Origin of the sequence: Pseudomonas sp. BF-RE-22 (genome assembly GCF_019956155.1) — a bacterium.
Lineage (GTDB): Bacteria > Pseudomonadota > Gammaproteobacteria > Pseudomonadales > Pseudomonadaceae > Aquipseudomonas > Aquipseudomonas migulae.
On the sequence record NZ_JAHBDD010000020.1, the window covers coordinates 1 to 57,671 of the forward strand.

Annotated in this window: 37 protein-coding genes and 2 riboswitches (1 of these 39 running past the window's edge); of the genes, 15 read left to right on the forward strand and 22 right to left on the reverse strand. The window is 61.1% G+C overall.

The window, feature by feature from the left end; genetic code table 11:
- Positions 1-745 precede the first annotated feature (745 nt).
- The 3 genes from KGA82_RS12065 to KGA82_RS12075 form a co-directional block, all read right to left on the reverse strand.
- Positions 746-2,593, reverse strand: a complete 1,848-nt coding sequence (locus KGA82_RS12065) for an amidohydrolase (RefSeq protein WP_032832524.1) — start codon at positions 2,591-2,593, stop codon at positions 746-748.
- Between the two features lie 307 nt (positions 2,594-2,900).
- Positions 2,901-3,215, reverse strand: coding sequence for an SCP2 sterol-binding domain-containing protein (locus KGA82_RS12070; protein ID WP_007976511.1), 315 nt, complete (start codon positions 3,213-3,215; stop codon positions 2,901-2,903).
- A gap of 64 nt (positions 3,216-3,279) precedes the next feature.
- The gene (locus tag KGA82_RS12075; RefSeq protein WP_223450455.1) at positions 3,280-3,990 is read right to left on the reverse strand and encodes a histidine phosphatase family protein; all 711 of its coding nucleotides are present in this window, start codon (positions 3,988-3,990) and stop codon (positions 3,280-3,282) included.
- Positions 3,991-4,193: 203 nt separating this feature from the next.
- On the opposite strand from KGA82_RS12075, the gene sohB reads away from it, so the two are divergent.
- Positions 4,194-5,216 carry a protease SohB gene (gene sohB, locus KGA82_RS12080; protein ID WP_008035703.1) on the forward strand — a complete coding sequence of 341 codons (1,023 nt, stop codon included), beginning with the start codon at positions 4,194-4,196 and terminating at the stop codon, positions 5,214-5,216.
- Between the two features lie 192 nt (positions 5,217-5,408).
- Positions 5,409-9,254, forward strand: coding sequence for a dermonecrotic toxin domain-containing protein (locus KGA82_RS12085; protein WP_223450460.1), 3,846 nt, complete (start codon positions 5,409-5,411; stop codon positions 9,252-9,254).
- 54 nt (positions 9,255-9,308) lie between these two features.
- On the opposite strand, the gene KGA82_RS12090 is transcribed toward KGA82_RS12085, so the two are convergent.
- Together KGA82_RS12090 and KGA82_RS12095 are read right to left on the reverse strand one after the other, a co-directional pair.
- Positions 9,309-9,803 carry a DUF934 domain-containing protein gene (locus tag KGA82_RS12090; protein ID WP_008040083.1) on the reverse strand — a complete coding sequence of 165 codons (495 nt, stop codon included), beginning with the start codon at positions 9,801-9,803 and terminating at the stop codon, positions 9,309-9,311.
- On the reverse strand, positions 9,787-11,445 hold the full coding sequence (locus KGA82_RS12095; RefSeq protein ID WP_008035698.1) for a nitrite/sulfite reductase: 1,659 nt from the start codon (positions 11,443-11,445) through the stop codon (positions 9,787-9,789). Before KGA82_RS12095 ends, KGA82_RS12090 begins: the two co-directional genes overlap by 17 nt.
- A 523-nt stretch (positions 11,446-11,968) precedes the next feature.
- On the opposite strand from KGA82_RS12095, the gene KGA82_RS12100 reads away from it, so the two are divergent.
- Positions 11,969-13,042 carry an ABC transporter substrate-binding protein gene (locus KGA82_RS12100; RefSeq protein WP_223450462.1) on the forward strand — a complete coding sequence of 358 codons (1,074 nt, stop codon included), beginning with the start codon at positions 11,969-11,971 and terminating at the stop codon, positions 13,040-13,042.
- Here the strand turns inward: KGA82_RS12100 and KGA82_RS12105 are convergent.
- The gene (locus KGA82_RS12105; protein WP_008035799.1) at positions 13,039-13,257 is read right to left on the reverse strand and encodes a DUF2970 domain-containing protein; all 219 of its coding nucleotides are present in this window, start codon (positions 13,255-13,257) and stop codon (positions 13,039-13,041) included. The genes KGA82_RS12100 and KGA82_RS12105 overlap by 4 nt on opposite strands.
- Positions 13,258-13,450: 193 nt before the next feature.
- Here KGA82_RS12105 and KGA82_RS12110 point away from each other — a divergent pair, with 193 nt between their 5' ends.
- Entirely contained in the window at positions 13,451-20,413 is a 6,963-nt protein-coding gene (locus KGA82_RS12110) for an NEL-type E3 ubiquitin ligase domain-containing protein (protein WP_223450464.1), read from the forward strand.
- A 54-nt stretch (positions 20,414-20,467) separates the two neighbouring features.
- Here KGA82_RS12110 and metH read toward each other — a convergent pair whose 3' ends face one another.
- Positions 20,468-24,178 carry a methionine synthase gene (metH, locus tag KGA82_RS12115; protein WP_008035800.1) on the reverse strand — a complete coding sequence of 1,237 codons (3,711 nt, stop codon included), beginning with the start codon at positions 24,176-24,178 and terminating at the stop codon, positions 20,468-20,470.
- A gap of 156 nt (positions 24,179-24,334) precedes the next feature.
- On the opposite strand from metH, the gene KGA82_RS12120 reads away from it, so the two are divergent.
- Positions 24,335-26,632, forward strand: coding sequence for a fatty acid cis/trans isomerase (locus KGA82_RS12120; protein ID WP_223450468.1), 2,298 nt, complete (start codon positions 24,335-24,337; stop codon positions 26,630-26,632).
- A 201-nt stretch (positions 26,633-26,833) separates the two neighbouring features.
- A complete protein-coding gene (gene nfuA, locus KGA82_RS12125; protein ID WP_008035804.1) occupies positions 26,834-27,418 on the forward strand; it encodes a Fe-S biogenesis protein NfuA in 585 nt (194 codons plus the stop codon).
- 180 nt (positions 27,419-27,598) lie between these two features.
- On the opposite strand, the gene cobM is transcribed toward nfuA, so the two are convergent.
- The 4 genes from cobM to KGA82_RS12145 form a co-directional block, all read right to left on the reverse strand.
- A complete protein-coding gene (gene cobM / locus KGA82_RS12130; protein WP_223450470.1) occupies positions 27,599-28,345 on the reverse strand; it encodes a precorrin-4 C(11)-methyltransferase in 747 nt (248 codons plus the stop codon).
- Positions 28,346-28,427: 82 nt separating this feature from the next.
- Positions 28,428-28,841 (reverse strand): cobalamin biosynthesis protein, encoded by a 414-nt coding sequence (locus KGA82_RS12135; protein ID WP_223450472.1) that lies wholly within the window; start codon positions 28,839-28,841, stop codon positions 28,428-28,430.
- Positions 28,838-29,542: a CbtA family protein gene (locus KGA82_RS12140; RefSeq protein WP_223450474.1), complete on the reverse strand. Its 705-nt coding sequence runs from the start codon at positions 29,540-29,542 to the stop codon at positions 28,838-28,840. Before KGA82_RS12140 ends, KGA82_RS12135 begins: the two co-directional genes overlap by 4 nt.
- An 11-nt stretch (positions 29,543-29,553) precedes the next feature.
- Positions 29,554-29,748, reverse strand: coding sequence for a CbtB domain-containing protein (locus KGA82_RS12145; RefSeq protein WP_008040066.1), 195 nt, complete (start codon positions 29,746-29,748; stop codon positions 29,554-29,556).
- Between the two features lie 119 nt (positions 29,749-29,867).
- A riboswitch (cobalamin riboswitch) is annotated at positions 29,868-30,096 on the reverse strand.
- Between the two features lie 193 nt (positions 30,097-30,289).
- A riboswitch (cobalamin riboswitch) is annotated at positions 30,290-30,502 on the forward strand.
- 95 nt (positions 30,503-30,597) lie between these two features.
- Between KGA82_RS12145 and cobW the strand changes: the two genes are divergently transcribed.
- The 5 genes from cobW (at position 30,598) to KGA82_RS12170 (ending at position 39,140) form a co-directional block, all read left to right on the forward strand.
- Positions 30,598-31,665 carry a cobalamin biosynthesis protein CobW gene (gene cobW, locus KGA82_RS12150; protein WP_008035722.1) on the forward strand — a complete coding sequence of 356 codons (1,068 nt, stop codon included), beginning with the start codon at positions 30,598-30,600 and terminating at the stop codon, positions 31,663-31,665.
- 3 nt (positions 31,666-31,668) lie between these two features.
- On the forward strand, positions 31,669-35,508 hold the full coding sequence (gene cobN, locus KGA82_RS12155) for a cobaltochelatase subunit CobN (RefSeq protein WP_223450476.1): 3,840 nt from the start codon (positions 31,669-31,671) through the stop codon (positions 35,506-35,508).
- A gap of 148 nt (positions 35,509-35,656) precedes the next feature.
- Positions 35,657-36,655 (forward strand): ATP-binding protein, encoded by a 999-nt coding sequence (locus tag KGA82_RS12160; RefSeq protein WP_223450484.1) that lies wholly within the window; start codon positions 35,657-35,659, stop codon positions 36,653-36,655.
- Positions 36,656-36,708: 53 nt separating this feature from the next.
- Complete coding sequence (locus tag KGA82_RS12165; protein ID WP_081501807.1) at positions 36,709-37,320, forward strand: vWA domain-containing protein; 612 nt, start codon at positions 36,709-36,711, stop codon at positions 37,318-37,320.
- A 173-nt stretch (positions 37,321-37,493) separates the two neighbouring features.
- The gene (locus KGA82_RS12170; RefSeq protein ID WP_223450486.1) at positions 37,494-39,140 is read left to right on the forward strand and encodes a phospholipase D-like domain-containing protein; all 1,647 of its coding nucleotides are present in this window, start codon (positions 37,494-37,496) and stop codon (positions 39,138-39,140) included.
- Positions 39,141-39,291: 151 nt separating this feature from the next.
- Here KGA82_RS12170 and KGA82_RS12175 read toward each other — a convergent pair whose 3' ends face one another.
- Together KGA82_RS12175 and KGA82_RS12180 are read right to left on the reverse strand one after the other, a co-directional pair.
- Complete coding sequence (locus KGA82_RS12175) at positions 39,292-40,515, reverse strand: NADH:flavin oxidoreductase/NADH oxidase family protein (RefSeq protein WP_223450488.1); 1,224 nt, start codon at positions 40,513-40,515, stop codon at positions 39,292-39,294.
- Positions 40,516-40,623: 108 nt separating this feature from the next.
- Positions 40,624-42,165, reverse strand: coding sequence for an MFS transporter (locus tag KGA82_RS12180; RefSeq protein WP_223450490.1), 1,542 nt, complete (start codon positions 42,163-42,165; stop codon positions 40,624-40,626).
- 165 nt (positions 42,166-42,330) lie between these two features.
- On the opposite strand from KGA82_RS12180, the gene KGA82_RS12185 reads away from it, so the two are divergent.
- The gene (locus KGA82_RS12185) at positions 42,331-43,197 is read left to right on the forward strand and encodes a LysR family transcriptional regulator (RefSeq protein ID WP_008040050.1); all 867 of its coding nucleotides are present in this window, start codon (positions 42,331-42,333) and stop codon (positions 43,195-43,197) included.
- A 348-nt stretch (positions 43,198-43,545) separates the two neighbouring features.
- Positions 43,546-45,105, forward strand: a complete 1,560-nt coding sequence (locus tag KGA82_RS12190; protein WP_223415963.1) for a TerC family protein — start codon at positions 43,546-43,548, stop codon at positions 45,103-45,105.
- 50 nt (positions 45,106-45,155) lie between these two features.
- On the opposite strand, the gene KGA82_RS12195 is transcribed toward KGA82_RS12190, so the two are convergent.
- Entirely contained in the window at positions 45,156-46,964 is a 1,809-nt protein-coding gene (locus tag KGA82_RS12195) for a monovalent cation:proton antiporter-2 (CPA2) family protein (RefSeq protein WP_223450492.1), read from the reverse strand.
- A 137-nt stretch (positions 46,965-47,101) separates the two neighbouring features.
- A complete protein-coding gene (locus tag KGA82_RS12200; protein ID WP_223450494.1) occupies positions 47,102-48,181 on the reverse strand; it encodes a sensor domain-containing diguanylate cyclase in 1,080 nt (359 codons plus the stop codon).
- A 163-nt stretch (positions 48,182-48,344) separates the two neighbouring features.
- Here KGA82_RS12200 and KGA82_RS12205 point away from each other — a divergent pair, with 163 nt between their 5' ends.
- On the forward strand, positions 48,345-48,683 hold the full coding sequence (locus KGA82_RS12205) for an FKBP-type peptidyl-prolyl cis-trans isomerase (protein WP_032832522.1): 339 nt from the start codon (positions 48,345-48,347) through the stop codon (positions 48,681-48,683).
- Between the two features lie 115 nt (positions 48,684-48,798).
- Here the strand turns inward: KGA82_RS12205 and KGA82_RS12210 are convergent, their stop codons facing one another.
- Both KGA82_RS12210 and KGA82_RS12215 read right to left on the reverse strand, forming a co-directional pair.
- Positions 48,799-49,830 carry a D-cysteine desulfhydrase family protein gene (locus KGA82_RS12210; protein ID WP_223450497.1) on the reverse strand — a complete coding sequence of 344 codons (1,032 nt, stop codon included), beginning with the start codon at positions 49,828-49,830 and terminating at the stop codon, positions 48,799-48,801.
- A gap of 116 nt (positions 49,831-49,946) precedes the next feature.
- Complete coding sequence (locus KGA82_RS12215) at positions 49,947-51,059, reverse strand: cytochrome P450 (protein ID WP_223450499.1); 1,113 nt, start codon at positions 51,057-51,059, stop codon at positions 49,947-49,949.
- A gap of 82 nt (positions 51,060-51,141) precedes the next feature.
- Here KGA82_RS12215 and KGA82_RS12220 point away from each other — a divergent pair, with 82 nt between their 5' ends.
- Positions 51,142-51,972 (forward strand): ArsR/SmtB family transcription factor, encoded by an 831-nt coding sequence (locus tag KGA82_RS12220; protein WP_223450501.1) that lies wholly within the window; start codon positions 51,142-51,144, stop codon positions 51,970-51,972.
- Between the two features lie 180 nt (positions 51,973-52,152).
- Here the strand turns inward: KGA82_RS12220 and KGA82_RS12225 are convergent, their stop codons facing one another.
- From KGA82_RS12225 to KGA82_RS12245, 5 genes are all read right to left on the reverse strand, one after another.
- Positions 52,153-53,172, reverse strand: a complete 1,020-nt coding sequence (locus KGA82_RS12225; protein WP_008034076.1) for a branched-chain amino acid aminotransferase — start codon at positions 53,170-53,172, stop codon at positions 52,153-52,155.
- A gap of 213 nt (positions 53,173-53,385) precedes the next feature.
- The gene (lpdA, locus tag KGA82_RS12230; RefSeq protein ID WP_223450504.1) at positions 53,386-54,768 is read right to left on the reverse strand and encodes a dihydrolipoyl dehydrogenase; all 1,383 of its coding nucleotides are present in this window, start codon (positions 54,766-54,768) and stop codon (positions 53,386-53,388) included.
- Positions 54,769-54,771: 3 nt separating this feature from the next.
- Positions 54,772-56,043 (reverse strand): dihydrolipoamide acetyltransferase family protein, encoded by a 1,272-nt coding sequence (locus KGA82_RS12235; RefSeq protein WP_223450507.1) that lies wholly within the window; start codon positions 56,041-56,043, stop codon positions 54,772-54,774.
- Entirely contained in the window at positions 56,044-57,102 is a 1,059-nt protein-coding gene (locus tag KGA82_RS12240; RefSeq protein WP_008040031.1) for an alpha-ketoacid dehydrogenase subunit beta, read from the reverse strand.
- A gap of 1 nt (position 57,103) precedes the next feature.
- On the reverse strand, positions 57,104-57,671 hold the end of the coding sequence (locus tag KGA82_RS12245) for a 3-methyl-2-oxobutanoate dehydrogenase (2-methylpropanoyl-transferring) subunit alpha (RefSeq protein ID WP_008034068.1). 668 nt of this gene lie beyond the right edge of the window; the window shows 568 of its 1,236 coding nt (coding positions 669-1,236); its start codon lies off the right edge, out of view — the gene reads right to left on this strand; its stop codon occupies positions 57,104-57,106.

Genomic DNA, 57,671 nt, shown 5'->3' on the forward strand with positions numbered 1-57,671 from the left:
CCCTCGTTCCGGTCCTGCTCCGTGGGCCCGCCGCCATCGGCCATCCATGGCCGGGGGCGGCTAACCCGGCATCCATGCCGGGTTGCCCACTACGCAGAACCTCCACTCGGCCTCTCGAGGGGGCGCTCAGATCAAAAGCTGAAGGCGAGCTAACGCTCGGCCTGATGAGTGGTGAAAGTCAAAAGCACACACGATTCCCTGTAGGAGCGAGGCTTGCCCGCGAAAAACGACCGGACGACGCGTTCATTCAGACAGCCCGCGTTATCGTTGACGTCCATCGCCAGCAAGCCGGCTCCTACAGGGGGATGCGTACGAGCAAAGAACCAGGTCGGCTGGCAGGCCGCCTCGCTTTTGCTTTGGTTTTTGATCTTGATCTGCCCCGTCGGAAGGCCGAGCGCAGGTTCTGCGCAGTGGGCAACCCGGCATGGATGCCGGGTTAGCCGCCCCCGGCCATGGATGGCCGATGGCGGCGGGCCCACGGAGCAGGACCGGAGCGAGGGCATGGCGAGCCTTAGCGAGCCACCGTACGTCAGGGGCGCGGGCGCTTGGTTACTTGGCGCTCTTCCAAGTGACCCGCCGTAAGGGCGGAACCAATAGCAGCAGCAACCGCAGAAACGGATATGTACACCATCAATAAACTCGTCGCCTGACATGCAGCCATCGCTGGCAAGCCAGCTCTTACAGGGTCCAAGGTGACCCCCGTGGGAGCAACGTCAATCTCAGGCCAGGCTCTCCACCGTTCAATTCAAAACGCAAAACACGAACAACCAAACGCCCCCCAAAATCCCTGAAAATCACTCACCGGCGCCGAAGACAAACGCGCCCGCTCATGGCTATGGGCATGCACGGCGCAAGCCCCGACACACTGATGAACCTGCGCCGTCATCGGCGCCAACGGTTTCCAATGGCCCGGCACGTTCACCACCGGTGACCATTCCGGCACCACCGGTACAGGCGGCGGCCCGAGTTTCTCGAACTCGGCGGTGCCATAGACAATCTTGCCGTCGACAATCGTCAGCACCGACTCGATCCATTTGACCGCTTCATCCTCGATGTGGAAATAGTCCGCCGACAGCGCAATCAGGTCCGCCAGTTGCCCGACCTTGATCTGGCCTTTCTTGCCCTGCTCGGAAGAGAACCAGGCGCTGCCGTGGGTGAACAACTCCAGCGCCGTGTCGCGGCTCAAGCCTTGCGGGTACAGCGCCAGACCACCGACAGTGCGGCCGCTGACCAGCCAATACATCGAAGTCCAGGGGTTGTAGCTCGACACCCGCGTGGCGTCGGTGCCGGCACCGACCGGTACACCTTCGGCGAGCATGCGCGCGATGGGTGGTGTGTGTTCGGCAGCCTTGGCGCCGTAGCGGTCGACGAAGTACTCGCCTTGAAAGGCCATGCGGTCCTGAATCGCAATGCCGCCGCCCAAGGCTTTGACGCGCTCGATGTTCTGCGGGGTGATGGTTTCGGCGTGGTCGAAAAACCATGGCAAACCGTCGAACGGGATGTCGCGATTGACCTTCTCGAACACGTCGAGCATGCGGCTGATGGATTCGTTGTACGTGGCGTGCAGGCGGAACGGCCAACGCTGTTCCACCAGATGCCGGACCACTGGCTCCAGCTCCTGCTCCATGGTTTGCGGCAGGTCCGGGCGTGGTTCCAGGAAGTCTTCGAAATCCGCCGCCGAAAACACCAGCATTTCCCCGGCACCGTTGTGCCGCAGGAAATCGTCGCCCTGGCCGTAATGCGACGTGCCGGTCCAGTTTTTGAAGTCGGTCAGCTCTTCCTTGGGTTTCTGCGTAAACAGGTTATAGGCGATCCGGACCGTCAGCTGTTGGTCTTTGGCCAGTTGCTGGATCACCTGATAGTCGTCCGGGTAATTCTGGTAACCACCGCCGGCGTCGATGGCGCTGGTGACGCCGAGGCGATTGAGTTCGCGCATGAACTGCCGGGTCGAGTTGACCTGGTACTCCAGCGGCAGTTTCGGGCCCTTGGCCAGGGTCGAATACAGAATCATCGCGTTAGGGCGCGCGATCAGCATGCCGGTCGGGTCGCCGTTGGCATCTCGCTGGATTTCACCGCCCGGCGGGTTCGGCGTGTCGCGGGTGTAGCCGACCACTTTCAACGCGGCGCGGTTGAGCAGGGCGCGGTCGTAGAGGTGCAGCACGAACACCGGCGTATCCGGCGCGGCTTTGTTCAGTTCATCAATCGTTGGCAGGCGCTTTTCGGCGAACTGGAATTCGTTCCAGCCGCCGACCACCCGTACCCATTGCGGCGTGGGTGTGCGGTCGGCCTGATCCTTGAGCATCCGCAAGGCATCGACCAAGGACGGTACGCCTTCCCAGCGCAACTCAAGGTTGTAATTCAAGCCGCCACGGATCAAGTGCAGGTGCGAGTCATTGAGGCCGGGAATCACCGTGCGACCGTGCAGATCAATAATTTGCGTGCCGGGACCTTGCAGGGCCATGGCCTGAGCGTCGCTGCCGACCACCACGAAGCGTCCGTCCTTGATCGCGACGGCACTGGCCTGGGGTTTCTTGCGATCGACGGTGTGCAGGCGTCCGTTGTACAGAATGAGGTCGGCCGGGGCATCTGGCATGGTTTTACTCCCTGCGATTAGCGGGCTGATCCAGGCGCCGACGGCACCTGCCGTAAGGCCTTGCAGTACACGTCGACGGTTGAAACCGTCGTGCTCGTCAGGTGGGCTCATGCAGTGTTCTCCGCTCGGTTCTTTCATAGAAGAAAAAGGGGACAGAACAGCCGATGTCTGACGCATGCGGCCAGAAGGAATATAGACCGCAAATTCACCGACAGCCGTTTTCCAAAGGTGAAAAACGACGAATCCCGCCACAAGGGGCGGGATTCGTATGCTGCCAGAGAGGCTCCCGAGCGCGGGAGCCGCCGTCTTAGCTTGGGAACAGCTCGGACAGTTTCATCGCCAGCATCATGTCGCCTTCAGCGCGCAGTTTGCCGCCCATGAACGCCTGCATGCCGTCGGTCGAACCGTCAACGATGCCTTCCAGGGTTTCGCCGTCCATCACCAGAGTGACCTGGGCGTCCGGGTTTTCGCCTTCTTGCAGTTCGCAGGTGCTGTTCTTGACGATCAGCGAGAAGTTCTTGGTGTCGTCGATGCGGAAACCGAAAACCAGGTCCAGGCCGGCAGCAGCGGCTGGGTTGAACTTGGCTTTCATTGCTTGTACGGCATCAGCTACGGAGGTCATGGTTCGATCCTTTCTTGGGTAATTAGAGCTGGGTGATTACAGCCAGGGTCACAATAGTCCGGACTCAGCGAAACGTGATGAGTTCCGGTGCTTTCAACAGTTGCAGGTGCGCATGACTGTTGAAAGAAGCCAGTGCCACCTCGCGACCACGGAATTTCAGCTGGTTGAGCGAGGTGTTGACGATTTGCCAGTTCAGTTCAAAGGCCTGCCTGGCGGGCATTTGCGTAATGAGGTGGAGCAGGGCAGTGATGGTACCGCCGGAGGTGAACACGGCGATTTTCTGGGTGTTGTCGGCGCTTTCGAGGATGCGATGCAGGCCGGCCTGCACCCGCTCGACAAAGCCCAGCCAGCTTTCCAGGCCCGGCGTGTCATACGTACCAGCCAGCCAGCGCTCGATGATCAGGGCGAAAATACGCTGGAACTCGGCGCGGTTTTGCGCGGCGTTGCGCAGGATGTCCAGCGCTTCGGGCTCATCGTCGAGCATGGCCGGCAACAGCGCGCGAATGACCGCGTCGGCGTCGAATTCGTTGAACGCGGAATCGATTTCCACGGTCGGCACCGGCAGGCCCACGGCCGTGAACTGTTCCAGCGCGCTGTTGGCCGTATGCTGCTGACGGCGCAGGTCGCCCGAGAGGCAGCGGTCGAAGCTGATACCCAGTTCGGCGAGGTGCCGGCCGAGGACTTCTGCCTGGCGAATACCGGTCGGCGACAGTACGTCATAGTCGTCTGCACCAAAGGAGGCCTGGCCATGTCGAATCAAATAGATAGTGCCCACGTCCGCGTCTTCCCGGTACGTTGAAGGTTCGGCGAGGTTATGAGGATGGCGGTGAGCTGTCAATGAAAAAACATACGCTTGTTTGAAATGCCCGTTACAGGCCTGTTGCCAGAGGTTTCACGGCTGGCCGCCGAGCCGGCGCATGGGTATGCTGATGGTATCCCGCGCGCGTTTATGCAGCGCATTGTATTGAAGGAGTGACTGTGGATTTTCTGTCCGAGTACGCCAGTTTCCTGGCTAAAACCGTGACACTGGTGATCGCCATTCTGGTGGTCCTGGCCAGTTTCGCGGCATTGCGCAGCAAAGGTCGACGCAAGTCGGCCGGCCAGTTGCAAGTCAGCAAACTCAATGATTTCTACAAAGGGCTGCGCGAACGCCTGGAGCAGACCTTGCTCGACAAGGACCAGCTCAAGGCCTTGCGCAAGGTCGAGGCTAAATCCGAGAAAAAGCAAAAGAAGAAACCCGAAGCAAAACCGCGGGTGTTCGTGCTGGATTTCGACGGTGACATCAAGGCATCGGCCACTGAAAGCCTGCGTCACGAGATCACCGCGCTGCTGACCCTGGCTACGCCCAAGGATGAAGTGGTGCTGCGTCTGGAAAGCGGCGGCGGCATGGTTCACAGCTACGGCCTGGCATCCTCGCAACTGGCGCGCATCCGCGATGCGGGCGTGCCTTTGACCGTGTGTATCGACAAGGTCGCGGCCAGTGGCGGTTACATGATGGCGTGCATCGGCGAGAAGATCATCAGCGCGCCGTTCGCGATTCTCGGCTCGATCGGCGTAGTGGCGCAGTTGCCCAACGTCAATCGCCTGCTGAAAAAGCACGACATCGACTTCGAAGTCCTGACCGCCGGCGAGTACAAACGCACCCTCACCGTGTTTGGCGAAAATACCGAGAAGGGCCGTGAGAAGTTCCAGGAAGACCTGGACATCACTCACCAGCTGTTCAAGAACTTCGTTTCCCGCTATCGCCCGCAACTGGCCATCGACGAAGTGGCGACTGGCGAAATCTGGCTCGGCATCGCGGCGCTGGACAAGCAACTGGTGGACGAGCTCAAGACCAGCGATGAATACCTCGCCGAGCGCGCGAAGAAATCGGAGCTTTATCACCTGCACTACGCCGAACGCAAAAGCCTGCAAGAGCGCATCGGCATGGCGGCCAGCGGTTCGGTCGACCGCGTATTGCTGAGCTGGTGGAGTCGGTTGACCCAGCAACGCTTCTGGTGATTTTTCAAAACACCGTCGCCTGAAAAATGAAACCGTGGATAGCCTCCACGGTTTTTTTTTGCCTCTCGCAAGGCCGCGCTTTCCGTGCGCATGCAGCGAAATTTCCTATCGTCACTGTCAATCGGTCCGGCTTTTTCGGCAGCCCGGGTTCGGTAGGGTGGTGTTCCTGAAATGATTGCAATGGAATGCACCATGAAAGAGCTCCCTCATAACAACGCTGCCGGCCCGCATCCTGCGCCCTCTGCACGAATGCGAGACGAACTGAAAGCCGCGCTGGATATCGCGCTGCCCCAGACCCCCGGCCAGTTTGGCGAACACCTGATCAAGGAGAAATGGGGGCAGGGGATTGAGCCGCAGACAGCCTTGCTGGTTACGCTTGATTACAACTACAAGGGCCATCCTGCCATTGATGGTATTGAGCAAGGGCACGTGGCGAGTTCCCGCTCGCTGCTGCAAACGTTGTTATCCAACTATCAGTCCGTGGGTGACGGGCGTTTCGCTGAAACCGCGTTCGGCCTGTACACGCCGCCGGATATCGGGCCTGCCGTACGCATTGTGAAAAACGTCGATGAGTTCGCCGATCACGGCAGCGGCAATCACCAGACGTATGAAGGCATCTATCGCCAAACCACACCGCAAGTTTACGGGCCTTCAACGCAGATCAACCTGAGACCTGCCGATTACAAGAAATGGGTCTGGGAACTGGAACTGAAGGACTTGTACGAAGCGTATCTCGGTCAAGCCTGGCCAGCCGATGATGTGCTTGTTGCAGCCGAACCTTACGCGCTGAGGACGTCGGTCAAAGCGGCGTTCGTCATGGCCGCCTGGTTGCAGTTTCACGAACAACGCCTGTCGCCAAAAGGCCTGGAACTGGCGATGCGAGCGGCGGGTTTACCGCCCGATCAGCCATGGGAAACACTGACCATCGGGCAACTGCAAGCACCGACTCACGCGCCTTCCTCGGTCAGGATCGGCCGGCTAAAGCTCTACCGTTATACCGCAACCGATATCTGGGCCTTTCGTGACACAGCAAGCGCCAGAGTGCTGTTGTACATTCCCGGCAACTCTTCTCCGCTGCACGAATTCGCCGATGCCGTTCAACTGCACCAATGGATTGCCACTCAAGGCCGGGTGAGTGAGACCAGGCAGGCATTGGCCGCCCACTTTGTTGAAGATGACCGCGAAGACGGTACGTTTCATGCCGGTGTTCTGACGGCGCTGGATGGCATGGCGTTGTATCCGGCAAAACACTGGCTGACGAACAATGCCGGTTTTTTCAACAACGACGGCTACTGGGACCCGGACGAGTACATTGGCTACGACGATCCGGCATCTGACACCGACCCGTTTTCCCAGTGCGTGCTGACGATGAAGCAGGCCGCCCGGGCCAGCATCAAAAGCATCCGTGACGATGCCCAGGTCAATCGTGACAATCTAAGCGCGGTCGTTGAGCCGCTTGTGCAGTGGGTGAACCGGTTCGGGCCCTTGGCGTTGTTCGTTCCGGGAGGCGAGGGAATACTGGCGCTGGCCGGTCTTATCGATGCGGGCTACGGCATTGATCAGGTGGTCAACGCTAAGACATCCAGCGAACGGTCAGAGGGCGTGACGCGCACCGTTTTTGGCTTGCTCAATGCCTTGCCGATCGTCGCGGAGGTGGCGCAAAAAGGTGACGCAGTCATCGTCGATTCAGCAGAGGAAGGCGCAAGGCCCGTGCCGGAAGTGGCCGTTGCTCCAGCGCCAGGCCCTTCGAACGTGGTGCCGGCGACCCGCGTCGAACTCATTCGCGCAATTGGCCCCTCTGTGGCGTCGTTCAGCGATGAAGTGCTGGCGCAAATCGGCAAGGTCAGCGCGATTGACGACGACATGCTGCGGTTGATCCAGACTGGCCGCTCGCCGACGCCCTTGTTGGCTGACACCATCAATCGCTTCAGGATCGATCAGGAGCTCGGGCCGGCCGGGGACCCAGTGCTATTCGGCCAACGTTACGCTGAACTGCAACGTTCAGAGCTTGAATGGGTCCGGTTGTTCCAGGAGCAGTACCCGGACCTGCCAACCAGCGCAATCGAACAAATGCTCGACCGCTATGGCGTGGATATCCAAAGAGCGCCCGAGATGGCCGAGGCCAGGCAGGTTTTCGCACGTCTGGACAGCAAGGCACGGCAATACCAACAGCATGTGCGGCTCAATCGTGCCTATGAAGGCTTTTATCTGCGCTCGGTGGTGAACGCCGAGACGGACAGGCTGGCATTGCACTCCCTGAAAAACCTGCCCGGTTGGCCCCAGGACCTACGGATCGAGGTTCTCGACGGTTCGTCCACTGGCCGGGTTCTTGATCGTTGCGGGCCACTTGATACCCCGAACTCCCGATACGTCATCAAGGTGGGAAACCGTTACCTGCGGCAAGGCCGGCAAACGGATTTCTACGACGCGATCCTCGGCGTGCTGTCGGAGGAAGAGCGCTCAGTGTTGCAACTCACGTCGCTGGAACCAGCCAGCGAGTTGCGGCTCAGCCTCAGCGATCATGCATTGTCCCGAACCGAAACCCTGCTTGGCTTGCAAAGGCTCGACTCAGGGCTGACCTTCGAGCGGCAGGGGCTGCGCGGTGGGGGGTACCCGACGACGCCTCAGGGTGACGCCATGAAACTGCAGGCCACCCGGTTACAGATCAGGGACATTTACCCGAACTTCACCGACGCTGACGCGGATCAGGTCATACAGCGAGCGGGTGTATCCGTGCAGGCGCACATCGACGGGCTGAATCTGCAGTTGCACCAACTCAACACTGAGTTGATTGACTGGGTCGATCAAGCCGCGCAAGACATTGAACACATCGAAATCCCCTTGCTGGTCATGGGCGACGAAGCCGCTGCGGGTATGAGCCATGCGCAAATCGCCGTGCACAATGCGCATGTCCTGCAAACGGCCCTGCTTGAGGAGCGAGCGATCAGGACTGAGCTTGCCGTAGAGCTTGTCGCTATCTGGCAAAAACGCGGGCCACCGCTAAATCGCCTGTACTCAGGCGAGCAACTGCGCGGCGTCAGGCTCGAACTTGCCTTCGAGAACTATCACCGATTGCCCACCCTGAGTGTCCGGTTGGACGATGTGCTCGAATTGTCGATGCAGGGCTTTCATCTGACCGAGGAGGGCAGTTTGAACGGCTTTCTCGAGAGCTTCCCGAATCTTGAGACGTTGAATCTGGAAAACGTCGACTTGCGTCATTTCTCCGAGGACGGCCACGAGGGGTGTGCCTTGCCGCCTTCCCTCTGCGGGTTGAGACACCTGTCCTCACTCAATCTGCGTGCCACCCAACTGGTATTCAGTGAGCGCGCCGCTTCACAACTGACCGATCTGACCAGTCTGCAAAGCCTCGACCTGAGTGACAACCCGTTGGGCGTACCGCCGATGGTGCTCGGCTTGAATAACCTGCGACAGCTAAACCTGAGGAATACCGGAATAAGTCGATGCCCGGTCGGGATCATGCATGAGCCGTACCTGACCTCCCTTGATTTGCGCGATAACCAGATCACGCGGGTCCCCCAGGCGGTGCTGAACCAGGCCATCGCAAGGGATCGAGTGCTGCTGTGGAACAACCCGTTGACCGACGAAGACACGTTGCGGCGTCTGATTACGCATCGAGAACAAACGGGGATCAACTTGTGGTTGAGTGCGGCGGGGCCTGACTATGGGAATCCGGCGGCCTGGTTGAACGGGACTGAAGAAGGGCTGCGCGATGCCAGGCTGCAAATCTGGCAGCGACTGGCGCTCAAGCCAGGTGGTGGGCGGTTTTTAGGGACCATGAATACATTGACGCTCACCCCGGATTTCCAGGTCAACTATCCAGACCTTCAGGCACGAGTATGGCGACTGTTGACGGAAGCAGACGCTTCGGACCAGTTGTGGGGGCGATTGAGCAGGAATACACCTATGCCGGAGGGCGCTTTCGACAACCCTCTTGCGGTTTTCGCGGTGCTGGAAAACCGTGCGCAGCTATACCGGGACTGGGTGGCCTTGGGGCAACCGATTCCGATCGAGCGATAGCAGATTGGTGGAGCTGATAAAGCCCTGATCCCATGGGGTCAGGGCTTTATGTGGTCAGCGGCGACGGAACAGCGGCAGCGGTTCGTCGGTGGCGGCCTGATAGGTCACCGAGAAGTCCTTGAGACCTTCCAGGGCTTCGTACGGGTCTTTATCGGCGCGCACTGCAAAGGCGTCGAAACCGCAGCGATGCATGTAGAACAACTGGTCGCGCAGTACATCGCCGATCGCCCGCAGTTCGCCTTTGAAACCGTAACGGTCACGCAGGAGGCGGGCGTTGGAGTAGTTGCGGCCATCGGTGAAGGCCGGGAAGTTCAAGGCGATGACCTGGAAACTCGCCACGTCCTCACCAATTTCTTCGGCTTCTTCATCGGCATCCAGCCACACGCCCAGGCCGCCATCGCGGGCCTTGAGCATACGGCTGTGCTCGCGCCACAGCTGCAAAGGGACGATGTAATCGTCGCAGTTGGTGATCTCGTCGATACTGAAATCCTTAGGCAGCAAGTGCCAGGTTTCGTCGACGACTTCGTTGTTCTTAATTATTCGCTGCATAGACGCGTTCCTTGAAGAGGTCGATGCCAATACGTTGATAGGTGTCGATGAAACGCTCGTCTTCGGTACGTTGTTCGATGTACACGTCGATCAGCTTCTCGATCACGTCTGGCATGGCGTCCTGGGCAAAGGACGGGCCGAGGATCTTGCCCAGGCTCGCATCACGGCTGGCGCTGCCGCCGAGGGATACCTGGTAGAACTCTTCGCCTTTCTTGTCCACCCCGAGAATGCCGATGTGGCCGACGTGGTGGTGACCACAGGCGTTCATGCAACCGGAGATGTTCAGGTCCAGTTCACCGATGTCGAACAGGTAATCCAGGTCGTCGAAACGGCGCTGGATCGATTCGGCGATCGGGATCGACTTGGCGTTGGCCAACGAGCAGAAATCGCCGCCAGGGCAGCAGATGATGTCGGTCAGCAAACCGATGTTCGGCGTGGCGAAACCTTGCTCGCGCAATTCGCCCCACATGGCGAACAGTTGGGACTGTTCGACGTCGGCCAGAATGATGTTCTGCTCGTGGGACGTACGCAGTTGACCGAAGCTGTAGCGATCGGCCAGGTCGGCCACGGCGTCGAGCTGCTTGTCGGTGATGTCGCCCGGCGCAACGCCGGTCGGCTTCAGGGACAGGGTCACGGCAACATAGCCCGGCTTTTTGTGCGCCAGGGTGTTGCGGGTACGCCAGCGGGCGAAGCCCGGGTGTTGCTTGTCGAGCTCGGCCAGCTCGGCGGTCTGGTTGTCCAGCGCCTTGTAGTCCGGGTCGACGAAGTGTTTGGCGACGCGATGCACTTCGGCTTCGGTCAGCGTGGTCTGGCCACCGCGGAGGTGTTCCATTTCCGCGTCGACTTTCTGCGCGAAGACTTCAGGCGTCAGGGCCTTGACCAGAATCTTGATCCGCGCCTTGTACTTGTTGTCACGACGGCCATAGCGGTTGTACACGCGCAGGATGGCGTCGAGGTAGCTCAACAGGTCTTGCCACGGCAGGAATTCATTGATGAACGCCCCGACCACCGGAGTACGACCGAGGCCGCCACCGACCAGCACACGGAAACCCAGTTCGCCAGCGGCGTTGTGCACCGGCTCAAGGCCGATGTCGTGGACTTCGATGGCCGCACGGTCGGAAGTCGAACCGTTGATGGCGATCTTGAACTTGCGCGGCAGGTAAGCGAATTCCGGGTGGAACGTGGTCCACTGGCGGACGATCTCGCACCATGGGCGCGGATCGATCAGCTCGTCGGCAGCGACACCGGCGAACTGGTCGGTGGTGACGTTGCGCAGGCAGTTGCCGCTGGTCTGGATCGCGTGCATCTGCACGGTCGCCAGTTCGGCAAGGATGTCCGGGATGTCTTCCAGCGCCGGCCAGTTGAACTGCACGTTCTGGCGGGTGCTGATGTGGGCGTAGCCCTTGTCATAGTCGCGGGCAATCTTCGCCATCATTCGCGTCTGGCGCGAAGTCAGCTGGCCGTAAGGCACCGCCACTCGCAACATCGGCGCGAAGCGTTGGATGTAAAGCCCGTTTTGCAGACGCAGAGGGCGGAATTCTTCTTCGCTCAGCTCGCCTGCCAGATAGCGTCGGGTCTGATCACGGAACTGCTTGACGCGGTCCTCGATGATCCGCTGATCGTACTCGTCGTATACGTACATATAAGTCCTGTTCTCAGGCTTGGGCCGGTCGGATCCAGTTGCGTTTTTCGCCTGGAAAGTCTCCGATACTGCCTCGGCAATTCTGCGCGCACGGCCGCGCACTCCCAACGGAGCCGGGGCAAGATACCAGTTTGGAGTTATGCGCAAAAGTGATGTTTGAGTATATGTAAAGAACCAAATCGACTAACGAGAATCGTTATTACTAAACCCGTATTTGTGGTGTGGGCAATCATCGTCTTAACTGTGGTCGAGTCTTTATGCAATCACCGATAAAACCGACAAGAGGCGATGCAATGAGCAACCCTACCAAAGCTTCAAAGCCTGACAGTACGGTCGATGCCTGGGCCATTCTGTTTCTGATCATTCTGGTCGTGGGGACAGCGGTATTCTGGGTCAGCCATCAATAACCGACCCCGTCCGGGCCCGGTCCCGACAATTGTCGGACAAAAACTGCAATAAACGCCGTTTTACGGGTGTTCGCTGGCTATAATGCGCGGCGAATTTCCGGGGGCTCGGACGATCAATGTTGAAGTTTTTCTACACCTTCCTGTTGCTGCTCGGCACGGTTTACGGCCCTGCTGCGCGAGCGGAATCGGTGTTGTTCCTGAATCCCGGGGAAACTGACGAAGCCTTCTGGGTCAGCTATTCGCAATTCATGCAAGCGGCCGCCACGGACCTGGGTATCGACCTGCGGATTCTCTATTCCCGGCGCATGCCGGAACTCACGCTGGCGCAAGCGCGCCGTGCGCTGCAAGGTCCCGATCGTCCGGACTATCTGATTTTCGCCAACGAACAGTACATTGCCCCGCAAGTGTTGCGCCTGGCGCAAGGCAGCGGCGTGAAACTGTTTATGGTCAACGCGTCGCTGACGGCCAATCAAATGAGCCTGCTGGGTGAACGCCCTGATCGACTGGGCAGCCTGGTGCCCAACGACGAGGAGGGCGGTTACCTGATGGCCAAGGAGCTGATTCGCCAGCACCCGCCCGTGGCGCCTGGTCAGGTGATCGAGTTGCTGGCGTTCTCCGGCCTGAAGATCACGCCGTCGGCGCAACTGCGTGAGCAAGGCATGATGCGAGCGCTGGCCGAGCACCCGCAAGTGCGTTTGCGGCAACTGGTTTACAGCGGTTGGACCCGCGAACGAGCGTATGAACAGGCAAAGTTGCTGTTTCGGCGCTACCCGAAAGTCTCGCTGGTGTGGTCAGCCAATGACGAAATGGCGTTTGGCGCCATGCAGGCCTATTCGGAGACGGGCGGTGTGCCCGGAAAGGACGCATTGTTCAGCGCGGTCAATACCTCGACGGCCGCGTTGCAGGCAAAGGTCGACGGAAAGTTGAGCGTATTGTTGGGCGGACATTTCACTTTGGGCGGTTGGGCGCTTGTGCAGGTGCATGACCTTGATCGGGGCGTGGACATCAGCCAGTACGGCGGCCGTGACCGCCAGATCCCGCTGCTGCAACTGGTCGACAGGGCAACCGCCAGGCGAATGCTGGCCATGGGTGAATCGCCGGACTACGGCGTGAACTTCCGCCGAATGTCGGCCAAGGGCCGGCCTGTGTCCTATCGCTATCCGTTCAGCCTGCAAACCCTGATGCGCTAAACCCCGGCCAGCATGATCACCAGTTGCACGATGCCGTAGAGCGTCAACGCAAACACCGCCGTGAACAGAATCCCCAGAATCACGAAATGACTCGGCTTGCCGTGGGTGAAATCCCGCGCGCGGTTCTTCCCGCTTTGCACGCCAAAGGCCGCGGCCATCACGCTGTGCAGCATTTGCCAGAAGGTTGGCGGTTTGTTGTCGACTGGATCGTCCATAAACCCCTCGTCATGCTGATATGAACTGTAAGCATAGTCAAACAACCGTGAGGCTGAATGAGGCGGGCTGCTGCGAAGCCTGCCTCTGACTGCAGTACCAACATCCCGACTGTCTTCTATAAATATGTACCGCCATGGCGCTGGATGGCCGTGATTTCCTGATGCTTCAACCACAGTGATCAGGATGCACGTCATGCCCGAGCTTTCCCCACCCATGGACCATGGGTTTCATGTTCCGTTTATCAAGAAACGCCTGCCCGACTGGACTCGACACCTCGCACCCTCACATATCGACAACCTCACCCGGGCCAGGGATCCGGCCGAGGAATTTGCCAGGAACTATCCACGACTGTATGCCGAGGCGTCGCCCGCGCTGCGCCTGGCGCTGTACGACAGTCAGGTGCGCAGCAACAACTCTACCCAGGCACTGGCCAAGACCCTCAAAGACTTCAAGGGCATCACTGAATTTGCCAAGCCGTTGCTGGCAGAGGCGATGAACAAGACCTTTGGCCAGTCTCCCGATGTGACCAAAACCATTCTGTATCACCTGCGAGCGCCCAACCGGGCCGAAGAGCAGACACTGCTGCAGGCCGCGTTGCGCAATTTCGAGGACGATGAGCCCTTTGATGAAGTCGCCCTGCAGGAGACCAGTGCGCTGGCCCCCGCCGGGGCAATGCAGAATGAGCTTTACGATCCGCGAGAGCGTTACCCTTTCTGGAGTACGCGCTACAAGATCCGCGACAAGCTGTCGATCAAGCCTGCGGAGTTCGCCAGACTGTGTCGGCAACTGGACCTGGGCCAACAGTACCAGGCTCACCTGAGCACCGTGTTCGATGCGCCGGGCACCAGCGCTACCGTGCGCGAGCAGACGATCACGGCCAACAAAGACCTGATGCGCCTGCAAGTACACATCGCGCGAATGAAGTCGCACGTCAGCGAGTCGGCGTATGCGACCTTGCTGGCGGTACTCGACGGTAGCCCGCAACCCAAAATCGATGGCCAGGCGGTGGCGTTCAGCCAATTGACGGCACTGGGCTCGCAGTTGAACGATGTGTTGATTATCGGCCCGGTGTCCCGAAAGCCCACCTCGACCCTGGAGGATATCGCCGAGGCAATACTGCCGGTACCCGTCTGGAGTATGGCAATCGACACCCATGCGCGAATCATCGTCTACATCCCGGGTGACAAGAGGCAGCCGATCAAGGAATTCACGTCGCTGGCCGCATTTGCCAAAGACTTTGCCGTCCGACTGCGTTCGCGAAGCTTTCAGCGCTTTATCGCCGGATTGCTGCCCCAGGACGAGTCGCCGAGGTTTTTCCGCAGGCTCAACGCCCAGCTTAAAACCCACCGATGGAATCCGAATCCGGTCTGGCCGGGCCCGCCTTATAATCCGGAGGCCTACCGCAATGGCATGTATGAGGAGGTCTGGAACGATGACGTCAATGTGGCCCTGAGTGAAACCTTCATCGACGCCGAAGTATTCGGTGCGCGCTACGAGGCCCACCTGGCCAGGATTAAATCCAACGCCAGACTCTTGGCTATTCCTACTGCCGCCGTTGATCACCAGGCCTGGATCGAGCGCCTCGAACACCTGGCTGGATGGGGCTTGAACATACTCAACGTTGGCGCGTTCTTCGTTCCAGGGCTCGGCGAAGTGATGCTGCTGGTGACCGCGGTGCAACTGGGCCGTGAGGTGTATCAGGGCGTGGAAGCCTGGAAGGAGGGCGATGCCGAAGAGGCCTGGGGGCATCTCACGTCGGTCATGCAGAACGTGGCCTTCATGGCAGTGCTGGGCGCAGTGGCCAGCAAGGCGCCACCGATAACGGCTTCGCGCTTCATCGATGGCATGCGCAAAGTCACCACGCCGTTCGGCGAGCCGCGCCTGTGGAACCCGGACCTGGTGGCGTACAAAAGCAGCGTTGCGCTCGAAGGCGTGACGCCAAACGCACTGGGGCAATATGAGGTGGGGGGCAAGACCTGCATCAAGCTTGAGGGCAATGCCTACGAGCAGACCTACGACCCGTCACTCAAACAATGGCGTATCAAGCACCCCACGGACCCTGAAGCCTTTGAGCCGATCTTGCAGCACAACCAGCTCGGCGCCTGGCGCCACCTCGATGAGCGGCCGCTGGAGTGGGACCGCCTGACGCTGTTGCGGCGCATCGGCTCGCAGATGGACGCCTTCTCCGATGCGCAGTTGCAGCAGATCGCCGAGGTTAGCGGGGTCAGTGACGATGCCTTGCGCCAGATGCACATCGATCATCAGGCTCCGCCGCCGCGCCTGGCGGAGACCATCGCGGCGTTCAGTGCTGATCGGCAGGTGGATGAGTTCATCCTGGGCCTGCGTCGCGGCACCCGCCTGAATGACGCAGCCGAGTTTGCCCCGTCGTTGGCCCTGGAATTGCCTGACTGGCCCGTTGATGAAGTTCTGGAAGTTTTCGAGGGCGCTGAGCACTGGGGCGCTTCCCGGCGCTACGCTACGGTGTCGGGGCAGCACAGCGCCAGGCCGACAATCAAGATCACCCGAGCCGAAGTCCGCGCCGGCAAGCTGCCGGATATTGTCCTGGCGGCGCTCGACGAACAGCAAAAAATTCAGTTGTTGGGCGCGCACAGCACCGGCCCCGGCGCGGATCCGCTACAGATGTTCCGGGATCGTCTTGCCGATCTGGTACTGACGCGTAGACAGTCATTGTTCGAACGTCTGCACACCGCGCGAGCGACGACGGATCCCGACATCCAGCGCCTGCAGCGCAGCTTCCCGACGCTGTCGGCCGAGGCCGCCCAGGACGTGCTCAATGGCTCTCGTGCCAGCGATTTGTCCCGGTTGCGCAGCAGCGGGAAAATGTCCCTGCGCCAGGCCAGGGCGATACGCCTGCATCTTCAGCAAGCCGCCCTTAACCGCGCGCTGTGCGGGTTGCGCCTGGACAGCATGGCCTCGGTGGCCAGTGACCGTTTGGCCCTGCACAGCCTGCAACACTTGCCCGGCTGGACTGCGCAGATGCGCGTGGAAGTGCGCGCCGGGTCCATTCTGGGTCCGCTGCTGGACAGCGTCGGCAACGCAACCGCGAGGCCCGGCTACTATCTGGTGAAAAGCCTGGATACCTACCGGGCGTTCGATGCACAGGGCGTGGCGCTCAACAGCATCCCCGCCCACGGGCGCAATCTGTACGAGTCGTTGCTGGAAATATCGCCGCAAGCAGCCCGGGATGGCCTGCAAGGTCATCATGCCCAGGCGCTGCGCCAGAAACTGGCGACCTATGCCAGCGCCCACCGTGAGGAAATGGCGCGCGTACTCAATCAACATCCCGTCGATGGCCCGGGACCCTCCCTGCGCCTGCCTTCTGGCCAACTCGGCTATCTGGCCAGCGGGCGCGGGGCCGGTTTCCCTGACGCGCCTGATGCCGGATTGATTACCCGGGTACGCGTGCTTTACCCGAACATTTCCGATGAGCAAGCCACTCGGTTCATCCGCAGCCGACTGAGCGCCGGGGATAGCCATCAGCAGGTGTTCAACCTGCTGAACAATCGTCAGCGGGAATTCGAAGGGTTATCCAGTCAGTTGAACAGCTGGATCGGCACCGGTGCCGGGCAAGCCGCGCGCAGGTTGCAAGCGGAAAAAGTGATGCGGTGCTGGCGCAACGGCCTCTATCGAGGTCAGGAGCCTGCCTTTGAACTGGACTTGCGCGGGGCGGATGCATTACCCGAGTGGGATGCCGACTTCAGCCATGTGAAAACCTTGCGACTCAACAGCGGCCAGCTCACCGACGACGCCAGCCCGGCGTTGCTGGCCAGGTTTTCGCAGCTCAAGAAACTCGACATTCTCGTGCATGGGCAGGATACGGCCGCCCTGGCCGGGACAGTGCCGCAGTGGTCGATGGTTACCGAGCTTAACCTTGCAGGCCTGGGACAGACGTATGCGCCCCAATTCCTGCGAGCACTCGAGGGCATGACACAGCTGGAGACTCTCTCAGTGTGGGGGGATGCGGATTCGGTGGACTTCAGCAAGCTGACGAGACTGCGATCCCTGCACTTGTTCGGCCAACCCGACCGTTGGCCGACTGGGGTACTGGATCTGCCGGGGCTCCAGGTCCTGGACTTGCAGACCGTGGCGATCCCGGACCTGCCCGCCGAACTTTATACCGGTCATGAAGCGCTCTGGCGTGGCTTGAAGTTGAACTGGGGAGCCCTGGAACCGCAGGCGTTGCGCAAGGCTTACAACTACGTGCACGACAACCCGGTGCATCTGGCGGATGAAGCGCAGATGGTCGCGCACTATTGTCGTGGGCGACTTGCCTCTCTGATGCCCGAGGATTATTCCTTCGCTTCCAACGCGTTGGCGCGATTCAATGCCGACGGGATAACGGGCACGGCATTACTTGACCGGGTCGATGCCCTGCACCAACAACGCAATGCATTGAATCTGGCGCTCGATACCTGGCAGAACACCCCGGTCAGGGTCGAAGGGGAACAACTTCAGGTTCATCATCGCGAGGTGATTGCCGGCAGGGTTCGTGAATGTGCGCGTAACAGCTTGCGCGCCCAATACGCGCCAGACGAACCCGTGGCGGGACCGTCGTGGGCAACTGCCCGGTCGGGCAGCGACGTGCTCGACATGGCAGGGCTGGGCGCCATCGGTGATCTTCCTGCACTGGGCGATACGGTGTTTACCCATATCCACCGTCTGAACCTGGCGGGTAGCAGGCTGACGGCTGCCCAGGTGAACGATTTCCTGCGCGCGTTTCCGCAACTGCGTACCCTTGAGCTCAGCGCCAACCGATTGACCGAATTGCCCCAGGCCTTCGACGCGCTGACCGAACTGACCGCGCTCGACCTCTCGTTCAACGAGTTGACCATCACGGCAACGGCGCAGGCCCGGATCAATCGCCTGAGCGCTTTGCAGACGCTGAACCTGGCGTACAACCGGGTAGGCACACTGGACGTCAGTTCGCTGGCGAACCTGGAGGGCCTGTACCTGGGGCATACACGCGTAAATCGCTGGCCCACGGGTGCGCTTTCGTTACCCCGGCTGCGCCGTCTGGCCCTCAATCACAGCGCCATCACCGACATCCCGGCAGAGGCGTTGAGCGGTCATGATCGACTGCTGGGTGCGACCCTGCTGCAAGGTTGCCGGCTGAGCCCGCAAGGCCTGGCGGCAGTGCGTGCCTACGCTGAACGCACGCCGTCCCTGACGCCGATGGGCATCACCCGGGCGCATCTGGCGGCAGGTCGAACAGGTGGGGATCCCGAGTTTTTCCCGCTCGAGGTGTCGGAGGATCCGAATCTTTTGTTGCCGCAGAACCTCGCGCCAGTCGACAGTCAATTGCCCCAGACTTCCGCCGCCCGGCTGCAGCGTCTTGATCCGCAACTGGGCGTCGCCGAAGCCGTCGAACGCATCAATGCATGGCTGGCCGGCGGCCTGGGTGCGACAGAGTTTGAAGCGCGACTGGTGCAGTGGGAACAGCAACATACCCAGCTGATCAGTCGTTTGAATGAATGGATCGATGCCCCGGCTTCACGCCTGCGTCGCGCCTGGGTGAACGCGGTGGACCGTCGACGGGCCGCTGATCAAATACTGGAAAGCTGGCGGCTCACGCTGGGGGAAACTCCAGGGGTAGAGGGTACTCTCGACTTTACCGGGCTGATCATCGGCGATCTGCCGGCAATGCCGTTCATCTTCAATCATGTGGTGGAGCTGGACCTCACTGGTGTCGGACTGTCGGCAAATTCTGAAGGATTCCTGCGTTCTTTTCCGCGCTTGCGCAGCCTGACATTCAATCAGAACGGGCTGGGCAGCTTGCCCGAGGCGGTGACCCAGTGTCAGGAACTGACCCGTCTGAACGCCAGCTACACCGATATTCGCGCCAGTGAGCCCTTACAGCGCCAGTTGCGTTCCTTGCCGCGCTTACAATGGCTCGACCTGGGCGAAAACCACCTGGGTGAATTTGACCTCACCGGTCTCGATCAACTGCAACGCCTGGATTTGCGTGGCAATAGCCTGCGCGATTGGCCCGAGGGGGTATTGCAGGCGCCCGCACTGACTGCCCTGGACCTGGCGAACAACCAGATATCGACCATTCCCCGAGAGGCATTCCAGCCGGAGCACGCGAATCTGATGGCCGGCACCAACCTGCTCGATAACATGCTGGAGCCTGATGAGTTCATCCGCTTGCAGGAGTATTTGCGGGAAACCGGGCGAGGGTTAGGTTTCACAATCATGGATATCGATCATCTGATGGCGGGATTTGGCGACGGGGAATCGTCGGAGTCTGGTGAGGGCGATGTGCATCCTGATCGAGAGTCTGACGCCGCGCAGAAAGAGCGGTGGTTCAGCGGCATTGCGGCGGATTCGGAAAAACACGCCATGTGGAGCGCCATGATGGAGCAGGACACCACCCACGACTTCGCCTACATTCTGTCGCAGCTGCGTCATACCCAGGATTTTCGCGTGGACCGGCTCGGCCTGACGCAGCGGGTCTGGCGCGTCATCGAGTCGGCCTATGCTGACGAGCCGCTGAGCGGGCGCCTGATGGGCCTGGCCAAAGCGCTGAGGCATCAGGCGACCTGTGGCGATGGTCGGATCCTGTTGTTCAACGAACTGGAGGTCGAGGTATTCGAGTACGACGCCCTGAAGTCCATTGCACCCGAACATAAAGGTCGCGAGTTGCTCAAACTGTCCAGACGTCTGTTTCGCCTGTCGCAGGTGGAAGAGGTCGCCAGCGGTAGAATCGCGACTCATCCGACTATCGATCCGGCGGAAATTCGCCTGGCCTATCGCATCGGCCTGGCCCGTCGCCTGGATTTGCCCGATCAACCCAAAGGCATGCTCTACGCCAACCTGGCACAGGTGGCGGCGGCGGATCTTGATCAAGCCTACGCCCGGATCATTGCCCAAGAGCAGACTACGGTGTTCAACGACCAACTGGTTGCGCGCAAATACTGGAGGGACTATCTGGAAGAAAAGTACCCGGCTGAATTTACGCGGATTCAACAGGACTTTGCGGATAAGTACGCGGCACTGGAGGATAAATATGAGTCAATCAATGAAGCGTACGGTCAGGAGCTGAAAGAACTGGAGTCGGACAACCTTGTCGACCGCAAGAACCTGTTGAGCGAACTCACATCCCGTGAGCTGGCCGAGCAGGCCGCGATGACCTGATCCTCGATCGGCAACACTCTGGAGTCGACAGGGTCGACTCCAGAGCTTACTGGATCAGTTGTCGTAACCCAGGTTCGGCGCCAGCCAGCGTTCGGTTACGCTCAATTCCTGACCTTTACGCGAGGTGTAGCTCTGCACCTGATCCTTGTCGATCTTGCCCACTGCGAAGTACTGCGCCTGCGGGTGAGCGAAGTACCAGCCGCTGACCGCCGCCGCCGGGAACATCGCGTAGTGTTCGGTGAGGAACACGCCGCTGCGGCCGGCACGCATTTCGGCGGCCTCGGGGTCGAGCAGGGCAAACAGCGCGGCCTTCTCGGTGTGATCGGGGCACGCCGGGTAGCCCGGAGCAGGGCGGATGCCGGTGTATTGCTCTTTGATCAGCGCCTCGTTGTCCAGCGTCTCGTCCTTGGCATAACCCCAGTAATCCTTGCGAACCTGCTGGTGCAGCCATTCGGCACAGGCCTCGGCCAGACGGTCGGCCAGGGCCTTGACCATGATCGAGTTGTAATCGTCGCCGGCGTCCTGATACGCCTTGGCCACTTCTTCGGCACCGATGCCGGCGGTGGTGATGAAACCTCCCACGTAGTCGGTGATTTCGCTGTCCTTCGGTGCAACGAAGTCGGCCAGGGAGAAGTTCGGCTTGCCGTCGGTCTTGATGATCTGCTGACGCAGGTGATGCAGCTTGGCCAATGGCTTGCCGTCATCGCCGTAGACTTCGATGTCGTCGTCACGCACCTGGTTGGCTGGCCAGAAGCCGAACACTGCGCGGGCGCTGATCAGTTTCTCGTCGATCAGCTTGGCGAGCATTTCCTGGGCATCGGCGTACAGCGCGGTGGCGGCTTCACCGACCACTTCATCCGTGAGGATGCGCGGGAACTTGCCGGCCAGGTCCCAGGAGATGAAGAACGGCGTCCAGTCGATGTATTCGGCCAGGACTTTCAGGTCGATGTTGTCCAGCACTTTGGAGCCGGTGAACGTCGGTTTGACCGGCGCGTAGGTGCTCCAGTCGAACTGCGGCTTCTTGGCGATGGCCGCCGGATAGCTCAGGCGTTCGGTGCGGGCGCTGCGGTTGGCAGTACGTTCGCGAACGTCGATGTATTCCAGACGGGTCTTCTCGACGAAACCGGCTTTCAATTCCTTGGACAGCAACTGCGTCGCCACGCCCACGGCGCGGGAGGCGTCGGTCACGTAGATCACCGCGTCGTTGCTGTACTTGGGCTCGATCTTCACCGCCGTGTGTGCCTTGGAGGTGGTCGCGCCGCCGATCATCAACGGCAGGTGGAAGTCCTGGCGCTGCATTTCGCGGGCGACGTGGACCATTTCATCCAGCGACGGCGTGATCAGGCCGGACAGACCGATGATGTCGCACTTCTGCTCCTTGGCCACTTGCAGGATCTTCTCGGCCGGCACCATCACGCCGAGGTCGACGATGTCGTAGCCGTTGCAGCCGAGCACCACGCCGACGATGTTCTTGCCGATGTCATGCACGTCGCCTTTCACCGTTGCCATCAGGATCTTGCCCTTGGCTTCCGGCTTGTCACCTTTTTCCAGTTCGATGAACGGGATCAAGTGGGCTACGGCCTGCTTCATTACGCGAGCGGATTTCACCACCTGCGGCAGGAACATTTTGCCGGCGCCGAACAGGTCGCCGACGATGTTCATGCCGGACATCAGCGGGCCTTCGATCACTTCGATCGGGCGGGCGAACGATTGGCGCGATTCTTCGGTGTCTTCGACGATGTGCGTGGTGATGCCCTTGACCAGTGCGTGCTCAAGACGTTTGTTGACCTCCCAGCCGCGCCATTCTTCGGTCTCGGCTTCCTTGACGCTGCCGTCGCCCTTGTACTTGTCGGCGATGGCGAGGAGGGCGTCGGTGCCTTCCGGGGTGCGGTTGAGGATCACGTCTTCGACGGCGTCGCGCAATTCCACCGGGATCTGGTCATAGATCTCCAGTTGGCCGGCGTTGACGATACCCATGGTCAGGCCGTTGCGGATCGCGTACAGCAGGAACACCGAGTGAATCGCCTCACGCACCGGGTTATTGCCGCGGAACGAGAACGACACGTTCGACACGCCGCCCGAAGTCAGGGCGTACGGCAGTTCGTCGCGGATGTAGGCACAGGCGTTGATGAAGTCCACAGCGTAGTTGTTGTGTTCTTCAATACCGGTGGCCACGGCAAAGATGTTCGGGTCGAAGATGATGTCTTCCGGCGGGAAGCCGACTTCGTTGACCAGAATGTCGTAGGAGCGTTTGCAGATTTCTTTCTTGCGCGCTTCGGTGTCGGCCTGGCCGGCTTCGTCGAAGGCCATCACGACGACTGCAGCGCCGTAGCGTTTGCACAGCTTGGCGTGATGGATGAACTGCTCGACGCCTTCTTTCATGCTGATCGAGTTGACGATGCCCTTGCCCTGGATGCATTTCAGGCCGGCTTCGATCACTTCCCATTTCGAGGAGTCGATCATGATCGGTACGCGGGAGATGTCCGGTTCGCCGGCAATCAGATTGAGGAAGGTCACCATGGCCTTCTTCGAATCGAGCATCCCTTCGTCCATGTTGATATCGATCACCTGGGCGCCGGCTTCGACCTGCTGCAGGGCGACTTCCAGGGCTTCGGTGTAGTTGTCTTCACGGATCAGCCGGGCGAATTTGGCCGAGCCGGTGATGTTGGTGCGCTCGCCGACGTTGACGAACAACGAGCTGCGATCGATGGTGAACGGCTCCAGGCCGGAGAGGCGGCAGGCCTTCGCAATGTCCGGGATTTCACGCGGTGCATAACCGGCCACGGCTTTGGCGATGGCTTCGATATGGCCCGGCGTGGTGCCGCAGCAACCGCCGACGATGTTGAGGAAGCCGCTTTGGGCGAATTCTTCGATGACCTTGGCGGTTTGCGACGGCAGTTCGTCGTACTCGCCGAATTCGTTCGGCAGGCCGGCGTTCGGGTGCGCCGAAACGTGGGTGCCGGCCTTGTTCGACAGCTCTTCCAGGTACGGGCGCAGTTCGCTGGCGCCGAGGGCACAGTTCAGGCCGACCGAAATCGGTTTGGCGTGGGCCACGGAGTTCCAGAACGCTTCGGTGGTCTGGCCGGAAAGGGTACGGCCGGAGGCGTCGGTGATGGTGCCGGAAATCATGATCGGCAGCTCGATGCCCAACTCTTCGAACACGCCTTGTACGGCGAAGATCGCGGCTTTGGCGTTCAGGGTGTCGAAAATGGTTTCGATCAGGATCAGGTCGGCGCCGCCTTCGATCAGGCCTTTGGTGGCCTCGGTGTAGTTTTCCACCAGTTCATCGAAGGTCACGTTGCGATAGCCGGGGTTGTTCACGTCCGGGGACAGCGAGCAGGTGCGGCTGGTCGGGCCGAGCACGCCGGCGACGAAGCGCGGCTTGTCCGGGTTCTCGAGGGTTTTCGCATCGGCAATCTTGCGGGCCAGGCGAGCGCCTTCTACGTTCAGTTCGTAGGCCAGTTCTTCCATGCCGTAGTCGGCCATGGAAATCCGCGTGGCGTTGAAGGTGTTGGTTTCCAGAATGTCAGCGCCGGCATCCAGGTAGGCTTTTTCGATGCCACCGATCACGTCCGGGCGCGTCAGCACCAACAGGTCGTTGTTGCCTTTGACATCGCTTGGCCAGTCGGCAAAGCGTTTGCCACGGTAATCCTGTTCCTCGAGCTTGTAGCTCTGGATCATCGTGCCCATGCCGCCATCGAGAATCAGAATGCGCTCTTTGAGGGCGTGCTTGAGGGCTTGAAGGCGAACACTGCGATCGGACATTGGGACTACTCGGAAAGACCATGACGAAGGGGCGGAATCATAGCAAACCTGTGCGGTTTTAGAGCATGTCGGGGAATTGCATGAATATCGCTCATGTTGGTCGGCGCGCTGTCCCGGTAGAATCGCTGCGTTTTTTCAAGGATCGGGAACAGGGACATGTCGTATCGCGTCGTCATCAGCAGCGTACTGCTGTTTTTAAGCTGGGGCGCCGTGGCGCAGGGCCTGGCGCCTTCCGCTGCCATTTCCTACACCCGCGACATCCAACCGATCTTCACCGAAAAGTGCGTGGCCTGCCATACCTGCAATGACGCCGCCTGTCAGCTCAACCTGGGCAGCGGCGAAGGCGCGGCGCGCGGTGCGTCGAAAGTCCCGGTTTACGACGGCGACCGCAGCCAGGCGGCCGCGCCGACCCGGTTGTTTTATGACGCCTTCGGCAAGCACGCCTGGCAGCAAAAAGGCTTCTATCCGGTACTTGACGCCCAGGGCAGCCAGGCCGCGTTGATGGCGCGGATGCTGGAACTGGGGCACAAAACGCCGCTGACGCCCAATGCCAAATTGCCGGAAGACATCGTCCTGGGCCTCAATCGTGAAAACATGTGCGCGATGCCGGCCGAGTTCGACGGTTACGCGGGCGCTCATCCGAAGGAAGGCATGCCGCTGGCGGTCACGGGCCTGACCGATCAGCAGTACCAGACGCTGCAACGCTGGCTGGCCTCGGGTGCGCCGATCGATGAACAAGGCCTGGTGCCTTCGGCGAAAGAAGCCTTGCAGGTGGTGCAGTGGGAAAACCTGCTCAACTCGCCGGGCGCCCGGCAGAGCCTGGTGGGGCGCTGGTTGTTCGAGCACTGGTTCCTTGCCCACATTTACTTCAAGGACGGTGAGCCGGGGCATTTCTTCCAATGGGTGCGTTCGCGCACGCCGACCGGCCAGCCGATTGACCTGATCAACACCCGCCGCCCGAATGACGATCCGGGCACGCAGGTGTATTACCGCTTGTGGCCGGTGCAGGGCGTGATCGTGCAGAAGACCCACATCACCTACCCGCTGAGCGCGGCGAAGATGGCGCGGGTCAAAAGCCTGTTTTACAACGGCAACTGGCAGGCCAATGCCTTGCCGGGTTACGGTCCGGAGCGCCGGGCCAATCCGTTTGCCACGTTCGAGGCGATTCCGGCGCAGGCGCGCTATCAGTTCATGCTCGATAACGCCGAATATTTCGTGCGCACGTTTATCCGCGGGCCGGTGTGCCGTGGGCAGATCGCCACGGATGTGATTCGCGATAACTTCTGGGCGCTGTTCCAGGCGCCGGAACACGATCTCTACATCATCGACCCGATCTACCGGGGCCAGGCCACGCCGTTGCTGGCCATGCCGGGGCAGAACGACGATGTCGGCAGCGTGCTGAGCCTGTGGCATGACTATCGCGACAAACGTAACGAGTACGAAGTGCTGCGCCGCGACAACTACGCCGACGCGCCCGCGCCGAGCTGGTCGACTTTGTGGGCCGGCAACGACAATGCATTGCTGACTATCTTCCGGCATTTCGACAGCGCCTCGGTGAACAAGGGCCTGATCGGCGATGTGCCGCAAACGATGTGGCTGTTCGATTTTCCGTTGCTGGAGCGCACGTATTATCAGTTGGCGGTCAACTTCGACGTGTACGGCAACGTTTCCCATCAAGCGCAGACGCGCCTGTATTTCGACCTGATCCGTAATGGCGCCGAGCAGAACTTCCTGCGCCTGATGCCCGCCGATTCACGCGACGACTATCTCGACGACTGGTACCAGAGCAGCGGTAAATTCAAGATGTGGCTGGATTACGAGGCCATCGACAACGACAAGCCGACGGCACTGAACCTCGACGAAAAAGACCCGAAACGCGACTTTTCCATGCAACTGCTGGCCCGTTACGGTGAGCTCAATGCCAAGCCCGATCCGATCAATCGCTGCGACGGGGCCTATTGCTCGCGGCCGAACATCGACCCGGATTTGCAGAGCGCCGAGCAGGCCTTGAGTCGCCTGACCTCACGGCCCGCCGCCGGGTTGAAGGTCATTGACCAACTGCCGGAAGCGACGATGCTGCGTATCGAAGCCGCAAGCGGCAAACGCGAGGTTTATAGCCTGTTGCGCAACCGCGCACACAGCAACGTCGCATTCCTGCTCGGTGAGTCGCTGCGTTATCAGCCGGGGCTCGACACGCTGACCATTTTTCCGGGTGTGCTCAGCAGCTATCCGAACTTCATGTTCAACATTCCCGCCGATCAGGTGCCAGCCTTTGTCGAGGCGATGGAAAACGCCAAGGATGCCAATCGCTTCGAGAAAATCGTCGAACGCTGGGGGATTCGCCGCAGTCATCCGCAATTCTGGTTCTACTTCCATGACCTGAGCCGGTACGTCCACGAAACCGACCCGGTGGAAGAGGGCGTGCTGGACATGAATCGCTACGAGAATCTCTGAATCCCCTTAACTAACGTAGGAGCGAAGCTTGCTCGCGAAGGTGTATCAGCTACATACATGTCGCCTGACACACCTTCGCGAGCAAGCTTCGCTCCTACATTAGGCAGGGGGTATTGTCGTAATCTTTCCCGACAAAAATACTAGGACTTTGTGCGGCGCGATGATTGGCGTAAACTGCGCCCAAGCCTGCGAGGAGTTTCCATGACCGCTATTACCATTACCGACGCCGCCCACGATTACCTGGCTGATCTGCTCTCCAAGCAGAACACCCCGGGCATCGGCATCCGCGTCTTCATCACCCAGCCTGGCACCCAGTACGCCGAAACCTGCATTGCTTATTGCAAGCCGGGCGAAGAAAAACCTGAAGACACCGCGCTGGGGCTGAAAAGCTTCACTGCTTACATCGACTCGTTCAGCGAAGCTTTCCTGGACGATGCGGTTGTCGACTACGCCACCGACCGCATGGGCGGCCAGCTGACCATCAAGGCGCCAAACGCCAAAGTCCCGATGGTCAACGCCGACAGCCCGATCAACGAGCGCATCAACTACTACCTGCAAACCGAGATCAATCCGGGGCTCGCGAGCCACGGCGGTCAGGTCAGCCTGATCGATGTGGTCGATGATGGCATTGCCGTGTTGAAGTTCGGCGGCGGTTGCCAGGGCTGCGGCCAGGCAGACGTCACCCTGCGTGAAGGCATCGAGCGCACCTTGCTCGAGCGCATTCCCGAGCTCAAGGGTGTTCGTGACGTGACTGACCACACGCAGAAAGAAAACGCCTACTACTAAGGCGTTCGCTGCGACATGAAAAACGGCGCCCCGTGAGCGCCGTTTTTTTATGGGTGAAATTCATTGGCCCCATCGTCGGAACGCCGCCCGGAGCCGGCTCACTCCCACAGGGGATTTGTGGCGGAAACAAATCCCTTGTGGGAGCGAGCCGGCTCCGGGCGGCGCTCCGACGATGGGGGCCTATGGCCGATACAAATGCGCATGCCCGGCGCGATACAGCGACGACTCGCTAAAGTGATCGCTGCCCAACACCCGACCCACCAGAATCAACGCCGTGCGCCGAAACCCCTTCGCCTCAACCTTCCCGGCAATATCCGCAATCGTCCCCACCACCCAATCCTGATCCGGCCAGGTCGCCCGGTGAATCACCGCAATCGGACAATCCGAGCCGTAATGCGGCAGCAATTCAACCAGGATTTTCTCCAGGTGATTCACCCCCAAATGAATGGCCATGGTCGCCCCATGCTGCGCCAGGCTGCCCAGCTCTTCACCGGCCGGCATCGCGGTCTTGTCGGCGTAGCGGGTCAGGATCACGCTCTGTGACACGTCCGGCAACGTCAGCTCCGCACCCAACAGCGCTGCACACGCCGCCGTCGCGGTAACGCCGGGAATGATTTCAAACGCAATATCGAGTTCGCGCAGGTAACGAATCTGCTCGCCAATCGCGCCATACAGGCTCGGATCGCCGGAATGCACGCGCGCCACATCCTGGCCGTTGGCATGGGCGGTTTTGATCAGCTCGATGATCTGTTCCAGGTGCAGTTCGGCGCTGTTGACCACCTGTTCGGCGTTGTGGCCTTCCAGTACGGCGGCGGGCACCAGTGAGCCGGCGTAGATGATTACCGGGCAGCTGCGAATCAGCCGCTGGCCTTTGACGGTGATCAGTTCCGGGTCGCCGGGACCTGCGCCAATGAAATAGACGGTCATCGTCGTTTCCTGTCAAAAAAGGGGCTGGGCAAGGCTTCAGATGAAGATTGCTCATGATCGAAGGCGAGGATTATCGGGGATTTTACGCAGCGCAGGCCAATGCCAGGGTCGCCTGGGCATATTTTTGTCGGGAAATCAGCAGTTTTGCCGGCGCCTGGGCCAGTTGTTCGGCAAGGGCGAGGGCGGCGCTTTCTGCTACGCCGTAGCAGCCGGTGCGCTCAAAAGCGATTTCCGAACGGTGGCTGAGTTGCGGTTGATAACCGGCCAGTTCTTCACTGCTGAAGTACGTCAGCGGCAATTCGAGTTGTGCGGCAAGCTCGATCAGGCCCGGTTCGTCGCGCTTCAGATCGATGCTGGCCAACGCCGTGATTTGCTGAAGTCCGATTTGATGCGCCTGTAATGCCTGATCGAGTAACGCCCGAAGCGTGCTGACGGGGCAGCCGCGCTGGCAGCCCAGGCCGACCACTAACGTCGGCGCTGTGCTGGTGTCGATCATGCGTGGTATTGACCATCGCTTTTGCGGCGGAACAACCAGGCGCTGATCAGGCCCAGGGCCAGCCAGAATCCGAGGTTGGTCAGCTGCGAAGCGATTTTGAATTGCGTTTCCAGGGCTTGCGGCGCGAGCATCGAGTGCACTTCCGGTTGTGGTGCACCGATCACGTGAGGGACGGCGAGAATCGCCACGCCCAGGATCTTCATCAGCCAGTGGCGGCTGAAAGCGATCAGCGCGATGCCGACGGCGGTGGACGCTGCAGTGCCGATCCACCAGATTTGCCGTTGTGCCAGGTCAGCTGCTGCCGTGCCCGGTAGTTCCGGCGGCAGGCCGAGGGTCGGTGCCAGTACAAACGTCGCGTAACCGGCCAGGCCCCAGAGCAAGCCCTGCGAGGTTTTGGTCGGCGAGCGCAGCGTGTAGAGGCCCGCGAGCATCAGGGCAAAACCGACAGCCACTACCAGGTTGCCGCCAGTTGTCGACAGCACGCGCTGCCAGCCGTCTTCCGGCTCCCAGGCTTCTGCATCGTGGGTGTGAGCGGCGGTACCGGCGGCGTGTTCATGAACTTCAACAGCGGCCGGCTCGGATTTTTCGTAAGTCTCGGCCTGCAGAATCAGCGGAGCGACCCAGAAGCTTTGCAGCAGGGTCAGCAACAGGGCGGCCAGCAGCCCTGTGAAACCTGCGGTTTGCGCAATACGCTTGATCATGTCGACAGGTCTCAATGGCACGGGAAGGCGGAGCTGTGACGGGTATCGTGCGCAGCGTTGTGCACCGCTTCGATGTGCGAGAAACCGGCGAAATACACCAGGCACGCGCCTAGGATCGACGCGCAGACGGCGGCGGTCAGGCGTTGAGCCAGGGTGGTCGTGGTGGTGCTGGTGGATGTGTGGCCGGTGCTGCTGATGATCGACATGGCGCTTCCCTCTGGTCTGTCAGCGGGTGAATAGAGCGCATGGAAGACCCCTGCGAATCGGGCTCGCAGAGATTCAAACAGCGCCCGCCCACCGCGGGTTTGTTATTCAGTGAACGTAATCGTCACTTTGTGTTGCGGGCCGGTCTCCGGGCTCACGAGGGGTTTTGGCGTCAGCCGAAACCTGCAAGCGTCACCTTCCCATGCCGAACTGCTGGCACAGTGGATCTGACGCTTCGCTCGCTTACCGTTGCGGGGGCAGCACCGGACTGACATGGCTTTGAGTAAAGCACATGAATCACCGGTTTCCCGTTTCACCCTGTGAAGGGCACCCGTAACAAGGTGTGTAGGAGAGCATGGGCGGGGGTTGGGCGTCAATTGGCAAGGGTTCTCAACTCGGAACCGAGTCGCTCCCTTCGCGGGCAAGCCTCGCTCCTACAGGGGATCGCATTTCTCTGTAGGAGCGAGCGATGCGGCGACCCGACTTGCCCGCGAAGGGGCCGGTACGGGCGCCACAAGACATTGACCCGCCCCCACACCATGCGTAGCCTTGCGCATTCGAGGTTCTTCGGCGTTTGCCGGAGCTAAGAAGGGAACGCGGTCGATGCCGCGGCTGCCCCCGCAACTGTGAACGGTGATGTTCGCTGCCACGCCACTGCAAACCTGTCCAACGGGTTCGCGGGAAGGCGCAGCCAACGCCAGTCTCGCGACAGGCACACCGTCAGCCAGGAGACCTGCCTCGACACGAATTCTCACTACAACCGGGCGGGGTGATCCGGTGGCGAACTCTTCCGCGCGCCTGTCGCTGCGGTCGTCGTCCCGCATGCCCGCCACCTTGCCAAAGGGCATCCGATGAAAACACTGGCCAAACTCCCCGTCACCATCGTTACCGGCTTCCTCGGCTCGGGCAAAACCACCTTGCTGCGGCACATGCTCGATAACGCGCAGGGCCGCCGCATCGCGGTGATCGTCAACGAGTTCGGCGAGCTGGGCATCGACGGCGAAATCCTCAAGCAGTGCTCCATCGGTTGCACCGAAGAAGAAGCCAACGGCCGCGTCTACGAACTGGCCAACGGCTGCCTGTGCTGCACCGTCCAGGAAGAATTTTTCCCGGTGATGCGTGAACTGGTGGCCCGTCGCGGCGACCTCGATCACATTCTGATCGAAACGTCGGGCCTGGCCCTGCCAAAACCTTTGGTCCAGGCCTTCCAGTGGCCGGAAATCCGCAGCGCCTGCACCGTTGACGCGGTGATCACCGTGGTCGACAGCCCGGCCGTGGCGGCCGGCACGTTCGCCGCGTTCCCGGACCAAGTGGATGCCCAGCGCAAACTCGACCCGAACCTGGACCACGAATCGCCGCTGCACGAGCTGTTCGCCGACCAACTGGCCAGCGCCGACCTGGTGATTCTCAACAAGGCCGACCTGATCAGCGCCGAAGACCTGGCCCGCGTACGCCTGGAAGTCGCCGAAGAACTGCCGCCCGCCGTCAAAGTCATCGAAGCCAGCAGCGGTCGCCTGCCACTGGACGTGCTGATCGGTCTCGGCGCCGGCTCCGAAGAACACATCGACAGCCGTCATAGCCACCACGATCATCACCACGACGGCGATGACCATGACGACCACGATCACGACGCGTTCGACTCCATTTCCATCGAACTGCCACAAGCCGACGAAAGCCTGTTGATGGACGCGCTGACGCAATTGGTGGTCAAGCACGGCATCCTGCGGGTCAAGGGTTTCGCGGCGATCCCGAACAAGCCGATGCGCCTGTTGATCCAGGGCGTGGGCACGCGTTTCGACAAGCATTTCGACCGTCAGTGGGGCGCCGACGAAGCACGCACCACGCGTCTGGTGCTGATCGGCCAGGCGCTCGACGCCGCGCAACTCGAAGCGCAACTGCGCGCCGCGCTCAGCGTTTAACCCATGCATCTGCTCAGGACCCAGCCCGGCGGTTTCGTCTCGGATGACAACATTGCCGACCTTGGACAAACCCCTGCCGAGCTGGTGATCCTGTGCAGCGGCGATTCCAGCCTCGCGCTGCTCGCCGAAGCCGCGCAACAGTTGCCGGACGATTACCCGAGCTTGCGTCTGGCCAACCCGATGCAGGTGCAGAACCACGCCTCGGTCGATTTGTATGTCGACGAAGTGCTGCGCCACGCCAAGGTGATTCTGATCTCGCTACACGGCGGCATTGCGTATTGGCGTTACGGCGTCGAGCGGTTGGTCGAACTCTCACAGCGCGGCGTGCAGTTGATTCTGGTGCCCGGCGATGATCGCCCGGACCCGGAACTCAGCGACCTGAGCACGGTGGTTGCCGAAGACCGCGACCGGCTTTGGCATTATTTGCGTCAGGGCGGCATGGCCAACGCACTCGATCTGTTTCGCTGCCTCGCCAATCGCTGGCTGGAGCGTGACTACGCGTGGGCCGAGCCGCAAACCTTGCCGCGCACAGCGATTTACCATCCACAAAAAAGTCCCGCCGCACTGCAGGATTGGCTAGCCGACTGGCAGGCCGATCAACCGGTAGCGGCGGTGCTGTTTTACCGCTCGCATTTGCAGGCGGCGAACACCGCGTTCATTGATGTTTTCTGCCAGCGTTTGCAAGCGGCGGGGTTGAATCCCTTGCCGATTGCCGTGGCCAGTCTCAAAGAGCCCGGCTGCCTTTCGGTGGTCGAGGACTGGCTGGATGACGTCGAAGCCTCGGTGATTCTCAACACCACCGGCTTCGCCCAATCCAGCCCCGAAGCACCGCACTTGCGACCGTTTCGACGCAACATCCCGGTGATCCAGGCCATCTGCGCCCAGGACAACGAACCCGGTTGGCGTGCCAGCGAGCAAGGCCTTGGCCCGCGTGATCTGGCGATGCACATCGCGCTGCCGGAGCTGGACGGGCGGATCATCAGTCGCCCGATCAGCTTCAAGGACCTGGCGTGGCGCAGTGAGCGCAGTCAGTCCGACGTGGTGTGTTATCGAGCACAACCGGAACGCATGGACTTTGTCGCCGAACTGGCGCGGCGCTGGATCGATCTGGCGCGGGTGCCGAACAGCGAAAAACGCATTGCCCTGATCCTCGCCAACTACCCGACCCGCGACGGGCGCATCGGCAACGGCGTGGGCCTCGACACACCGGCCGCTGCACTGAATATTCTGCGTGCGCTGCATCAAGAAGGTTACCCGCTGCCGGCCGAACTGCCGGGCAGCGGCACCGAACTGATCCAGCAATTGCTCGGCGGCGTCAGCAATGACCTCGACACCCTCGATCAGCGCCCGTGCCAGCAAAGCCTGGCGATGGATGATTACAACCTGATGTTCAACGCCTTGCCCGAGGCTAATCGCCAGGCAGTGCTGGAACGTTGGGGCACCGCGCAAAACGATCCGATGTTCCGTGACGGGCGAATGATGATCGCCGGCCTGCGTTTCGGCCTGACCTTCGTCGGCATTCAACCGGCGCGCGGTTATCAGGTGGACCCGAGCGCGGTCTATCACGACCCGGACCTGGTACCGCCCCATGGTTATCTGGCGTTCTATTTCTGGTTGCGCAACACCTACGGCGCCCACGGCGTGATCCACGTCGGCAAGCACGGCAACCTCGAATGGCTGCCGGGCAAAGGTGTCGGACTGTCCGAGCATTGCTGGCCGGACGCATTGCTCGGGCCGCTGCCGAACATCTATCCGTTCATCGTCAACGATCCGGGTGAGGGCGCCCAGGCCAAGCGCCGCACGCAAGCGGTGATCATCGATCACCTGATGCCGCCGCTGACCCGCGCCGAAACCTACGGTCCGCTGCGTAACCTCGAACTGCTCGCCGACGAGTATTACGAAGCGCAATTGCTTGACCCGCGCCGCGCCCGTGAATTGCAGCGCGACATTCTGCAATTGGTACGCGACACGCACATCGACCGTGAACTGCAACTGGACGAGAAGCTCGACAGCGACGCCGATGCAGCGATCTGGCTGCCGCGCCTGGACACGTATTTGTGCGATCTGAAGGAGTCGCAGATCCGCGATGGGCTGCACATCTTTGGTGAATCGCCGACCGGGCGTCTGCGCATCGACACGTTGTTGGCTTTGTTGAGGATTCCACGGGGCGATGGCCGCGGCGCGCAGTCAAGTTTGCTGCGGGCGTTGGCCAAGGCGTTTGGATTGGGCTTTGATCCGCTGGATTGCGCGTTGGCCGAGCCTTGGGTTGGGCCGCGACCGATTGAACTGCAATCTGTCAGCGACGAAGCCTGGCGAACTGCCGGCGATACCCGCGAACGCCTCGAACTGTTCGCCGCTCAACTGATCTCGCAAGTTCTCGATACCTGTGGGAGCGAGCCTGCTCGCGATGGAGTGTCAGCCACATTGGTGTCGACTGACACACCATCGCGAGCAGGCTCGCTCCCACAGGGTCTGTGTTGGGATGAAGTGCAGGCCATCCTCGACAACCTGCGCGAAGTGGTTGCGCCAAGGCTCGACGCCTGCGGCCCGGCGGAAATGCGCGGCTTGCTCGACGCCCTCAGCGGTCGTTTCGTCCCTGCCGGCCCCAGCGGCGCGCCGAGTCGCGGGCGGCTGGACGTGCTGCCGACCGGACGCAATTTCTATTCGGTGGACGTGCGCAACTTGCCGACCACCACCGCGTGGCGCATCGGTTTTCAATCGGCGAACCTGATTCTCGAGCGGCACTTGCAGGACCACGGCGATCACCTGCGTCAGCTCGGCCTCTCGGTCTGGGGCACCGCGACCATGCGCACCGGCGGCGACGACATCGCGCAAGCCATGGCGCTGATGGGCGTGCGCCCGGTCTGGGCGACGGGCAGTCAGCGGGTCGATGACTTCGAAATTCTGCCGCTGAGCCTGCTCGACCGCTCACGCGTGGACGTGACCTTGCGCGTGTCCGGGTTCTTCCGCGATGCCTTTGCCAATCTGATCCGCCTGTTCGATGCGGCGGTGCAGGCAGTCGCTGCGCTGGATGAACCGGACGATCTCAATCCATTGGCGGCCAAGGTCCGCGCCGAGCGCGAGGCGTTGCTGCAATCGGGCCTTGATGAAGAAGCGGCCAAACGGCAGGCCGGTTGGCGCATCTTCGGCGCCAAACCCGGTGCTTACGGTGCTGGCGTGCAAGGGGCAATCGATGGTCGTTTGTGGCAGAGCCGCGAGGACCTGGCCGAGGTTTACCTGAACTGGGGCGGCTACGCTTACGGCGGTGCCGACGAAGGCACGGCGGCCCGCGAGCAGTTCGCCCAGCGCCTGAGCCAGGTTCAGGCCGTGCTGCAAAATCAGGACAACCGCGAGCATGATTTGCTCGACTCCAACGACTATTACCAGTTCCAGGGCGGTATGCTCGCGGCCGTGGAAAGCCTCAGCGGTGCAGCGGCTGCCAGTTACCATGGCGACCACAGCCAACCGGACTTGCCGAAAATCCGTACGCTGAAGGAAGAACTGAACCGGGTGATCCGCTCGCGGGCGGCCAATCCGAAGTGGATCGACGGCGTGAAGCGCCACGGCTACAAAGGGGCGTTTGAACTGGCGGCGACGGTCGATAACCTGTTCGCCTTCGACGCGACGACGCAGTTGATCGACGATCACCAATACGCGTTGCTGGCCGATGCGTATTTGCTGGACCCGGCGACCCGGGATTTTGTCCGCGAGCACAATCCCCATGCGTTGCGCGACATGACGGAGCGCATGCTGGAAGCGCAGCAGCGGGGGATGTGGCAGGAACCCGGCGCCTATAAAGAAGCACTGGAAAACCTGCTGCTGGACATAGAAGAAGACACCTGACACACCGTAGATCCCCTGTAGGAGTGAGCCTGCTCGCGATAGCGTTGGGTCAGTCAATATTGATTTGCCTGACACACCGCTATCGCCGGCAAGCCGGTCTCGCTCCCACAGTTAGAAGCATTTCACCGACCATGACCGAGATTTGATAATGACCGACACCCCGCATTTCCCCTTATCCGCCGTGGTCGGCGCCGACGATCTCAAACTCGCTTTGTACCTCACCGCCATCGACCCGAAAATCGGCGGCGTGCTGATCGAAGGTCCACGCGGCATGGCCAAATCCACCCTGGCCCGAGGCCTCGCGGACCTGCTCGCCAGCGGTCAGTTCGTCACCTTGCCGCTGGGTGCCACTGAAGAACGCCTGGTCGGCACCCTCGACCTTGATGCCGCCCTGAGCGAAGGTCGTGCGCAGTTTTCGCCCGGCGTACTGGCCAAGGCTGACGGCGGCGTGCTCTACGTCGATGAAGTCAATCTGCTGCCCGATCACCTGGTGGACTTGCTGCTCGACGTCGCCGCCAGCGGCACCAACCTGATCGAGCGTGACGGCATTTCCCATCGGCATTCGGCAAAGTTCGTGTTGATCGGCACCATGAATCCGGAAGAGGGCGAGTTGCGTCCGCAACTGCTCGACCGCTTTGGCCTGAACGTCGCCCTCAGCGGGCATACCGCACCCGCCCAGCGTGGGCAGATCATCCGTCGGCGGCTGGATTTCGACAGCGATCCGCAACGCTTCTGCGCCGAGTGGGAAAGCCAGCAGCAGTCTTTGCGTGAGCGTTGCCAGACAGCGCGCAGCACACTGGCGAGCATCCCCCTGGACGATGAGGCGCTGGCACAGATTACCGAGCGCTGTTTCGCCGCCGGTGTCGATGGGCTGCGCGCTGACCTGGTCTGGCTGCGTGCCGCCCGTGCCCATGCGGCGTGGCGGGGGGCGAGCGCCATTGCCGAGGAAGATATCGATGCCGTTGCCGAGTTCGCCTTGCGCCATCGTCGTCGCGAACAGTCGCCATCGGCGCCGCAACAGGCCCGGCAATCCGCGCCGCAACCATCCAGCCCGAGCGAAGGTCAGGGCCAATGGGGCGAAATGCCGGCGCAGGCGCTGCCGGTCGGTGCTCGACGTGAAGTGCCGAGCTGGCCAAAAAAGCCCTAGGCATTCGCCCTCGATCTGACGCGGGGGCGAATGCCAGGCCCCGCGCCGGACGGCTGGACCACGGCAAGCAGGGTAAGCGTCATGCCGCCCGCAGCGGCTCGATCAATTGGCCCGGCACCTTGCTCAACGGCCGCCCGCGCCAACGCCAGGATGTGCTGTTTCAATTGCGCACCCGTTCGCCCCATGAACTGTGGCTGGTGATCGTCGACGCCTCGGCCTCGACGCGCCGACACCAGGCCTTGAGCGACGCCAAGGGGCTGTTGGCGCAGTTGTTCGACGACGCTTATCGCCAGCGTGCGCACCTGGCGTTGCTGACGGCCAGCGGCCATGCGCCGAAGTGGCAAGTGCAGGGATTGAAAGCTTCCAGCGGGTTGCGCCACTGGCTCGATGGCCTTGGCGCGGGCGGCGGTACGCCGTTGCTGGCGGCACTGGGCGAAGCGGGGCGATGGCTCGCGGTCCGGCAAAAACGATTCCCGGCGGAGCAACAACGGTTGTTGCTGGTGACCGATGGCCGGTTGAAGGAGTGGTCGGGGTTGCCGGCGCTGGCGTGTCCGGGGCTGCTGATCGACATCGAGCGTGGGCCGATTCGGTTGGGGCGGGCGCGGCAGTTGGCAGCGGAGTTGCAAACGGATTATCGGCATATTGATGAGCTGGTTTCAGGCTGAGTTTGCAGTGTCTGTGCTGGCCTCTTCGCGGGCAAGCCTCGCTCCTACAGGGACAATGCGTAACCTGTAGGAGCGAGGCTTGCCCGCGAAGGCATCACCTCGGTAACGAATACTCACGACCAATCTGCAGCGCTGCCCTATGCTCTGAAAGCAGCCATTCACAGGAGTGAAGCATGCGTGTTCTAGCCACAAACAGTCAGGACGATTTCCGCGTCAAAGCCTACGCCGGCACCAACGGCGTGCTGCTGGCCATGGACCTGGCCGAATCCCGCCGCAAGGGCCTGTTGGGTTTCGCCATCGAAAAACAGCAAGGCAGCAAACCCTGGTTGTTCCTGTTCAATAGCCTGACGTTCCCCGGCAAGGCTCATACGTTCCCGCAGTTTCACGCCACCCCGAGCGACCTCGCGCCGCTGCAGAAATTTCGCTGGGCCGATTACGCGGTCAATCCGGGGATGACGATCCATTACCGAATCCACCTCGCCTATGGCAGCGCGGATGCACCGCAGCTGGGCGAATTTCTGGAGGTGACCGTCACGTCCGACAACGGCCTGCCGCACAATCAGAGTGTGATTTTCAATCGCGCGGTGGCTGCCAGCCAGGCATTCCAGCGCAAGTTTCCCGACCTCGACGCGTTGATCAGCGCCAACAAAAACCTGCCCATCGAAGCCTGGCCCGATGCGCCGCGCCAGTGGCTGGAAAACGGTTTGCTCGGGCGCTTGCTGGGGTTTATCGAACGGGCGGTGGATGGTCAGTGGGCGCTGGACATTGCCATTTACGAGTACGAGTTGCAGGTGATCGTCGATGCCGTCAACGCGGCGTTCGAACGGGGTGTGAAGGTTCGCGTGCTGTATCACGCACAACCCGACGATGACGACACCGTCATCAACCAGGCCAGCCTGGAAAAAATCCCGGCGGCGAACAAGCGCGGGCGTGTCACTCACAATATCTTCCACAACAAATTCATGGTGCTGAGCCAGGTTGATGCCGCCGGGCAGCTTCAGCCTGAAGCGGTGCTGTGCGGCAGCACCAACTTCACGCCCAATGGCGTTTATCGACAGGCCAACGTGGTGCATGTGCTGGACGACGCGCGCATCAGCGCCAGCTATCTGCAGACCTTCGAGCAAGTCTGGGCGACACCGGACGACGTCGGCGCCACCCGGCAATGGATCACGCAACACAACCCGATAGACCCGCAGCAACCGCTGTTCGCCGGGTTCTCACCGCGTTCGGGGCAGGGTGATTTGCGGGCGTTTGTCGAGATCATCAACGCCGCGAAAAAGGACGTGCTGTTTGTCACCGCGTTCGCCTTGCCCGACGACATTCTCAACGCGCTGCTCGGCCAGCCCCACGATGACATTTTGCGTTACGGCCTGCAAAACACCGCCAGCCGCATCACCGGTTTTCACGCTGATCGCAGCGCCGAATTTGCCGCGACTGCGCTGCTTAACACCGGGCTGGAGGGCTGGCTTCGAGAGAACATGAAGGGCCAGAAGGGCAATTTGCTGGTGCACACCAAAGCCGTGGTCACCGACTTCACCAGTGATGCGCCGACGATCATCAGCGGCAGCCACAACCTCAGCGCTGCGGCCAGCAACGGCAACGACGAGAACTACCTGATCGTGCGCGGCGATACCGATCTGGCTGATCGTTATGGTTTGGAGTTGCTGCGGTTCTACGAGCATTACCGCTTTCGCTACTTCGCCAAGAAGCTCGCGCTCAAACAGGTGCAGCCGTTGAAGGCGGATGACAGCTGGACTGATGATTACTACCTGGCGGGGGATTTGCGGCAGCTGTCCAGATTGCGATTCTCCGGACGGTAAATCAGTGTATCCAATGGCCCCATCGCGAGCAGGCTCGCTCCCACATGGGATTTGTGTACGCCACCGACCAAATGTGGGAGCGAGACCGGCTTGCCGGCGATGGGGGCGACACGGTCTCCCCGCGTCAGTGGAACTTTGAACTTCCCCCTGATTACTTCCCCATCGCCTGTCGGTACTGCCGCGTACGCCGGCCAATGTTCAAACGGTCAAGGATCAGCGCCCAGACTGCCGACACCTCAGGCCGGGGCTTGCGGCCACGGCTCAGGCGCTGGAGCTGGAATTTCACCACAGCCATGCTCGCCAATGCCGCCAACGGTTTGCGTTTCCACTGGATCGGCGGCAGTTGCGGATGGCTGTTCCGGCCTTCGCGCCAGTGTTTGACCAGCTGCGGTTCGAGGGCCAACGCCGTGCCGATGCCGGCCATGGCGATGCCGCTGTCGAGTACTTGTTCGACGATCGCCAAACGCCGAATCCCGCCGGTCACCATCACCGGCATGCGCGCCACGCTCGCCAATTCACCGGCCATTTCCAGAAAGTACGCTTCCCGCGCCAAGGTCCGGCCATCGCGTGCCTCGCCCTGCATGGCTGGTGCTTCGTAGCTGCCGCCCGACAACTCAAGCAAATCGATCGGCTGATCGTTGAGCCACTGGATCACTTGGCGAGCATCGTCGGCGTCGAAGCCACCGCGCTGGAAGTCGGCCGAGTTGAGTTTTACCGAGACGCAGAATTTCGGTGATACGGCCTGGCGAACGGCGCTGATCACGTCGAGCAACAAGCGTGCGCGATTCTCCAGGGATCCGCCCCAACGGTCGGTGCGGCGATTGGTCAATGGCGACAGGAACTGGCTGATCAGGTAGCCGTGCGCCGCATGAATCTGCACGCCGGTGAAGCCGGCTTTTTCGGCGAGGGCAGCGCTGGTGGCGAAGCGCGTGATTACCTCGGCGATATCGCCCTCGGACATCGGTTTGGGTTCGGCAAACATCTTGGAAAATGAACCGAGATCCAGTGCCACCGCCGAGGGCGCCCACGCTTGCTGGCCGAGGTTGGCCATGGTCTGGCGCCCCGGATGATTGAGCTGCACCCAGAATTGCGCGCCACCGGAGCGGCCAATCGTTGCCCATTGGCGAAAGCGTTCCATGTCGCGTTCATCTTCCAGCACCACGCCACCGGGGCCGGTCATGGCGCGGCGGTCGATCATCACATTGCCCGTCAGCAACAACCCGGCTTCGCCCCCGGCCCAGGCCTGGTACAAGCGAAACAGTGCATCGGACGGCGCCTGCCCGGTGTCGGCAAGGTTCTCTTCCATCGCCGCTTTGGCAATGCGATTGCCGATTGTCTGGCCGTTGGGCAAATTCAACGCTTGGAAGGGCGACATGCTTGACTCCTCATCAGTGGAGAACAGAGGCTAAGCTTAAAGCTCACTTTAATGTCAAGCAGGAAAACGAGACCGGGATGGAAATTGGTGAATTGGCTCTGGCGCCCTTCAAGCCTTCGCGCTGATGGCGGCAGCCGATGGGGCGGGAATCGGATTGCGCATCAGCGTGCCCACCACCAACGCCCCCAGCAATGCGAGTAATCCGGCGACCAACAACAAGAGACTGAAGCCGCCGACGAACGCCTGTCGAGCCAACGGTTCGACCACGCCGCGCGCGGCTTCCGGCAACAGGTCCAGCGCTGCCGGCATGTCACCGGCCACCACCCGCGACGCGATGCCTTGGGTCTGGGCGAGCCATTGCGCGCCTTGTGCCGACAAGTCTGCGCGCAACAACTGTTCGGCATGGCTGGACAGCAACGCGCCGTACACGCCGATGGCCAGCACGATCGCACTGAAACGCATAGTGGTGCTCATGCCCGAGGCCATCCCGGTGCGTTCCCTGGGCACGCAGGCCATGATGTTTTTCTGCGTGTCGCCATTGAGCAGCCCGGCCCCCGCGCCGGTGACGGCAATCGCCAGGGCAAAAGGCAGGTAACCGCCGCTGCTGACCGCCCAGGCACTGAGCAGATTGCCGCTGCCGACCAGGGTCAAACCGGTCGCCATCAACGTGGCCGGGGCAAACCGACTGGCCAGGCGCACACCGATACGCGGGCAAATCAACATGGTCAGGGCAAACGGCAACATGCCCAACCCTGAGGCGATGGCCGAGAAACCCAGGCCGTTTTGCAGATAAAACGGCAGCAACGTCATCATCACCTGCGCGCAGCCGGCGTAGGCAAACATCCCCAGCAGCGCGCCGATGAAGCGTGGATGTTTGAACAATTGCAGGTCGATCATCGGCCGCCGCTGCATCCGCTCGATCACGACGAACAACCCCAGTAACAGCGCACCGCCGATCAGTCGGGCGTAAGTGATCGGGTTGTTCCAGCCGATCCGGTTGGCCTCGATCAGGCCCCAGATCAGGCACAGCAAACTGCCACTGAATGCCAGGCTGCCCCACGGATCGAGGCGCGCGGATTGAGGGTCGCGGGATTCCGGCACCGCACGCCAGACCATGACCATCAGGAACAGGCCCACCGGTAAATTGAGGTAGAAGATCCAGCGCCAGCCAATGAATTCAGTGATCAAACCGCCGACGGTCGGCGCGGCTGTCATCGCCACGCCCATGCACGCGCCCCAGAACGCCCAGGCCTTGGCCCGTTCCACCTCATCGTGAAACGTATGGCCGATAGAGGCCAGGGCCGAGGTCAGCAGCAACGCCGCGCCGACCCCCTTGATCGCACGTGCGATGTCGAGGAACAACGCGTTGGGCGCAGCGCCGCAACCGATGGACGCCAGAATGAAAATGCCCAGGCCACAGAGCAGGGTTTTCTGCCGGCCGAAGCGGTCGGCGATGCTGCCCGCTGGCAGCAACAGGGCGGCGAAGGCGAGCATGTAGGCGCTGACCACCCATTCGATGTCGGCAAAATTGGCGCCCAGGTCCCGGGCGATCGTCGGCAGGGTGACGGCGACGATGTTGGTATCGAGGACGATCAACGAACACACGCCAGAGGCGGTCAGCAATGTGAGGCGCGGATTGACGCGGCTCATGAGCGGATTGCCTTTTGCACAAGGCTGCTTTCTGTAACGGCGAAAAGGGGTTTGACGTACATGCTGTGGGCTCTCTACTGTGATTGCCGAATGAGCTTATCGCGACCGCTTGTGCGCTTCGTTAGCCGAAAACCGGCACTTCATTACCTTTGAGCTAATGCGCCCATGGACATACGGCATTTCCGCTACTTTCTGGCCGTTGCCCGGCAAGGCAACTTCACGCGTGCTGCCGAACAACTCGGTATCGCACCGCCGACCTTGACTCGACAGATCCAGGACATGGAGAACGAGCTCGGCACGCGACTGTTCGTGCGCCAGACCCGCGAAGTCAGCCTGACCGAAGCCGGTGCCGCACTGCTGATCGAAGCCGAGGCGACGGTGCGGCAATTCGAGTATGCCCAACGCAACGCCCAGCGCGCCGGGCGAGGGGATATCGGTCATATCGAGTTGGGTTACGTGGCCTCTGCGGTGTACTCGGGCCTGCTGCAAAAGCAGGTGCAAGCGTTCAGCCGCGAATGTCCGGACGTCAGCCTCAACGTGCGCGAAAGCCCGATGGCGAGTTTGCCGGCGATGGTCCTCGAAGGCCGGTTCGATATCGGTTATGTGCGTTCACCCATGACGTTGCCCGAGGGGCTGGAAGCCATTCGCCTCGACGCGGAAGGTTTTGTGCTGGCGCTGTCGAGCGAGTCGTGGCTGTGCCGTTTGACCGAGATCGGCCCGGAGCATTTGCAGGGCGAGACGTTCATTCTGCCGGAGCAGATCAGCGGCACCTTGCAAGTCGCCGCCGAGGGCGGGTTTGCGCCGAAACTCGGGGCGCAACCCGGCGGGCTGGTGGCGGTGCTGGCGCTGGTGTCGCTGGGGCAGGGCGTGGCGGTGGTGCCGGAGTCGGTGGTCGGGCACGTCGGGTTGCCCGGTGTGGTTTACCGGTCGATCAAAGGGTGTGAGGCGAGCTCGTGGTTGTCGTTGGTTTATCGGCGGTTTGAGAAGTCAGCGGCGGTGGTGCGGTACATCGAACGGGTGAAAAACCGTTAAAAGATCGCAGCCTACGGCAGCTCCTACAGTCGTTCGACGACGTTCTGTAGGAGCTGCCGAAGGCTGCGATCTTTTGACCTTCTACAGATTTTGTAATGATTTCCGGCTGTAGGAAAAGTCGCTTTCACCTGTACGCTCCAAGGCCTTTTTCCTTTCAGGACTTGCATGAACACCCTCTCGGAGCCCCCCAGTTATCCTTCCCTTCAGCGCCATCGTGCGCGCCTGATACACGCGAAACACCCGGTCTTTCGCCTTCCGAACACCCTTGTCATTGCAGCTCCACGGCCTCTGCGCCGCGCCTTGCCGTGCCCGGCATTCTGAATTCACTGAAGAGATCGAGACGTTTTTATGGAATGGATAGCTGACCCCACCGCGTGGCTGGGCCTGTTGACGTTGATCGTGCTGGAGCTGGTGCTCGGCATCGACAACCTGGTGTTTATCGCGATCCTGGCGGACAAGCTGCCACCCGAGCAGCGTGACCGTGCGCGAATCATCGGTTTGTCCCTGGCCTTGCTGATGCGCCTGGGCCTGCTGGCGAGTATTTCCTGGCTGGTGACCCTGACCCAGCCGCTGTTCGAGGTGTTCGAGCACAGTTTCTCCGGCCGTGACCTGATCATGTTGTTCGGTGGTGTGTTCCTGTTGTTCAAGGCGACGATGGAATTGCACGAGCGACTTGAAGGCCATGTCGGCCAGCGCTCGTCCAACACGGCTTACGCGCTGTTCTGGCCGATCGTCGCGCAGATCGTGGTGCTCGACGCGGTGTTCTCCCTCGACGCGGTGATTACCGCCGTGGGCATGGTCGATGAGCTGGCGGTCATGATGATCGCGGTGATCATCTCCATCGGCCTGATGATTGTCGCCAGCAAGCCGCTGACCCGTTTCGTCAACGCACACCCTACGGTGATCATGCTGTGCCTGGGCTTCCTGATGATGATCGGCTTCGCGCTGACCGCTGAAGGCCTGGGCTTCCATATTCCGAAGGGCTACCTGTACGCGGCCATTGGTTTCTCGATCCTGATCGAGCTGTTCAACCAGATCGCCCGGGCGCGCCGCAAAAAGTCCATGCAGGGCCTGCGACCGATGCGCGAGCGCACGGCTCACGCGGTCTTGCGTTTGCTGGGGGGGCGCAAACTGGCGGTGGAAGAGGTCGGCGAAGAGATTGCCGACATGCTCGACAACGGCGAGGCGCCGAGCGAAGAGCTGTTCGACCGTCGTGAGCGGGTGATGATCAGCGGCGTGCTGCAACTGGCCGAGCGCCCGATTCGCACGTTGATGACGGTCCGCGCCGACGTCGATCACATCGACCTGTCCGACGACGCAGAAGCCATTCGTACACGGCTGATGCATTCGTCCTACTCGCGCCTGCCGTTGATACGCGACGGTGCGGTGGATGAGCCGCTGGGCTTCGTGCACAAGAAGGAATTGCTCAAGGAATACCTGGCCGGCAACGAGCCGGACCTTGAACATCTGGCGCGCAAGACCATCAACTTGCTGGACAGTTATTCGATCCTCAATGCCCTGGAACAGATGCGCCAGGCCTCGACGCACATCGCCTTTGTGGTCAATGAGTTCGGTGACTTCGTTGGCGTGCTGACCATGACCGACATTCTCGAGTCGATTGCCGGTGAGTTGCCCGACGCCAGCGAAATCGAGGGGCCGGACGTGGTGGAAGAGCCGGGCGGGTTCAGGGTCAATGGTGCGTTGAACCTGATGCGGGTTCGCCAGCGGACCGGGTTCGCCGTAGAACCGACCGAGGACTATCAGACCTTGGCGGGGCTGGTGATGAGCATGCTGGATCGACTGCCGATGATTGGCGACAGCCATGAGTGGGAAGGCTGGCGCATGACGGTGATGGCGGTTGAAGAGCGGCGGGTGACGCGGGTGTTTCTGACGCGGATCGGCGGGTGATTATTCGTTGAGTTTGAGGGCCTCATCGCGGTGAGGCCCTCACATTCACCTCAACCCTTCGCGGATTGCTCTTCCAGCTGATCCGACTCAAACAGCTTCGCCAGTTCCGCCCTGGCTTCCTGCGCGGTCTGCAACACCTTCGCCGCATCGTCATACACCGCATGCTGCGCTTCCAGCACTTGCTCGTCGTGATGCTGGAAACGCTTGATCCGCGCATCGGCCTGCGCCTGGGTCAGGCCCAATCCCACCAGCGTGCGCCGGCTCATTTCCAGGCTCGAATAATAGGTTTCCCGAATCGCCTCGGCCCCCAGGTCCACCAACCGGTGTACATGCTGACGGTTACGGGCGCGGGCGATGATCTTGATGTGAGGATACAGCCGGTGCACCACCTCGGCGGTCTTGATGTTGGTGTCCGGGTCGTCGGTGGCGATGATGAAGTATTCCGCGTGCTCGATCTTGGCCGCGCTGAGGATTTCCGGGCGCATCGGGTCGCCGTAGAACACCGGCACGCCGCCAAAGCTGCGCGACAGTTCGATGGTTTCCACCGAGGTGTCGAGGGCGACGAACTTGATGTTCTGCGCGCGCAGGATACGGGCGACGATTTGCCCCATCCGGCCCATACCGGCAATCACCACACGCGGCTCGTCGGTGTCGATCTCGCGGAATTTCTCCGGCACCACCACCGGCTGCACCTTGGGACTGACCAGTCGCGCGCAGATCAGCAGCAACAACGGCGTCACCGCCATGGACAGGGTGATGGTCAGCACCAGCAGATCGTACAGGCGCGGTTCGAACAAACCCTGATCGCGGCCGATCTTGAACACCACAAACGCAAACTCACCGCCCGCCGCCAGTACGATGCCGAGGCGAATCGCACTGACCTTGCCCAAACCGCCAGCCAGTCGCCCCACGACAAACAGCAGCGGCAGCTTGATGGCGATCAGCAACAGGGTCAGGCCCAGCACCGTGATCGGTGCGCTGAGCAGCAGGCTGAGATTCGCGCCCATGCCGACGCTGATGAAAAACAGCCCCAGCAGCAGGCCCTTGAACGGTTCGATCTGCGCTTCCAGTTCGTGGCGGTATTCGGAATCCGCCAGCAGCAAACCGGCGAGGAACGCGCCAAGTGCCATCGATACGCCGACCAGATCCATCAGCCACGCCGTGCCGATCACCACCAGCAACGCAGTGGCGGTGGAAACCTCCGGCAGACCGGTGCGGGCGACCACACGGAACACCGGTCGCAGCAGATACCGTCCGCCGATCACCACCACGGCGATGCTGCCCAAAACGCGCAAGCCGTGGTTCAAATCCTCGGTCGCGGTGGTGGTGTGATCGCCGCCCGCCAGCAACGGCACCATGGCGATCAGCGGGATCGCTGCGATGTCCTGGAACAGCAAAATCGCGAATGCCAGACGCCCATGGGGGCTGGTCAATTCCTTGCGTTCGGCCAGGCTTTGCAGGCCGAAGGCCGTGGAGGACAGTGCCAGGCCCAGCCCCAGCACAATCGCGCTGTTCAACGGCTGGCCAAACACGAACAGCGCCACCACGCCAATCACCGATCCGGTCAGCAGCACCTGCGCCAGACCGACGCCAAACACCGATTTGCGCATCACCCACAAGCGTCGCGGCGACAGCTCCAGGCCGATGATAAACAGCAGCAACACCACGCCGAGTTCGGAAATATGACTGACGCTTTGCGGGTTGCCGATCAGCCCCAGTACCGACGGCCCGATGATCACCCCGGCAAACAGATAACCCAGCACCGCCCCGAGTTGCAGGCGCTTGGCTAAAGGAACGGTGAGCACCGCCGCGAACAGGAACACGACAGCGGCTTGCAACAGGTTGCCTTCATGGGGCATGGGGAAACTCCAGAACTCGGTACGGCGGGGGGTACAAGGATAAAGGCTGAGACGACGGGCGCAAGCCAGGCCTGCAATGATTGTATGAATGGCGCGAGTGCAACAATCGGGACTGTTTCAGTGCACTCGAAGTCCGATCAGGTTGATTCGACACGACTGTGGCTCAACCCCTGCTCACCCAACCGATACTGATTATTCCCGCTGCGCTTGGCTTCATACATCGCCAAGTCTGCAATATGAATCAACCGGTCCATGCTCGGCGCATGATCGGGGAACACCGCGACGCCCAGGCTGGTGCCGATGTGGCGCTGGTCGTTGCCGATGGTGACGGGAGGTGAGAGTTCGACGAAGATTTTCTGGCAGATGTTGCGGGCTTCGTCTTGCAAACTGCCGCCTTGCGGCAGGCCCTGGAGGATGACCACGAATTCGTCGCCACCGATGCGGGCGACGGTGTCAGTTGAGCGCAGGATTCGCTTCAGGCGCGTGGCGGTGGTGACGAGTACGCGGTCGCCGGCGGCATGGCCGTAACGGTCGTTGATCGCCTTGAAACCGTTGAGGTCGACGAACACCAGTGCTACTCGGGTGGCGGTGATTCGGGCTTGTTCCAGCGCCTCGGACAAACGCTCTTCGAGTACCAGCCGGTTGGGCAGGCCGGTCAACGGGTCGAAATGGGCCAGGTGCTGCAGGTAACTGGCGGAGGCTTTTTCCTCGGTGATGTCGCGGACCACGCCCATCATCTTGATCGTTTCATCGTGGTTGTTTTTCACCACGTTGCCGGTCTCGCGCAACCAGCGGATGGTGCCGTCGGGCCAGATGACCCGGTATTCCTCGTCATGGTTCTCGCCGGTTTCCAGGCAACGCAGCTCACCGGCCCGGACCCTGACCCGGTCGTCGGGATGCACGCAGGCGCAAAACAAGGCGTAGGAGGGCGTCACTTCGCCGATCTTGAAGCCGAACATGCCGTAAATCGCGTCCGACCAGTAGAGCCGATCGGTGTCGACATCCCAGTCCCAGGTGCCGATTCGGGCGAAATACTGGCTGCGCTTGAAGCGTTCGGCGTCGCTGTCCTGATGGATGTTTTGTCGTTCGGACAGGTGGGTGATGAGCACGCGATATTCGTCGAGCTGCTTTCGCAGCGAACGCTCGCGACAGATCAGCGCGATAATCAAGGCAAGCAGCAACGCGCAAATGGCTGCGCCGGTCCAGACATGAATCATGCAGAGGTTGCCGTCATGGCGTTTTGATTCCTATGGTCGGTGCTGCATATCTTAGTTCACGCCTAATGGTAGAAACAGGCCGTATGGGTTGCCAATCGCGCACGTTTCTGGGAAAACGGCGCCGTTACGTCCAATTGGGCGAGTGAACAATAGAGTGAACATGATGAATGATGAACTGCAGGTAATCGATCTTGAAGCGGGCGACGGCAAAGCAGCCGTCAAAGGTGCGCTGATCACCACCCAGTATCGTGGCTGGCTGGAAGACGGTAGCGAGTTCGATTCTTCCTACAGCCGGGGCAAACCTTTCCAGTGCGTGATCGGCACCGGACGTGTGATCAAAGGCTGGGATCAGGGGATCATGGGGATGCAGGTCGGTGGCAAGCGCAAATTGCTGGTGCCGGCGCATCTGGGCTATGGCGAGCGCACGATGGGGGCGATCCCGCCGAATTCGAACCTGATTTTCGAGATTGAATTGCTGGAAGTTTTGACGCGGGATGATTGATTGGCGCGTCAGGGGGAGGTGTGTTGTTTGTCATGCCGCCATCGCCGGCAAGTACGCAATCCCTGTAGGAGCCGGCTTGCTGGCGATGAACGATAACGCGGTCAATCTGGCATGACTAACCCTGAAACGTCTCCCTGTACGCATACAACCCCGGTGTCCCGCCCGTCATCACAAACAGCACGTTGTCCCCGGCGCGAAAACGTTCTTGCTTGAGATCCGCCACCAACCCGGCAAACGCCTTGCCGGAGTACACCGGGTCGATCAACAGACCTTCAGCGCGGGCCATCAGGCGTACGGCGTCTTGCATGGCTGGCGTCGGCAGGCCGTAACCCTCGCCCAACTGACTGCCGTCGATCACAACCTCTTCTGGCCGCACGTTGGCGGTGCTGCCCAGTAAAGCCAGGATGTCCCGGGTCAATTTCAAGGTTCTGGTCGCTGACGTTTCCCGATCCGACAACACCGAGTAAGACTTGACCATCGAGGCCCCTCGGTCCAGCAACTGGAAGCCTGCCGCGAGCCCGGCGTGGGTGCCGGCGCTGCCGTTGGGCACCACGACCTGATTGAAGACCAGGCCGAGTGCCGTCTCCTGCTGCATGATTTCTGCGGCGCAACGTGCATAACCGAGACTGCCGAGGGGCGTTGAGCCGCCCATGGGAATCACCAGCACCTTGTGTCCCGCGTCCTGAAGTTGCGCCGCGCGAGCCTCGGCCCGAGCGAGCGAGTCGGTGCCTCCCGCCAGCACTTGCAGTTGCGCGCCAAACAATTGGTCGAGCAGCACATTGCCGTTGAGTTCGTAGTCCACATCAGCCTTGGGGACCGAGCGGGTCAGGATCAATTCGCAGGCGATGCCCAGGCGTGCGCAGGCTGCGGCGGTCAGGCGCGCATGGTTGGACTGCACGCCGCCGACGGTAATGACCGTATCAATGCCGGCCTGCTGCGCCGCCCCGATATGGAATTCGAGTTTGCGCAGTTTGTTGCCGCCACCGCCCAGCAACATGTGATCGTCGCGTTTGAGAAACAGGCGAATTCCCCGCGTCCCCAGGCCCAACAGCTGTTCGAGGCGTTCGGCTCGTTGAATGGGCGTGGGGCCTTGCAGAAGGTCTGCTCGCGCAAATGCGCTCAGGGCTTTGTCCAGTTGGGTTTGCATCGATGGCGCCTCGCTGACGTTTATCAGAGTGACTCTAGGGAGAAAGTCACTCGCGATAAACGCATTGCCAGTCATTACACCCTTAACCTGATGTAACAAATGCGCCGGCGTGATCTTCACGAGAACAGCGGGATTCGGCCATTCAGGGAAGGGCGGTAGCGCCAGGTCAATCGCTCCAGCGCGGGTTTCAATGCCAGAATCTGCGCCAGCGTGGCGCTGGCGATACTCATGGCCAGCACCTGCCCCGGGCATTGATGACGACCGGCACCGAAGGTGAAACTGCGTCGCTGCGGGCGTTCGAGCATGAATGCATCAGGCTGCTCATTGAACTGCGGATCGCGATTGGCCGACGCCAGCATCACCAGGATCACATCGCCCGCATTGAAGTTCATACCCTCGATTTCACAGGATGCGGCGACGAAGCGACGGGTGTTCTGTACCGGCGGATCGAAGCGCTGGACTTCGGCCAACAGGTCGTCAATGTTGATCGAATCGTTCAGCCACTGCGGATGTCGAATCAACGCCAGTAACGCATTGCCGATCAGCCCGGCGGTGGCTTCATAGGTTTGGGAGAACAGGCCGATGAGGTTGGCAATCAGGGCTTCGCTGTCGTCGGAGGTTGCCGAAAACCGCTGGCGGATACCGGCAAGAAGGGCGCTTTGATTGTCCGGGTCGTCCAGCAACTCAATGAAGTAACCGCGCAACTGTTCCGCCGCCGCATGGGCAGCGTCCAGGTGTGCCTGAGCGCTGAGGGGCGACAGGCACGCGACGAAATCCCCGGTCAGCTCGCTGATCACCCGAGCCTGTGCGGGCGAAAACCCCAGCAACGCCGCCACTACGCACACCGGGCCAAGGAACATTGCCTTGTGCAGCCCTTCGGCGTCGGGGCTGAGCAACCGCGCACCGACCAACGCATCGACTTCCTCCCCGTCAATAAGCGCCACCTCCGGCTGGATCGCCGATCTTGGGCAACGCTGGCGTTTGCCCTCGTTCATGCGCATCAACTGACTGAAGACCTTGCCGGCCATGCCACTGGCAATGGCCTTGGGCACTGGTTCGTGAGTCGGCCGCACGTGACAGTCAGGATGCGCCAGCACCGCCGCCACGGCTTTGGCGCTACTGGCCACCCACAGTTTCAGTCCCTGGTGAAAAACCAGTCCGCCTTGAGCGCGCAACTGCGCGTAATAAGGATAAGGATCGGCATGAGTCGCAGCGATGATCGGGTCCATGGGTCGCAGCCTTGTTCGTGGTGGGAAAAGTGTTGCTACTATCTCCAGTCCGAAAAGGGCTTGATTCGTCCGGGAGCGAAATATGAACGCAGAACCACACGACCTCGGTGTTTCACAGGTGGCGGCGGCCATTGCCGAACCGGCCCGGACCAAAATGTTGTGTTCTTTGATGGACGGCCACGCCCGCACCAGCACCGAGTTGGCGGCGATTGCCGAAGTCAGCGCTTCCACTGCCAGCGCGCATCTGGCCAAACTCAAGGACCTGGCGCTGCTGCGTCTGCACGTCCAGGGGCGCCATCGCTATTACAGCCTCGCGGACAAACGCGTGGCCCAGGCGCTGGAAGCGTTGATGGTGATCGGCCAGAACACCGCGCCGACCTTCAACCCACGCACGCCGGACCGCCTGCAATTTGCCCGCACGTGCTACGACCACATGGCCGGCACGCTGGCGGTGTTGCTGCATGACCGGCTGCTGGAAAAAGGCTGGTTGCTGGAAACCGATGAACAGGCTTATCGGTTGAGTGACAGCGGCGAGGCGTTGTTCGAAGGGCTGGGCATTGAAGTCAACGACCTGACCACGCAGCGCCGACGGTTTGCCTGCCCGTGCCTGGACTGGAGCATGCGTCGACCGCATCTGGGTGGTTCGTTGGGCGCGGCGTTGCTGCAAACGGCGATCAAGCGCAAATGGGTGACGCAGGATCTGGACAGCCGGGCGCTGACGTTGACCGCGTTGGGCCGCAAGGAAATCGGCGCCCGGTTTGACCTGAAGCAAAATCTGCCCGTAGGCGCGCTGATTCCCGGATTGATCACCCAGGCCGGTCAGGTCAGCGGCATCAAGGGCAGGGTGGGCAAGCGCCTCACACTGGCAAACGGAGTTCCTGACACGGACTCTCGGGAAACACAGAACCTGTAGGAGCCGGCTTGCTGGCGATGGACTCCAGTGCACCGCGGTGAACCAGTCAGTAAGCGTTATCGTTAACGACCATCGCCAGCAAGCCGGCTCCTACAGTTCTGAGGCGAATGGAATGTCTGGCTCATAAAAAAGCCCCCCATCGCCAAGACGATGGGGGGCTTGGATGCAGCAGAGGTCAGATCAAACCTTGACGATCCAGCCTGCTGGCGCTTCGATCTCACCGGTTTGCACGCCAGTCAGCTCTTTGTAGAGCTTCTGGGTGACCGGGCCGACCTCGGTTTCGCTGTGGAACACGTGCAGGTGGTCGTTGTAGCTGATACCGCCGATCGGGGTGATCACGGCAGCCGTACCGCAAGCGCCGGCTTCCTTGAAGTCGGACAGCTTGTCGATGAACACGTCACCTTCAACCACTTCCAGGCCCAGACGCGTCTTGGCCAGTTCGATCAACGACAGACGGGTGATGCCCGGCAGTACCGACGGCGAGTTCGGGGTGACGAACTTGTTGTCATGGGTGATCCCGAAGAAGTTGGCCGAACCGACTTCTTCGATTTTGGTGTGGGTCATCGGGTCCAGGTAGATGCAGTCGGCAAAATGCGCCTTCTTGGCCTGGGAACCAGGCATCAGGCTGGCGGCGTAGTTGCCGCCGACCTTGGCTGCGCCGGTGCCTTGTGGGGCGGCACGGTCGTAGCTGGAGATCAGGAAGTTGTGCGGGGTCAGGCCACCTTTGAAGTAAGCGCCGACCGGGATGCAGAAGATCGAGAAGATGAACTCGGGTGCGGTACGCACGCCGATGTTGTCACCCACGCCGATCACGAACGGGCGCAGGTACAGCGCACCGCCGGTGCCGTAAGGCGGGATGAAACGCTCGTTGGCGCGGACCACTTCCTTGCACGCTTCGATGAACTGCTCGGTCGACACATGCGGCATCAGCAGGCGGGCGCAGCTGCGCTGCATGCGGGCGGCGTTCTGGTCCGGGCGGAACAGGTTGATCGAACCGTCCTTGCAACGGTAGGCCTTCAGGCCTTCGAAGCATTGCTGGCCATAGTGAAGGGCAGTCGAGCCTTCGCTGATGTGCAGCACATTGTCTTCGGTCAGGGTGCCTTTGTCCCACTCGCCATTACGCCAGTGCGACAGATAGCGCTTGTCTGTCTTGATGTAATCAAAACCCAGCTTGTCCCAATTGATGCTTTCGTTACCCATGACACCCTCTATCACTTAACAACCGTCGAAACGGTTCAAGGCTTCTGACGTTTTTTGGATGGGGACAACAATACTTCATTCCGGGCCCAATTCGCAGCCCGGAATGCATTCCTTTGTAGGAGCAAGGCTTGCCCGCGAAGAACGATAACGCGGTGTATCTGAACCATCGCGTTATCGTTCTTCGCGGGCAAGCCTCGCTCCTACGGGGTCGGCTTAAAGGTGCAGCGCGTGGCCAAGAGCCCGCAACGCCGCTTCCTGCACTGCTTCGCCCAACGTCGGATGCGCATGGATGGTGCCGGCGATGTCTTCCAGTCGGGCGCCCATTTCCAGGCTTTGGCCAAACGCGGTCGACAATTCCGAAACACCCACGCCAACGGCCTGCCAGCCAACAATCACGTGATTGTCCCGACGAGCGACCACTCGCACGAAGCCGCTTTTCGATTCCAGCGTCATCGCCCGGCCATTGGCCGCGAACGGGAAGCTTGAAACGATGCAGTCCAGACCCGCCGCCTTGACCTCGTCCGGGGTCTTGCCGACCACCACCAGTTCCGGGTCGGTGAAGCACACGGCAGCGATAGCCGTCGGGTTGAATTCGCGGGTTTTACCGCTGATCAGCTCGGCCACCATTTCGCCCTGAGCCATGGCCCGGTGCGCAAGCATCGGTTCACCGCTGACGTCGCCGATGGCGTAGACGTTGCGCATGCTGGTCTGGCAACGGTTGTCGATCTTGATCGCCGAGCCGTTCATGTCCAGATTCAGCGCTTCGAGGTTCCAGCCCTGGGTGTTGGGTTTGCGGCCAACGGCGACCAGTACCTGATCGGTTTCCAGGTTCAGGGTTTCGCCGTTCGGTTCGAGAACCTGCAACGTATTGTTATTAGAATCAAAGCCTTGGACGCTGTGCTTCAAGTAAAGCTTCACGCCGAGTTTTTTCAATTCATCATGAACAGGCTGGGTCAGTTCAGCGTCGTAGGCCGGCAGGATGCGATCTTGCGCCTCGACCACACTGACGTCGGCGCCGAGCTTGCGATAGGCAATCCCCAGTTCCAGACCGATGTAACCGCCACCCACCACGACCAGCCGTTTCGGTACCGATGTGGGTGCCAAGGCTTCGGTGGAGGAGATGATCGGCCCGCCAATCGGCAGCATCGGCAGGTTCACGCTTTTCGAACCGGTGGCCAGCACCAGGTGCTCGCACTGAATGCGCGTGTCGCCGACTTCTACGGTTTTACCATCGATAACTTTCGCAAAACCTTGAATAACCTGAATTTTGTTCTTTTTCAGCAGCGCCGAGACGCCAGTGGTCAGGCGATCAACGATGCCGTCCTTCCACTCGACGCTTTTGCTGATATCGAGGGTCGGCGTTGAGACGCTGATGCCCAGCGCAGAGTGTTTGCTGTGGTGCTGCGTCTGGTGGAACTGCTCGGCAACGTGGATCAACGCTTTCGACGGGATGCAGCCGATGTTCAGGCAGGTACCGCCCAACGATTCGCCTTCCACCAGAATGGTCGAGATGCCCAGCTGACCGGCACGGATCGCCGTCACATAACCGCCAGGACCGCCGCCGATGATCAGCAGTGTGGTGTTCAAAATCTGCATGCCTTACTCCACAAACAAGGTAGCGGGTTGTTCGAGCAAGCCACGAACGGCCTGGATGAATTGCGCCGCGTCCATGCCATCGACCACGCGGTGATCGAAGGAGCTGGAGAGGTTCATCATCTTGCGGATCACGATCTGGCCTTTGACCACCATCGGGCGTTCGACGATTTTGTTGACGCCGACGATCGCCACTTCCGGCAGGTTCAGCACCGGGGTGCTGACGATTCCGCCCAATGCGCCGAGGCTGGTCAGGGTGATGCTCGAGCCGGACAATTCATCGCGGCTGGCCTTGCCGTTACGCGCGGCGTTGGCCAAACGGGAGATTTCGGCGGCGTTGTCCCACAGGCTGCGGGCTTCGGCGTGACGCACCACGGGCACCATCAAACCGATGTCGGCTTGAGTGGCGATGCCCACATGCACCGCGCCGAGGCGGGTGATGACCTGGGCTTCGTCGTCGTAACGGGCGTTGATCTGCGGGAAGTCGCGCAGGGCGACAACCAGGGCGCGGACCAAAAATGGCAACAGGGTCAGCTTGCCACGGGTCGCACCGTGTTTTTCGTTCAGGTGCGCACGCAGTTCTTCCACGGCCGTGACGTCGATTTCTTCGACATAACTGAAGTGGGCGGCGCGCTGGGTGGCGTCCTGCATGCGCTGGGCGATCTTGCGGCGCATGCCGATCACCGGGATCTGTTCTTCGTCGTTGCGCTGAGCATAAGCGGCGGTGGCAGTCGTTGCATTCGACTGACCTTGCGCCAGATAGGCGTCCAGGTCTTCGTGCAGCACGCGACCGGCAGGACCGGTGCCACGCACCAGGCGCAATTGAATGCCGAGGTCCAGCGCATGTTTGCGCACGGCCGGGGAGGCCAGCGGACGCTCGTCGGCTTCGCGAGCCACCATCGGGCCCTGGCAGACGGCCGCTCGCGGCGCTGCGGCAGGAGCCGGTTTGGTTGCTGCAACAGCTTCGACTTTGGGTGCCGGTGCTTCTTTCGCGGCGGCAACCACAGGCTCGGCCGACTCTTTAACGTTGCCCGCACCTTCGACTTCAATGCTGATCAGGATGCTGCCAACCGCCATGACTTCGCCGGGCACGCCGCCCAGCGCAATCACCTTGCCGTGCACCGGCGAAGGGATGTCGACCATCGCCTTGTCGGTCATGACATCGGCCAGCACCTGATCCTCGACGACCATGTCGCCGACTTTGACGTGCCACACCGACAGTTCAACTTCTGCAATGCCTTCACCAATGTCCGGCATTTTAATAACGTGCGTGCCCATTCAGACCTCCATAACCCGATGCAAAGCCGCGCCCACTCGGGACGGACCAGGGAAATACGCCCACTCTTGCGCGTGCGGGTAGGGGGTGTCCCAACCGGTGACGCGTTCGATCGGCGCTTCCAGGTAGTGGAAGCAATGCTCTTGCACCAGGGCAGCCAGTTCGGCACCGAAACCGCAAGTGCGGGTCGCTTCGTGAACGATCACGCAACGGCCGGTTTTCTTCACCGACTTGGTGATGGTTTCCAGGTCCAGCGGCCACAGGCTGCGCAGGTCGATGACTTCAGCGTCGATCCCGCTTTCTTCAGCGGCGACTTGCGACACATAAACGGTGGTGCCGTAAGTCAGGATGGTCACATCCTTGCCCGGGCGGGTGATGGCGGCGACGTCCAGCGGTACGGTGTAGTAACCATCCGGGACTTGCGCGGCCGGGTGTTTCGACCATGGCGTGACCGGACGTTCGTGGTGACCATCGAACGGGCCGTTGTACAGGCGTTTTGGCTCCAGGAAGATCACCGGGTCATCGTTTTCGATGGAGGCAATCAGCAGGCCCTTGGCGTCGTACGGGTTGGACGGCATCACCGTGCGCAAGCCGCAGACCTGGGTAAACATCGCCTCGATACTCTGGCTGTGCGTCTGGCCACCGTAGATGCCGCCGCCGCAAGGCATGCGCAGGGTCATCGGTGCGGTGAACTCGCCGGCCGAGCGATAACGCAGGCGGGCGGCTTCGGAAATGATCTGGTCCGACGCCGGGTACACGTAGTCGGCGAACTGGATTTCGGCCACCGGACGCAAACCGTAGGCGCCCATGCCCACGGCAACGCCGACGATGCCGCTTTCGGAGATCGGCGCATCGAACACGCGGGAGGTGCCGTACTTGTTCTGCAAGCCTTCGGTGCAACGGAACACGCCGCCGAAGTAGCCAACGTCCTGACCAAACACCACGACGTTGTCGTCACGTTCAAGCATCACATCCATGGCCGAGCGCAGGGCCTGGATCATGGTCATGGTGGTCGTGGTCATGGCGGTTTCCGGTTGAATATTGTTGTTGTGATCGTTCATGTCAGATCCCCAACTCTTGACGCTGGCGCTTCAAGTGCTCCGGCATCTCTTTGTAGACGTCTTCGAACATGGTCGCGGCGCTCGGAATCTGGCCGCCGGCGAGGGTGCCGTACTGCTCGGCTTCTTTCTGCGCGGCGATGACTTCGGCTTCCAGTTCGGCGCTGACGGCGACGTGTTCCTCTTCGGACCAGTGACCGATTTTCACCAGGTGCTGCTTCAGGCGCGCAATCGGATCGCCCAACGGGAAGTGGCTCCAGTCGTCGGCAGGACGGTATTTGGACGGGTCATCGGAGGTCGAGTGCGGGCCGGCGCGGTAGGTGACCCATTCGATCATGGTCGGGCCAAGGTTGCGGCGGGCGCGCTCGGCGGCCCAGGCGGAAGCGGCGTAGACCGCGTAGAAATCGTTACCGTCGACGCGCAGGGAGGCGATGCCGCAACCGACGCCACGACCGGCGAACGTAGTGGCTTCACCACCGGCAATCGCCTGGAAGGTGGAGATGGCCCATTGGTTGTTGACCACGTTGAGGATCACCGGCGCGCGGTACACGTGGGCGAAGGTCAGGGCGGTG

What these genes read in the sequence shown, in the direction of transcription:
- KGA82_RS12200 (WP_223450494.1), bottom strand. Translation starts at nt 48,181, where the DNA reads ATGATTCATGTCTGGACCGGCGCAGCCATTTGCGCGTTGCTGCTTGCC.
- KGA82_RS12110 (WP_223450464.1), top strand. Translation starts at nt 13,451, where the DNA reads ATGCCCGAGCTTTCCCCACCCATGGACCATGGGTTTCATGTTCCGTTT.
- KGA82_RS12145 (WP_008040066.1), bottom strand. Translation starts at nt 29,748, where the DNA reads ATGTCGATCATCAGCAGCACCGGCCACACATCCACCAGCACCACCACG.
- cobM (WP_223450470.1), bottom strand. Translation starts at nt 28,345, where the DNA reads ATGACCGTCTATTTCATTGGCGCAGGTCCCGGCGACCCGGAACTGATC.
- metH (WP_008035800.1), bottom strand. Translation starts at nt 24,178, where the DNA reads ATGTCCGATCGCAGTGTTCGCCTTCAAGCCCTCAAGCACGCCCTCAAA.
- KGA82_RS12220 (WP_223450501.1), top strand. Translation starts at nt 51,142, where the DNA reads ATGAACGCAGAACCACACGACCTCGGTGTTTCACAGGTGGCGGCGGCC.
- KGA82_RS12070 (WP_007976511.1), bottom strand. Translation starts at nt 3,215, where the DNA reads ATGACCTCCGTAGCTGATGCCGTACAAGCAATGAAAGCCAAGTTCAAC.
- KGA82_RS12235 (WP_223450507.1), bottom strand. Translation starts at nt 56,043, where the DNA reads ATGGGCACGCACGTTATTAAAATGCCGGACATTGGTGAAGGCATTGCA.
- nfuA (WP_008035804.1), top strand. Translation starts at nt 26,834, where the DNA reads ATGACCGCTATTACCATTACCGACGCCGCCCACGATTACCTGGCTGAT.
- KGA82_RS12240 (WP_008040031.1), bottom strand. Translation starts at nt 57,102, where the DNA reads ATGAACGATCACAACAACAATATTCAACCGGAAACCGCCATGACCACG.
- KGA82_RS12215 (WP_223450499.1), bottom strand. Translation starts at nt 51,059, where the DNA reads ATGGACCCGATCATCGCTGCGACTCATGCCGATCCTTATCCTTATTAC.
- KGA82_RS12170 (WP_223450486.1), top strand. Translation starts at nt 37,494, where the DNA reads ATGCGTGTTCTAGCCACAAACAGTCAGGACGATTTCCGCGTCAAAGCC.
- KGA82_RS12100 (WP_223450462.1), top strand. Translation starts at nt 11,969, where the DNA reads ATGTTGAAGTTTTTCTACACCTTCCTGTTGCTGCTCGGCACGGTTTAC.
- KGA82_RS12180 (WP_223450490.1), bottom strand. Translation starts at nt 42,165, where the DNA reads ATGAGCCGCGTCAATCCGCGCCTCACATTGCTGACCGCCTCTGGCGTG.
- KGA82_RS12120 (WP_223450468.1), top strand. Translation starts at nt 24,335, where the DNA reads ATGTCGTATCGCGTCGTCATCAGCAGCGTACTGCTGTTTTTAAGCTGG.
- KGA82_RS12195 (WP_223450492.1), bottom strand. Translation starts at nt 46,964, where the DNA reads ATGCCCCATGAAGGCAACCTGTTGCAAGCCGCTGTCGTGTTCCTGTTC.
- KGA82_RS12090 (WP_008040083.1), bottom strand. Translation starts at nt 9,803, where the DNA reads ATGCAGCGAATAATTAAGAACAACGAAGTCGTCGACGAAACCTGGCAC.
- KGA82_RS12225 (WP_008034076.1), bottom strand. Translation starts at nt 53,172, where the DNA reads ATGGGTAACGAAAGCATCAATTGGGACAAGCTGGGTTTTGATTACATC.
- KGA82_RS12205 (WP_032832522.1), top strand. Translation starts at nt 48,345, where the DNA reads ATGAATGATGAACTGCAGGTAATCGATCTTGAAGCGGGCGACGGCAAA.
- KGA82_RS12135 (WP_223450472.1), bottom strand. Translation starts at nt 28,841, where the DNA reads ATGATCGACACCAGCACAGCGCCGACGTTAGTGGTCGGCCTGGGCTGC.
- KGA82_RS12095 (WP_008035698.1), bottom strand. Translation starts at nt 11,445, where the DNA reads ATGTACGTATACGACGAGTACGATCAGCGGATCATCGAGGACCGCGTC.
- KGA82_RS12140 (WP_223450474.1), bottom strand. Translation starts at nt 29,542, where the DNA reads ATGATCAAGCGTATTGCGCAAACCGCAGGTTTCACAGGGCTGCTGGCC.
- KGA82_RS12190 (WP_223415963.1), top strand. Translation starts at nt 43,546, where the DNA reads ATGGAATGGATAGCTGACCCCACCGCGTGGCTGGGCCTGTTGACGTTG.
- KGA82_RS12065 (WP_032832524.1), bottom strand. Translation starts at nt 2,593, where the DNA reads ATGCCAGATGCCCCGGCCGACCTCATTCTGTACAACGGACGCCTGCAC.
- cobN (WP_223450476.1), top strand. Translation starts at nt 31,669, where the DNA reads ATGCATCTGCTCAGGACCCAGCCCGGCGGTTTCGTCTCGGATGACAAC.
- KGA82_RS12160 (WP_223450484.1), top strand. Translation starts at nt 35,657, where the DNA reads ATGACCGACACCCCGCATTTCCCCTTATCCGCCGTGGTCGGCGCCGAC.
- KGA82_RS12105 (WP_008035799.1), bottom strand. Translation starts at nt 13,257, where the DNA reads ATGGACGATCCAGTCGACAACAAACCGCCAACCTTCTGGCAAATGCTG.
- cobW (WP_008035722.1), top strand. Translation starts at nt 30,598, where the DNA reads ATGAAAACACTGGCCAAACTCCCCGTCACCATCGTTACCGGCTTCCTC.
- KGA82_RS12210 (WP_223450497.1), bottom strand. Translation starts at nt 49,830, where the DNA reads ATGCAAACCCAACTGGACAAAGCCCTGAGCGCATTTGCGCGAGCAGAC.
- KGA82_RS12185 (WP_008040050.1), top strand. Translation starts at nt 42,331, where the DNA reads ATGGACATACGGCATTTCCGCTACTTTCTGGCCGTTGCCCGGCAAGGC.
- lpdA (WP_223450504.1), bottom strand. Translation starts at nt 54,768, where the DNA reads ATGCAGATTTTGAACACCACACTGCTGATCATCGGCGGCGGTCCTGGC.
- KGA82_RS12175 (WP_223450488.1), bottom strand. Translation starts at nt 40,515, where the DNA reads ATGTCGCCCTTCCAAGCGTTGAATTTGCCCAACGGCCAGACAATCGGC.
- KGA82_RS12085 (WP_223450460.1), top strand. Translation starts at nt 5,409, where the DNA reads ATGAAAGAGCTCCCTCATAACAACGCTGCCGGCCCGCATCCTGCGCCC.